Here is a 57134-nt window from a genome sequence, read left to right on the forward strand (position 1 = left end):
CAAGCGGCTGGCCCAGGAGGCGCCGGTGCCCGTGCTGAACCTGGAGGCGGTCGAGGACGCGCCGGGCGGGGCCGCCAACACGGCGGCCAACCTGGTGGCGCTCGGCGCCCGCGTCCGGCTCGTCGGCGTCGTGGGCGACGACCCCTGCGGCGACCAGCTCGTCCAGGCATTGCGGCTGCTCGGGGTGGAGACGGACCTGCTGCCGGTGCCGGGACGGCGTACCGCGCACAAGCGGCGCCTGGTGGCCGGCGGCCAGCTCGTCGCCCGCTACGACGAGGAGGACCGTGACGTCGTCCCGCCCGAGACCGAACGGGACCTGCTGGCCCGCCTCTCGGACGCCGTGACGGGCGCGGACGTCGTCGTGGCCTGCGACTACGGCGGCGGCGTGTTCACCCCGGCCGTGCGGCGGTCGCTGGCCGGGCTGCCGCTGCTCGTGGTGGACGCGCACGCGATCGCGCCCTGGGGCGAGTGCGGCCCGGCGGCGGTGCTGCCCAACTACGCCGAGGTGGTGCACCTGCTCGGCGAGGCAGCCGACACGACCGTTGCAACCGAGGCCGCCGACCGGCCGGCGTACCTGATGGCGCGTTCGGAGCGGATCCTGGCCGCCACCCGGGCCCGGATCGCGGTGACCACCCTGGACGGCGAGGGCACGCTGCTGCACAGGGCCGGCCGCCCGCCGTACCGGACCTACGCCCAGCCCGCGCCGCCGCACATGGCGACCGGCGCGGGCGACACCTACACCGCGGCCTTCTCGCTCTGGCTGGCCGCCGGCGCGACGCCGGAGGAGGCCGCAGAGGCGGGCCAGGCCGCCGCCGGAGTGGTCGTCCGCCGCCCCGGCACGGCCGTCTGCACCCGCTACGAGCTGCTGCGCGCCCTGCGCCGCCAGGAGGGCACCGTGCAGGCCCCCGAGCGCCTGGCCCAGCTCCTGGACGAGCACCGGCGCAGGGGCGAGCGGATCGTGTTCACCAACGGCTGCTTCGACGTGCTGCACCGGGGGCACGTCAGCTACCTGGAACAGGCCGGGCAGCTCGGGGACGTGCTCGTGGTCGCGGTCAACAGCGACCTCAGCGTGACCCGGCTGAAGGGCCCGGGCCGCCCGGTCAACCCCTGCGAGGACCGCATGTCGGTGCTGGCCGCCCTGAACGACGTGGACTACGTGACCGAGTTCGACGAGGACACCCCGGAGCGGCTGATCAGGCTGATCAGGCCGGAGATCTACGTCAAGGGCGGCGACTACACCCCGGAGATGCTGGCCGAGGCGCCGCTGGTGCGCTCGCTCGGCGGCGAGGTGCGGGTGCTCGACTACCTGCCCGACCGCTCGACGACCGCCGTCATCGGCCGCATGCGCTCGGCGCCCGGCGAACCGGACACGGTCAGGCCCTTTCCGCCAGCACGTCCATGACCAGCGAACGCACCATCCGCAGGGCCTCCTCGACCGCCCCGCGCACCGGCTCGCTCAGCTCCACCAGCACGTCGTCGGTGACCAGCCGGGCCGGCTCGCAGCACAGCACGAGCACCCGCTCGGGCACCCGGCCGAGCTCCCGCGCCATGCGCAGCACCTTGACCGGGTCGAGGCCGTGGTTCTCGGCCCCGGCGCCGCCCGGGCAGGGCAGGTCGTGCAGGTCGGGTTCGAGCAGGGTGAGCGTGCCCGGCTGCTCGCCGCGCGGCGCGGCGTCCACGAGGATCGCGGCCTCGTAGTCGCGCTGGAGCGCGTAGGCCAGGTCGAGGCCGCGGCTGCCGAAGTCGATCACGTCGGCGGGCAGGTCGTCGTCGGCCAGGCGGCGCACGACCTCGACGCCGAAGCCGTCGTCGCCGAGGAAGACGTTCCCGATCCCGGCCACCAGGACGCGCGGACGGCAGCCGCCTCCGACGGGTTCGAGCTCCTCCGCCGAGTAGAAGAACCGGTGGCACGGCAGCCTGGACTCGCCCAGGTCGCGCAGCGGGTCGCCGGCGAGGGTGACGCCGACGTGGAAGCCGCCGTCGTCGTCCCGCTCGACGCTCTCGACCACCGCCAGGCGGCCGTTGAGCGCGAGGTCGAGGATGTCGGCGCGGCTCTTGGGGCGCAGGCGCACCCGGCTGCCCGGGGCCAGCCGCACGCCGTCGACGATCGCCTCGGCCGGGCCGAGCCGTTCGGGGTGGGACCGAGTATCCATGTCACGTCTCCCGCATGGTGCCGTGCAGGCGCATGAGCTCTTCCGGGGTGAGCGCGGCGCAGTGGTCGAGGAGCTGGTCGATCTCCGTGGCGTCGAACGTGCCGCCCTCCGGCGCGACCTTGGGATGGTCGTAGAGGATGACCGGCGCGGACAACATCGTGTGCCGGTCGCCCTCCTCGCCCACCAGCACCGGCCAGGTGCCGATGTTGTGGCAGCCCGCGGCGAGCGTCCGCAGGGCGTCGGGCGGCTCCATCAGCGAGACGAACCGGCCGCCCGGCGAGCTCACCACCGTGTGCGCGGAGATCAAGGTGTGCTTCATGGCCTCCGCCCGCGAGTCGCCCTGCCACGGGCTGGTGTTCGCCACCCGGACGGTGATCCGGAACAGGCCCTCGCGCAGCCGTTCGGCGAACACCTCGGCCCGGCCGCTCAGCGCCTCCCAGCCGCGCAGCAGCACGCCCTCGCCGTCGAGCCATTCGGCCCGCTGGCCCGGCGGCACGTGGATCTCCATGCCGGCCGGGCAGCCCAGCAGGTCGGCCAGGCGCAGCCCGGTCTCGGCCACCTCGCGCTCCTTGGCCTCCTCCCTGGGCCGGTGGCGGACGCCGCCGACGGTCAGCTCGGGCACGCGGACCAGCTCGCCCTCGCGCTGCACGGCCACCTCGCAGGTGACCAGGTGCAGGAAGCGCACGTGCACGTCCACGACGTCGTCGCCGCCGGCCTCCAGCAGGCACTGGGTCTGGGTCAGCCACGGGTTGCCCTCGTGCGCCCGGCCGTAGGACTCGGGGTGCACGCCGCCGAACGTCCAGCGCCGCCGGTCGGCGGCGGAGCGGCGGCTGGGCCACAGCAGGTGGCCGCCGTAGAGGACGGCCCTGGCGACGCGTCTCACATGGTCCATCTGCCGGCCCCCACGCCGGGCTCGGACCGGACGATCTCGACCTGCTCGACCTCCGGCGCCGCGTCGCGCACGGCCCGGCGCACCGCGTCCGCCGAGCCGCCCCCGCCCTCGCCGTCGTCGCCGAGGCGCAGGCGTACGAGGTCGCCCTCGACGGCGACCACCTCGGCGCCGGTGCCGCGCAGCGCGTCCTCGACCCGGGTCCGCACGTCGATCGGGTGGAGGTCGTGCAGCAGCAGGAGGTGCGCGACCACGTCGTCGGCGGCCAGCCGGGCGGCCAGTTCGTCGTCGGCCGCGGCCATGATCCGTGTGAGGCCCTCGCCGTAGAGGTCGAGCAGGGCCTGGGCCAGCTCGACGGCGGGCGGTTCGGCCCGTTCGAGCAGGCTCTCGATCCTGCCGATGCGTGCGTTCAGCGACATGAACCCTCCCGGACGGTCATGCCGTCAGGAAACCTGTCGTATTTAGCGGCATTCATCGGCCTTAAGCCCCCCAAGTGGCCATTGCAGAGGTTTAGCGATGGCGTCGTTCGGTATCCGATCAGTACCTCTACGTAGCGGGCATACCGCGTCGACGAAGGCGGCAAACCATGACCCAGACCCTGCCCACGCGCCCGGAGCTGTCCGAAGAGGCTCAACCGGAGGAGAAGGAGGAGCGCGGCCACCCGATCCTGCGCGCCATGGCCCGCGGCGCCGTCGGCTCGATGGCCATGTCGGGCCTGCGTCAGCTCACCGTCTCGCTCGGGATGGTGGACCGCACGCCGCCGGAGTCGGTCCTGCAGAAGACCGCGCCGCAGCTCTTCCGCGACATCCCGGTGGAACGCCGCCCGGCCCTGGTGGAGGCGGTCCACTGGCTGTACGGCGCGGCCGGCGGCGCCGGGTTCGGCCTCCTGCCCCGCGCGGTGCGCGAACGGCGCTGGAGCGGCCCGCTCTACGGTGTGCTCGCCTGGGCCGCGTTCGAGGCCGGCATCGCCCCGGCGCTCGGCCTGCCGCGCAGCCGCCACACCGCCTCGGAACGCGTGGCGCTGCTGGCCGACCACCTCCTGTACGGCGCCGTCGTGGGCTCCTCGGCCCGGTCCCGCCCGCGCCGCTAGCCGGACCAGCCGCCTAGACCAGCCGCACCGGCCCGGCGTCGATCGGCACCCGGAACAGCGCGTACGGGTACCGCCGCCGGTCCAGCCCGCCCTGGAACCTGGCCTGGCGGTGCAACTGGTTGGCGGTCACGTACAGGTGGCCGTCGGCCACGGACAACGTGTCGGGCCAGAGCAGGCGGGCGTCGTGGACCAGCGTGTCGATCGTGCCATCGGGCATCCGGCACAGCACCGCGTTGTGCTCCCAGTCGGTCAGGTAGATGCGTCCGGCGTCGTCGGCCTCCAGGCCGTCGGCCGAGCCGCCCTTGTCGCCCTCGTCCCTGACGGTGGCGGCCACTTCGGCGTCGTCCAGCGTGCGGTCCACCAGGGCGTCCGTGGACACGCTGTACCAGCGGCGGGAGAGCAGGGGGCAGTACCAGAGCCGCTCGCCGCCGGCCGGGAGCGCGATGCCGTCCGAGCCCATCAGGACCGGCGACGGCGGCCCGTCCTGCGGCCGTTCCAGGAACGGCCGGCCCTCCACGACCGGCAGGAAGTCCGGCGGGCGCCCCGCCTTGGTGCTCGGGTCGTCGTGCAGCCGGCGCCACGCCTGCCCGCTGGCCAGGTCCACCACGATGATCCCGTTGGGCCCCTTGTCGGCGGAATCGGTGAGGTAGGCGACCCCTTTGCGCAGGTCGAACCGCACGTCGTTGAGGTAGGAGGTCTCCAGGGCGACACTGCGGTCGAACAGGATGACCTTGACCACGGTGTCGGTCTCCAGGTCCACGCAGACGAGCTTCGGACCGCCCTTCTTGGTGGGCCGGAACATCGGGCTGCCGGTGTCGAGGATCCACAGCCGGTCCATGGGATCGACGACCACGCTCTGCACCGAGACCAGCCACTTCGACGGCTCGTCGGCCTCGGTGTTCCACTCCCGGTCGGGGTACGGGACGGGCTTGCCGTCCCGCAGCTCGACCACGGTCGCCGGAACGTCGTCACCCCATTTGGGGAAGTTCACGAATATCCGGCCGGCCCGCGAGACCGTGACGCCGGTCGGCATCGGTCCCGACTCGAAGGCGTGCACGAGTTCCAGCTTCCCGATGGGCTCATCGACCGGCTGAACGCCGTCGTGGCCGCTCCCCTTCGCCATGTTCCCCCCGTTCCCCCCGTTCGAGGACCCGCCGGGCAACTGCCCAGCTCAGGCGGGGAGAAACAGCACCTTCTCCAGCCAGGGACGCAGGATCGGCAGCACGTTCGCCGCCTGCATGGCCCCGGTGTGGTCGAGGCCGTCGAGCACCTCGACGTCCCAGCCCAGCGCCTCCATGGCGGCCCGGTTCCGCGCCACCGGACCCCCGATGCTGACGTGGGTGCCGCCCCACCGCTCGTCGTAGACGATCTCGTCGGCCGAGCCGGCGAAGCACAGGCGGGGGCAGGACAGGCGCACCTGGCCGTCGTCGAACCCGCGCAGCGCCCGGTACAGGGTGGCGAACTGCCGGGCCTGCCCCTCGCCGAGGGTCACCTCGGTCGACGACCAGTCCCCCGGCTCGCCCGTCCCGGTGGACGGGGGCGTGGCGGTCTTCGGCGCGACGGCCATGTCGTAGGTGGCCTCGGTGACCCGCAGCATCTCGGCGTACGGGCCGCCGAGCGCCGGATACCCGCCCATGGCCAACGCCGAGAGCCGGTCGGTGCGCAGGGCGAGCTGGAGCCCGCTCAGCGCCAGCCACGAGTAGCCGTAGTAGGCGAACCGGTCGGCCCCCACCGCGTCGGCCACCGACAGGAAGTCGGCCGCCACGTTGTCGGGCGTGAGCGTGTCCGGCTTCGGGTTCGCCAGCACGTGGCCCTCATAGTCGAAGGCCACGACGCGGAAGCCGTCGGAGAGGCCGTCGATGAGCGAGCGGCCGAGCGCGGGGTCGGCCCCCCACTTCCGCATCTCCTCGGCCTGCGGGCCCTCGATCGGCGTGGGGTTGACGGCCAGGAGCAGGTCCGGGCCCGAGCCGTGAACCTCGACCTCGATGGTGCTTCCGTCGTGCAGCGTCGCTGCGGTCATGGGGGCCTCCCGAATTCGATACGCCGTAAACTGTTGTCCTCGGCGAGGATAGCTTATGGCGTAAAGAGTCGCAAAGGGCTGGGCATCGGCACGCACCGCATGTCCGCGCCGTCCGCCTCCAGCCAGCGCAGCAGCAGGTTGGCCTTGGCCGGCACGGACGCGCCGGTGAGCAGCTCGCGCAGCTCCTCCGGCCGGCCGTGGTCCTCGGCGCAGCCGTCGAACACCGACCTCGCCTCGGTCCACAACTCGGCCCACAACTCGGCCCGCAACTCCGGGTGCCGATCGGCCACGGCTCCGGCGATCTCGCAGAGGTTGTTGACGACCAGGCAGTACAGCAGCCGTTCCCAGCCGTAGGCGGCGCTCACGACGGGCGTGCGGGCCCCGGGCAGGCTGTGGCGGTCCGCGGTCAGCTTGACCCCCTCGTGGTCGCGGAAGATCGCCTGGCCGGGCAGGCCGCGCCCGTCCACGCCGATGACGACGTTCTGCAGGTGGCATTCGAGCACCACGCCGTGGCGGAAGTAGGCGTGCAGGACCGGCGGCACCACGTGGTCGAGGTAACGCCGCCACCACACGAGCGCGTCGCCGGCGTCGAGGCCGTCCAGCGGGTTGCCCGGGAAGCCCTCGCTGACCCCCGCGGTCAGCAGCGCCGTCAGCCCCGGTCGCAGGTGCCCGCCCAGCCCGTCGCGGACGATCACCGCCAGTGCCTCGCCGCCGTCCAGCCCCAGCTCCACGCTGCGGTAACCGCGGTCGCTGAGGACGGCGGGCCGCGGCCGGTGCTCCGGCAGGTCGTCGAACGCCCCGCGCAGCAGGTCGTCGATCAGGCCCAGCCAGCGCAGGTCGTGCAGCCACAGGCGGCGGATGTCGTTGGTGATCCGCACGTCCAGGCTGAACTTGCAGAACAGGTCCGCCTCCGGCAGGTACACCGTGCGGATCGAGGCGGTCGGCACCGCCCGCGCGGGCGTGAGGCCGAGGTGGCGCAGCTCCTTCAGGCCGCCCAGCAGCTCCACCTGCCAGGGATGGGCGGGCAGCAGCGCCAGGCCGTCGGGGGCGGCCGGGCCGAGCCGGTCGAGCGCGCTCGCGTCGCCCTGCTCGACCAGCGCCTCGACGGGCACCCCGAGCAGCGGCAGCGCGAAGCTCGCGTGCACCTCGGGCGAGTAGGCCAGCCACGAGTCCGGCCCCGATCCGCCGCGCGCCTTGGGCGCCGGGTGGTAGCGGTGACCGGCGACCAGCGCCTGCTCCGAGCGCAGATACGGGTCGGCGGGCGAGGTGGCGGTGCGCCGGGCCGACAGCAGCGTGGCCATGACGTCCCTGCTGTCCATGATCTCTCCGGCCAGGGTCGGGTTGGCGTGGCCGGTGCCCGTCCGCAGCTCGTCCTCGGTCAGGGCGACCAGGCCGGCCAGCGACAGCGGGCGCGGGCCGTCCGGGGTGCCCAGGGCGGGGGCGGCGGGGTAGCGTCCGGGGCGGACGTGCAGCACGTGCCCGGTCGCGGGCAGCACCCACGAACCGCCGGTCGTGGGCTCGGCCACCTCGCGGAGCAGGCAGTTGAGGAGGGCCGTCACCGCGAGGGTCTCGGCTTCGTCCGCCGCCTGGCGGTCATGCGCCTCTGGTGCCGGCCCGGCCGGTGGGAGGAGGCCGTCGATATATGCCATGGCGACCTGTCCTACCCTTTTGTACCGATCAGTGTCCACAGGGTTGTCACCTGGGCATGTTCCTGGATACGGGGGGGTTCATGCGGCATTCGACGGGGCGGTTCGCGACGGAGCTGGCCGCCGTGCGCCCGCAGCTCTCGCCCGGCTACGCCGCCGCCCTGCCCGGCGCGCGGGCCGCCGTCATGGGCCGGCTGTGGCGGGGCCTGCTCTGCGAGCCGCTGCCCGGCCTCGCCGAGCCGGTCGCCGCGGCGGGCGGCCTGCGCGTACGGCTCTCCGACGGGCGCGACCTGACCGGGCCGGCCCGGCTGCCGTACGACCTGGCCGACGTGCCGGTGCTGCTGCTGGACGGCGTCCCGTACACGGATCCGGCCGAGCTGCTGGCCGCCCTCGGCCTGCCGGGCGCGGACGGGCTGGTCGGCGACCTGGACAACAGCGTCGCCTCCCTGGCGCTGTCCCGCGCGGGTGCGGCCTTCCCCGTCCGCGGGCCGGGTCCCGAACGGTACGAGCAGAGCGTCGTCGACGGCCATCCCTACCATCCGGGCTGCCGCAACCGGCCGGGGGTGTCGGTGGCCGAGCAACTGGCGTACATGCCGGAGCACCGGCCCGTCGTCGCGCTCGACCTGGTGGCGGTGCCCGCCGCCGAATGCCTGGTCACCGGGCCGTGGCCGGGCTCGCTCGTGGACGGCGACCGGCTGCTGCTGCCCGTCCACCCCTGGCAGACCCGGCACGTGCTGGCCGGGCTGGGGGTGCGCCCGTACGCGACGGGGGCGCTGCCGTGCCATCCGCTGATGTCCGTACGGACCCTGGCCCCCCTCGACGGCGGCCCGCACCTGAAGACGGCGTTCACCACCCGCATGACCTCCGGCGTCAGGGACATCTCGCCCGCCTCGGTACGCGACTGCGTCCCCCTGTCGGACCTGCTCACCGCCCTGTCGGCACGGCTCGGCGGACGCCCGCGCATCGCCCGCTACCTGTCCGGGGCCGCGGGGACGGTGAACGGCGAGCACACCGCCGACCTGTCCGTCATGCTGCGCGATCCGACGCCCCGCGTGCCCGGCCACAGCGTGCTGCCCGTGGCCGCCCTCACCTCCGGCGCCCACTGGGACGCGCCACGCGGCGAGGAGGCCGGCGAGTGGCTGGCCGCCTTCGCCGGCGTGGCGACGGCGGCGGCGCTCGGCCTGCTGGCACTCGGGGTCGCGCTGGAGGCCCACGGCCAGAACCTGCTGGCCGTGCTCGACCGGCGGGGCTTCCCGGTCGAGCTGGTCTACCGCGACCTGGCCGACGTCAGGATCAGCCCGGCCCGGCTGGCCCGCAACGGGTTCGGGACGCCGCCGGTCGCCGCCCGGCTGCTCAGCGACGACCCCGGCGTCCTGCACGCCAAGCTTTTCGGCTCGCTCGTGGGCACCACGTTCGGCAGCCTCGTCGCCTCACTGGGAGAGGGTGACCGTGGCGCCGAGTCACGTCTGTGGGCCGTCGTGGCGGGGGCCGCGCGGCGGGCCTTCGACGCGCTCCCCGACACCGCCGACGTGCGCGCCGACCGCCGGGCCCTGTTCGGCGAGCGGATCCCGGTGAAGGCCCACCTGCTCGCCCAGCTCGCGGGCTCCCCGCCCGGCGACAGCTGGACGTCGCTGCCCAACCCCCTCACCCAAGGAGCCTCCTGGATCCCCGCTCACGCACGGTGAGCGCCTGGCTCTTTTCCCGCAGGAGGAGGAATATGGGGCATGCAGCCGGACCCTGCGGCGCGTCGATCTCCGATCACGCAGAGTTCAGGGAAGGAGCGAATCCGATGATGCAGCTCTCAGTACGGCTCGTGCCCGTGGGCGACTCCACCCTGGTGGTCGCCCTGGCGGGCGAGCTCGACTCGACGACCAGCCCCATCCTGGCCGCCTTCCTCGACCCGCTGCCGCGCTCGCGGGTGAAACACGTGATCGTGGCGGCGGGAGACCTCTGGTTCTGCGACCTCAACGGCCTCGAACAACTCGCGATCACCCACCGGGCCATGCAGGAGAAGGGTGGCCACTTGGCCGTGGCCGAGGCCCAGCCCGCGTTGTGCCGTCTCGTCGCGCTCATGACCGAGCACGGCGGCACCGCGATCCCCCTGTTCAGCACGATGCCCGACGCCCTGGCCGGGACCGGCGTCGAGATCTACGAGCAGACCGGGCCGCCCCGGCCGGTCAGCCGGCACCTGGCGTGCTTCCGCCGGGCCCGCGACCCCCGCGCCGAGCAGCACCACGGCAGCCGCCGGCTCCGCCCGCAGCGGGACGCGACGCCCATCACGCCCGACCGGCAGGAGAACCTGCCGCCGCCCGGCCGCTGGTCCACGACCGTCCAGCGGCTCCGGTCGGCCAACGCGGAGCTGGAGAGCGCGAACGAGGAGCTGAGGTCGGCCAACGCCGACCTGCGCCACGCCAACGACGCGCTCATCGCCCGCGCCGCCGAGCTGCGCCGCGCCAACGACGCGCTGGTCGCCCGCACGGCCGAGCTGGAGGAGGCCGGCCGGTTCACCGCCTCGCTGGTCCACGGGCTGGGCGACGCCGTGATGGTGCTCGACGCCGACATGCGGGTGCTCATCTGGGGGGCGGGGGCCGAGGAACTGTGGGGGGTGCGGGCCAGGGAGGCGGTGGGCCGTCCGCTGGCCTCGCTGGGCACGGGGCTGCCGGTGGAGATGATCGTCCCGCTCGTACGCGACACGCTGGCCGGGGCCAGGAGGGTCGCGTTCGACGCGGTCAACGACCATGGGCGGCCGACGCCGCTCACCGTCGAACTGTCCCATCTGCGCACCGACGACTCCGGGCACGGCCTGATCATCGCCATGAAGGTGCCGCGTCCCGGTGACTCACATGATCGCTAGCTGTCCGCCGTCGATCACCAGCTCGGTTCCGTGGATGAAGGCGGCGTCGTCGGAGGCGAGGAAGGCGTACGCGGCGGCGACCTCCTCGGCGAGCCCGGCGCGCCCCAGCGGGATGTGCTCACGCTCGTAGGAGGAGACGAAGTCGTCGGCGAGCGCCGACGAGATCGAGGCGTTCAGCGGGGTCCGGATGTAGCCGGGGCACAGGGCGTTGACCCGGATGCCGTGGCCGCCGAGCTCGACGGCCATGGTCTTGGTCAGCAGCAGCACGCCGCCCTTGGAGGCGTTGTAGTGGGCGTAGTCGGCCTCGCCGCCGAGGCCGTTGGTCGAGGACATGTTGAGTATCACGCCGCCCGTCCCCCGTTCCACCAGGTGGCGGGCCACGGCCTGGGCCATCAGGAACATGCCGCGCAGGTTCACCGAGATGATCCGGTCCCAATGATCGGGGGTGATCTCCAGGAACGGCTCGCGCCAGGCGGTGCCGGCGTTGTTGACGAGCACGTCCACGCCGCCCAGCGTCTCGATCGCGCCGGTCACCAGCCGTGCGACGTCGTCCTCCGAGCTGACGTCGCCGGTCAGTCCGCTCACCTCGCCGAGCGGCGCGAGCTCGGCGACGGTGCGCCCGACCTCGTCGCCGTCGAGCCCGGTGAGCACCACTCGCGAGCCCTCCTCCAGGAACCTGCGGGCGGCGGCGGCCCCGATGCCGCTGCTGCCCCCGCTGATCAGCACCCGCTTGCCGGCCAGTCCCCGCATGACCTCGTCCTTCCTCAACGCACCGCGCCGCGCCACGACGCGCGGACCTGTGGTGACCTGCGCAGGAGTGTCGATCTCGGGTAAATGCGTGGTTCGCCCCTCTCGCAGGTCATCAGAAAATAGCATGCGTTCCGTCTTCCGCACTAGCATTCCGCTACACGGAACTAATTGACTGAGTGGCGATGACAGCGCCTATCGGCGTGCCGTCAATGGATCGGAACGGCATTCCGTATCAAGGAAAGTGGGAGCGTCCATGAGGCACGGCACCTTACGAGTCGGAGAAGGCGGCGTCGCGGCCGCGGCACGAACAGGGACCTCGCCGGGCGCCCCGGCGGGGCCGGTCAGGGCGGGGGGTGGGCGATGAGGGCGCTGGTGTTCACCGGGCCGTCCGCGGTCGAGGTGCAGGACGTGCCCGAGCCCGCCGTCGGGCCGGACGAGGTGCTGGTCCACGTGGCCGCCTCCGGCATCTGCGGCAGCGAGCTGCACGGCGTCAGGACGCCCGGGTTCCGGGTGCCGCCCCTGGTCATGGGGCACGAGTTCGCCGGGCTCACCTCCGACGGACGATCCGTGGTGGTCAACCCCATCCTGTCGTGCGGCTCGTGCGACGTGTGCCGGCTCGGCCGGCGCAACGTGTGCCGGCGGCGGCAGATCATCGGCGTCCACCGGCCCGGCGGGTTCGCCGAACGGGTGGCCGTGCCCGAGAGCGCGCTGGTCGAGCTGCCGCAGGGCCTCGGCTGGACGGCGGCCGGGATCGTGGAGCCGGCGGCCAACGCCGTCCACGCCTGGTCGCTGGCCGGGGCGCCGGCCGGCTTCGACGCGGCCGCCCTGGTACGCGGCGAGCAGCGGGTGCTCGGCTCGTTCGCCTACACGGACGAGGACTTCGCCACGGCCGTGCGGACCGTCGGCGAGTGGGACGTGAGCTGGGTGCGCACGTGCCCGCTCGCCGACGGCGCGGAGCTGTTCACGGCCCTGATGAACGGCCGCGACACCCCCGTCAAGGCCCTCCTCGGCCCGTGACGGGCAGGGGGCGGCCCCGCCGCCCCCTTACTTGCACGGCTTGTACGGCGTGTCCTTCAGCGAGTAGTCCACGGCCTTCTTGATCGCGTTGATGCCGAGCTTGGCCGCCTTGGGACAGAAGGTCGCCGGCGCCGTCTCGTACTCGACCTGGAACACCGGCTTGCCCGCCTTGACGAAGACGCTCAGGTCGCCGCACTCGTCGTACTGGAAGCACTCCTCGTTGACGGCGTAGTCGAAGCTGGTCACCAGCTCGGCCGCCTGGCTGAGGTCGTTCTTGAGCGCCGCGGACAGGCCCTTGCGGTGGGCCATGTCGGCCAGCGCCCGGTTGTAGAGGAGCTGGGTGGCGGGGCTGACGGTCCAGCCGGTGACCGACTTCCCCTCCTCGTGGGCGTTGACGACGTCGAACTCGACCCCGTCGAAGCCGGCCTGGGCGCACTTGTCGACCCGGGCCTCCATCATCTTCAGCAGGAAGTCCCGCTGGCCCTGGTCGTTGTTGATGTTGGCCCAGCGCTCGTTGGGGAACTCCGCGCTGAACGGCTTGCCGAGCAGGGAGTTGCCGTGGCTCTTGTGCCAGGCGACGAACTGCTGGTAGTCGGGCCGGTACTCCTCGATCGAGCCGGCGTCGACGTAGCAGACGGCCTTCGCGCCGCGGGCGTGGACGGCCTTGACCGCCGCCGTGTTGAGCGTGGTGTTGTTCCCCACCACATCGCCGTCGGCGTAGAGGTCGATGTCGAACACCGCGGGCTTCACGCAGGCGCCGCCCGACTGGGGGACCACGCAGATGTCGACGTTGACGCCGCCGGTGGCGGCGTACTTGGCGTTGCCCTGGAGCTGGTACTGCCAGCGGCTCTGCAGCGGCGGCTTCCACGGCCCCGCCTCCGCCGTGGCCGGCGCGGCGAGCGCCGCCAGCGGCGCGCAGCTCAGCGCCGCGACCGCGGCCAGCCGAGCTAAGAGAGTCATGGTTCGCACGTTCGCCCTCATTCCGTCTAGTGGAACTCTAGTCTGCATCGTGGATGCGTGACTATACTCGCCGCACGCAGCGGGCCGCCACGCCCGCCGTGCTCTGTGGAGGGAACCCCATGGCACGACTCATTCACCACATCCGCGAGACCGCCCGATGAGGCCCCGTACGACGACGGCCGTCGTCGCCCTGGCCCTGGCCGCGGTGAGCTGCGGCGGCGGAGGACAGGAACGGGCGAGCGGCCCGGTCGAGATCACCATCTGGCACGGCCAGGAGGACACCTCGGCGAAGTCGATCGAAAAGCTGGTCGCCCGGTTCAACCAGAGTCACCCCGACATCAAGGTCAGCACCGAGTCCGGCGGCGCGACCGCAGACGGCATGCTACCCAAGATCACCGCCGCGCTCGCCTCGGACGCCTACCCCGACATCGCCTACCTGTACGGCTCCTGGGCCCCCAACGTGGCCAGGAACCCCAAGACCGCCGACCTCACCTCCTACGTCAAGGACCCGGCCGTCGGCTGGACCGACTTCTGGGCCAACGAGCGCGAGGCGGTCACCGTCCAGGGCAAGGTCATCGGCTTCCCCGCCGTCGTGGACAACATGGTGGTCCTCTACAACAAGAAGCTGCTGGCCAAGGCGGGCGTCAAGGCCCCCGGCCCCGACTGGACCTGGGACGAGTTCCGCGACATCGCCAGGAAGACCACCGACGCGCAGAAGGGCGTCTTCGGCACCACCTGGGCGATCAGCGGCGGCGAGGAGGCCGTCTGGGGGCTCTGGCCGCTCCTGTGGCAGGCGGGCGGCGACATCCTCACCCCCGACCACAAGAAGTCCGCGTTCGACTCGGCGGCCGGGCAGCAGGCGCTCGGGCTGGTCCGAAGCATGGCCGTGGACGACAAGTCGGTCTACCTCGACTCCAGCCCGGCCGAGAAGGGCCAGAAGCTGTTCGAGTCGGGACGGCTCGCCATGTTCCTCTCCGGCCCCTGGGTGCTGCCCGACCTCCAGGCCGCGATGGTGGACTACGGCGTCGCGCGGCTGCCCGGCACCAACGGCAACCACGAGACCGTCTCCGGCCCGGACAACTGGGTGGTGTTCGAGCACGACGAACGCCGCGTCAAGGCGGCGACCACGTTCCTGAGCTGGCTGACGGCCGCCGAGCAGGAACTCGTGTGGATGAGCGACACGGGCTCGCTGCCCATCAGGGAGTCGATCACCAAGCTGCCCGGCTACCAGGACTATCTGACGAAATATCCGGGCATCGAGGTGGTCTCCGAGAACCTGGCCAACGCCAAGCGGGTCAGGCCGCCCACCACCAAGTACCCCCGCGTGTCGTCCTTCGTGGCCGAGGCCATCGCGCAGGCGCTGCTGGGCCGGACCGACGCCAAGACCGCCCTGGACGAGGCCGCGGCCAAGTCCGACGCGGTGCTGGCGGTGCCGGGCTCATGAGCAGCGCCGCCGTCAGCGCGCCCGCCGCCCGGCACGCCAAGCGTCCGCGCAGGCTCGGCGACCACGTCGCGGGCTGGTCGTTCGCGGGCCCGGCGACGCTGATCATCCTCGGGTTCGCGCTGGTGCCGATGGCGTGGGCGCTGGCGCTGTCGTTCACCGACTCCGACCTGATGAAGACGCCCGAGAACGTCGGCCTGGACAACTACCGGGCGCTGTTCCAGGACCCGGTCTTCTTCCAGGCCGTGCGCAACACCGGGCTGCTGCTGGTGCTCTACATCCCGGCCTCGCTGGTCTTCGGCCTGGTGGTGGCGGTGCTGCTGAACAGGAAGGTGCGCGGGATCGGGTTCTACCGGACCGCCTTCCTCGTCCCGTACGTGGCCTCGGCCACGTCGGCCGGCCTGTTGATGGGCTACATCTTCGACCGCGACTTCGGCCTGATGAACGGCGTGCTCGTGCAGCTCGGCCTGCCGATGCAGGGCTTCCTGAGCAGCCCGTCCCAGGCCATGTACGTGCTGACGCTGATCTTCTTCTGGACCAGGTTCGGCTTCGCCGTGGTCATCTACCTGGCGGCCATCCAGGAGATCGACAAGGCGGTGCTGGAGGCGGCCTCCATCGACGGCGCGGGGCGGTGGGCCACGTTCCGGCACATCATCGTCCCGTCCGTACGGCCGATCACGCTCTTCCTCGCGGTGTGGGGCGTGATCGACGCCCTGCAGTTCTTCGACCTGGTCATGACCACGACCCAGGGCGGCCCGGCCAGCGCCACCGTGACCATCGTCTACTACGTCTGGCAGCTCGCCTTCCGCTACTCGGCCGCCGGGTACGGCGCGGCCGTGGCCTACACCCTGTTCGCCGGGACGCTGCTGCTGATCGTCGTGGGCCTGGTGGTCGCGCGTCGGAGAGGAGCCGTGCGATGAGGCGACGCCTGCCGAGCAGGTGGCACCTGGTGCTCGCGCCGATGTCGGTGGTGACGCTGCTGCCGTTCGTGTGGCTGGTGCTCAGCTCGGTCATGACGCAGGCCGAGCTGAACAGGTTCCCGTCGCCGATCCTGCCGGAGGGCATCGACCTCGGCGGCTACCGCACGGTCATGGAGCGCTCCGACTTCCCCCGCTGGTTCCTCAACAGCGTGCTGGTGTCGGGCGTGATCGTGGTCGCCCAGGTCGTGCTCTGCAGCATGGCCGGGTACGCCTTCGCCCGGATCCGGTTCATCGGCTCCCGGCTGACGCTGGTCCTGATCATCGCGACCGCGCTGATCCCGTTCCAGCTCACCGTGATCCCGACCTTCCTGATGTTCAGCCAGGCCGGGCTGGTGGACACGCTGGGCGCGCTGATCATCCCGCAGCTCAGCTCGTCGGTCGGGATCTACCTGATGACCTCGTTCTTCCAGTCCTTCCCGAAGGAGCTGGAGGAGGCGGCGCGGATCGACGGGTGCTCGCGGGTCGCACTGTTCTTCCGGGTGGTGCTGCCGGTCGCCAAACCGGCGCTGGCGGCGCTCGCCGTGATCACGTTCATCACGGCCTGGAACGATCTCTTCTGGCCGCTGGTGGTGATCAACTCCGAGGCGAACTACACCGTGCAGGCGGGGCTGACCACGTTCCAGGGCCAGCACCGGGCCGACTGGCCCGCGATCATGGCGGGCACGGTGCTGACCACGCTTCCGGTGCTGGCGGTGTTCCTGTTCGGCCAGCGCCGCTTCGTGCAGGCGCTGACCGGCGCGGTCAAGGGGTGAGGCCCCGGTAGGGGTTCGCGGGCAGGCCGGTGTGGGAGGTGCGGCAGCGCCACAGCTCCCCGCCGGCGCTGCCGTCCCAGGCGGTGGTCACGTAGAGCACGTCGAGGTCGGGGCCGCCGAAGGCGCAGCTCGTGACGTTCGCCGCGGGGACCTCCAGGGTCAGGTCGGCCCGCCCGTCCGGCCGCAGCCGCACGACCGCGCCGCCGCCCCACAGCGCGACCCACACGTGGCCGGCGGCGTCGACCGTCAGGCCGTCGGGGCCGGGGAGGGCGGCGAACTTCCGGCGGCCGTCGAGCCGGCCGGTCGCCGGGTCGTAGTCGAAGACGTCGATCCGGTCGGTCGCGGTGTCCACGTAGTACATCAGGCGCTCGTCGGGGCTCCAGCCGAGGCCGTTCGAGATCGTGACCCCGTCCAGGACCTTGTCGCACGTACGGTCCGCGCCCAGGCGGTAGAGGGAGCCCGCGCCGGGGGTGTCGTCCTCGGCCTTGGTGCCGGCGAAGAAGCGGCCCGCGCGGTCGCAGGCGCCGTCGTTCATCCGGTTGCCCTCGGGCTCGGGCGGCCGGGCGACCAGCTCGGTGCGGCCGTCCGCGTGCCGGGCGAAGCCGTCCCTGAGGGCGAGCATGAGGCCGCCGGCCGCGTCGGGCACGGCGACGCCGACCGGCTGCCCCAGCTCGATCGTCTCCCGCTCGTCGCCCGACGGGTCCAGCCTGTGCACGTGACCCGCGGGGATGTCGACCCACAGCAGCGTGCCGGTGACGGCGTCCCATCGGGGGCCCTCGCCGAGGGTGGCGGCGGGCACGGGGACCTTCTCCAGCTTCATGCTCTCTGCTCTCCTGATCCGTGATACGGAACGCAGTTCCGCTACCCCTCCGACCGTAGTCGACCGAGGTCCCGTTAGGGAGGGGATGAGGAGGGCGTCGCGCCGAACGCGCCGCGGCCCCGGCGTTCGGAGGGGCGGGCCTTCGATGCCCGGCTTTCGAGGGCCGACGGCTTCTGCAAAGGGTGGGTCAGGCCTCGGCGGAGATGGCGCGGCGGAGGCCGTGGCCGACCTCTTCGAGGCGGGCGACCGACATGCGGTCCTTGATCGCGGTCACGCTCACCGCCGCCACCGGCGCCGTCTTGCCCATGAAGACCGGCGCCGCCACGCACCGCACCCCCGGCTCGTTCTCCTCCAGGTCGAGCGCGTACCCGCGCTGCCTGACCTGGTCGAGGTGGGTGGCCAGCTTGGCGGGGTTCGTGATCGTGTTCCTGGTCCTGGTGGACAGCGGCCCGTAACGCTCGGCCCACGCCTTGACCGCCTCGTCCGTCGGGTACGTCCAGGCCAGCAGCGCCTTGCCCACCCCGGTGCAGTGGGCCGCGTTGCGCCCGCCGACCACCGAGGTCATGGTGATCGACCGCACCGCCTCGACCTTGTCCAGGTAGACGACCTCGCCGCCGTCGAGCATCGCCATGTGCACGGTCTCGGAGAACTCCTCGCTCAGCCGCAGCAGCAGCGGCCGTACGAGCGTGCGCAGATCCATGCTCTCGTAGAACCGGAAGGCCGTGGCCAGCAGCTCGGTGCCGAGGAAGTACGGCCCGCTCGGCTCCGGCTGGGCCGCGAAGCCCCGGTGCTTCAGCGCCCCGAGCAGGCGGTGGAGCGAGCTCTTCGGCAACCCCAGCCTGGTGGCCAGCTCGTCGAGCGTCACCCCCCTGCTGTGCTTCCCGATCTCCTGCAGGATCAGCAGGGCACGATCGACGCTCCCCACAGGGGACTGGGTCTCAGCCACTGAAACTCTCCCTCGCCTATTCCGCTGATCGGAATGCTAGCGCGTATTACGGAACCTCGCCGCACACGCGGTCAACACAGTGGGTCTCTCAGCGTAGTCAGCACAACCCTGTGTCAGCACTTCCGTGAACAGGGAAACGTACGCGGCGCAGGGGCGCAACACGTACCAGGCGGCGGGGGACCGGCGGCTAGGCCCGGCGGGGGACGAGCTCGGCGACCGGGACACGCCGGAAGGCGATGCTCTCGTACGGCCCGAAGTCGCCGGTCTCGAACAGCAGCCCCACCGTGTCGTCGTCCACTCTGACCAGGTCGGAGTAGGCGGCGGGCAGGCCGGAGACGGTGTGCACCGGATGCCAGGTGAGCCCGGCGTCGTCGCTCGCCCGTACCGTCATCAGGGCCCGCGCGTCGGGCGCGGCCGGGCCGGAGAACAGCAGCACGCCGGGCGGCTCGCACCACAGCAGGCTGCCCTCGACCACCGGCCCCGCCAGCCCGGCCTGCGGGCGGAAGGGCAGGTCGAGCCGCTGCCCGCCGTCGGAGGAGTAGGCGTCGGCCCGGGTGCCGGGCGCGGCGGAGTCCGTCCTGGTGTTGAGGTAGAGGCGGCCGTCGGGCAGCTCGGCCGCGGTGGTCTCGTTGACGTTGACGTAGCCGTCGGGGTTGTCGTCCACGTACCCGATCCGCCAGGTAAGGCCGCCGTCGTCGCTGAGCAGCGCGTGGCCGCCGTTGTACTTGCCCTCGGTGCCGACGTCCGAGCCGGACGGGGGCAGGGAGTGGTTGCCCGGCACCACGACGCGCCCGCTCCTGAGCCGGACGGCGTGCCCTGGGCCGGTGGCGTACCAGCGCCACTCCGGCCGCCCGGCCTGGGCGGTGATCTCGCGCGGCGCCGGCCAGGTGACGCCGTCGTCCGCGCTGACCTGGACGAACACCCGCCGCCCCGCGGCCGCCGGCACCTGCCCGCGCCTGATCTTCTCCTCCGTCGCCGACGGCCCCTGCCGGACCGTGACGAGGAGGATCCGGCCGTCGTCCAGCACCACGGGCGCGGGGTTGCCGACCGTGCCGCGGTTCGGTTCCGTGGCGACCACCTGGAGCGGCCCCCACGTCAGGCCGCCGTCGGAGGACCGCCTGAGCACCAGGTCGATGTGGCCAGAGTCGCCGGCCGACCCCCGCCGCCCCTCGGCGAAGGCCAGGACCGTCCCCTCCCCCGTCACCACGGCGGCCGGGATGCGGAAGGTGTGGTAACCCTCGGACGCCGCCCGGTACACCACGGACGTGGGGTAAGCAGTCATGCGGGCACGCTAGGCCCCGCAGGTGAACGTCTCCCGACCTCCGGCGGACGTCCCGATGCCAGCCCGGCGGCCAGGCAGGCCGTCGGGAGAGCGGGTACGACGTACCGCACGTCGTACCCGTTCAGGAAGGAAGGCGCCACGACCAGCACGGCGGCGGCCATGCCGGGCAGCAGCGCGTCCGGCCGCCGCCGTACGGCCGCCACCGCGAGCGCGCCCCCGAGCAGCGCCAGGAGCACCGGGTACGGCAGGTAGCCGAAGCGTTGGTAGGCCCGCAGCCAGCCCGCGTAGGGCTCGACGATCCGGGTGTCCGCCGGCCCGCCCTCGTACGCCTCGGCGATCGGCCGTATGGACGCGCGCAGCGGGCGCTCCTCGTAGGGGAACCAGTACGGATTGGTCTTCCTGTCCGACACCTTCCTGGCCGTGGTGCGCTCCCAGCGCAGCAGCCACCGCAGGTCGCGCCCGACGGCGGCCAGGTAGTCGCCGGGCTGGGCGAGGACGGCCTCGCTGGCGAAGCGGGCGGCCAGCGCGTTCCGGTCGCCGGGGACGGCGGCCAGGGTGGACCCCCACATCCAGTGCGCGGGAGAGGGCCGCCCGGCCACCGGCGTCCTCGGGCAGAGAGGGGCCAGCTCGGGCTCCGGCCTGATGACCGAGCAGTCGGCGAAGGTCGTCGTTCGGGCCCACAGGAACAGGCCGTCGGCCTTGGTCAGGCCGAAGGTGCCGCTGGTGGCCCGCATCCAGGAGGCGTACCCGAGCAGCGGCGCCGCGCCCGCCAAGACCAGGCAGAGCAGCGCGCGCGGCCCGGGACGGCGCAGCAACAGGCAGGCGGCGGCCACCACGAGGACGGCCACCCCGATCGTGCGGGTGATGGCGGCCAGGCCGAGCAGCACGCCGCCGGCGGCCGCCGTGACCGGGGTGAGCCGATACGACAGCGCCAGGATCCCGGCCGTGACCAGCACGGTGAACAGCGCGTCCGCCATGATCATGTGTTCCAGCAGGATCAGGAACTCGTCGTACAGCAGCGGCGCGACGGCGGCCGTCGCGCCCCAGCCGGGCAGGCCGCGCCGCCGCAGCAGGGCGTAGACGGCCACGGCGAGCGCCGGCCCGAGCGCGTGCTGCACGGCGGCCACCAGCGCCAGGCTCTTCGCGGGCCCGAGCGCGGCCAGGAAGAGCGAGTACCCGAGCGGCCGGAACGTCCCGGGCACGGGGTCGCCCGCGGCCTCCAGATAGGAGAACGAGTCCGCCCAGAACCACAGCGCGGGCCGGTACCCCGCCATCGCGAGCAGCCGCAGCGCGACGGCGGGCACCAGCGCGGCCAGCAGCGCCCGATGCCGCCTCCAGACGTTTCCGGGCAGCACGAACACAGGAGACGGCACCGGCACAGGGAGGCTCCTTCGCGAGAGTGCCGAACGGGCTCCCCGGACGGCGCGGGCATCTACCCGGTCTTGCCGTTGCGCCGCGAAAAGGTTCACGCCCATGGCCGTCGCGGGCATCACGGGCAGGGCATGAAAGAGTGCGAGTCGAGGACGAGCATGGGGAGGCAGCGTGGCCGAGGAGTTCGACGTCATTGTGATCGGGGCCGGTCCGGCGGGCGAGAACGTCGCCGCGCGGGCGGTGCGCGGCGGGCTGAGCGCCGCGATCGTCGAGGAGCGGCTGGCCGGCGGCGAGTGCTCCTACTGGGCGTGCATCCCCAGCAAGGCGCTGCTGCGCCCGGTCGACCTGGCCGGCGAGGTGTCACGGGTGCCCGGCCTCTCGCTCGGGCCGATCGACGTGGACGCGGTGCTCGCCCGGCGCGACGAGGCGGTCTCGCGCTACGACGACTCCGAGCAGGTGAGCTGGATCGAGGGCGTGCCCGCGGAGTTCGTCCGCGGCAGGGGGCGGCTCGACGGCGAGCGGCGGGTGGTCGTCACGACCCCTGACGGCGCCGAGCGGGTGCTCACGGCCAGGCAGGCCGTCGTGCTCGCCACCGGCAGCACGGCCGCGGTCCCGCCGGTGCCGGGCCTGGCCGAGGCGAAGCCGTGGACCAGCCACGAGGTCACCGCCGCGACGAAGGTGCCCGAACGCCTGGTGGTGATCGGCGGCGGCGTGGTCGCCTGCGAGATGGCGCAGGCCATGCACGGGCTCGGCGCGCGGCAGACGACCGTGCTGGTACGCGGCGGCAAGCTGCTCGGCAGGATCGAGCCGTTCGCGGGCGAGCTGGTCGCGCGGTCGTTCGCCGAGGCGGGCATCGACGTGCGCATGCACACCGACGTGGTCAGGGTCGAGCGGCCCGAACCGGGCGGCAAGGTGACCGTGCACCTGTCGGAGGGCCCGCCGCTGGAGGCCGACGAACTGCTGGTGGCCACCGGCCGCGATGTCGCCACACGCGGGATCGGGCTGGACACGGTCGGCCTGCCCGACGACGCGCCCGTCGAGGTCGACGACAGCATGCGGGCCACCGGCGTCCCGGGCGGCTGGCTCTACGCCGTCGGCGACGTCAACGGCCGCGCGCTCCTCACCCACATCGGCAAGTACCAGGCCAGGATCTGCGGTGACGTGATCGCGGCGCGGGCGCACGGCGACGACCTGCCCGCCATGCGCGACCTGGCCGGCGGCTTCGGCGTGCCGCAGGTCGTCTTCACCGATCCGCAGGTCTGCGCGGTCGGCCGTACGGAGGCCGATGCCAGGAAGGCCGGTTTCCGGGTACGCGCGGTCGAGTACGACCTCGGCTCGGTGTCGGGCGCGTACCTGCTGGGCGACGGCTACCGGGGCCGGGCCAAGGCCGTCGTGGACGAGGACAGGAAGGTGCTGCTCGGCGTCACCTTCGCCGGTCCCGGCGTCGGCGAGCTGCTGCACGCCGCCACGATCGCGGTCACCGGCGAGGTGCCGCTCGACCGGCTCTGGCACGCCGTGCCGTCGTTCCCGACCGTGAGCGAGATCTGGCTGCGCCTGCTGGAGACCTACGGGTTGTAGGCGACGCCCGGCGTCCCCCCGGGCCACGACCGGGGGGCGGGCGGCGTGGCGTCCACCATCAGCTCCGCCACGGTCTGCTCGACGCTGCCGCTCAGCTCGACGTGGGAGAGCAGGTCCGTCAGCCGCAGCACCGACAGCAGGTGCTCCGACGGCCGGACCACGACGATCCGGCCGCCCGGCTCCGCCTCCATCCGCTGCATCGCCGTCGCCAGCACGCCGATGACGGAGGAGTCGTAGAAGACGAGCTCGGCCAGGTCGAAGACGAGGACGGGACCGGCCGACCAGTCCCACACCGTGTGGATGTGGGCGCTGAACCGGGCCCGTCCCGCATGGTCGAGCTCGCCTGTGGCGCGCATGACCGTGCAGTGGAGATGCCGGATCGTCTCGATGCTCAAACCGTTCGCGCCCACCTTCGACAACTGCCCGCAGAGCGGCGCTATCACCGGTTGATCACCATTTTCCGGAAATATCAGGTGCTCACCGGCGGTCGCGGTACGGTCGCCGGCTCTAGTCCGAGGTGCACGACTCCAGCGTCGGCAGGACGCCCGGCAGCCGCTCGATCACCACGAGGAACGGCGAGACCGTGGGGCTCGGCAGGACGAGCTCGGTGACGTTCCCGTGGATGGTCTGCCCGAAGGGCCCCGCCACGCCGTCCCTGAGGCTGTAGACCCGCTCCACCGTGGGGGACGCCGTGCCGAGGAGCTTCCTGGTGGCGTGCCGCAGCCAGCGCAGCTCGCTGTTGACCCGCCGCCAGGTCGCCGGGATCATGCTGGCCGGCTCCGCCTTCGTGCCCAGCCGCAACGTGATCCGGCCGCTGGCCCCGAACGTGTCGCGCAGCACCGGGTTGACCATGAACATGCCCGACCGCAGCACGCGGACCCCCTGCCGGTTGAGGTTGGCCAGGCCGCCGCCGCTGATCAGCGAGGACAGCTCGCAGCGGGAGCCGTCCAGGGTGTCGGGGTCGTAGTCGACGGCGGGCGGCTCCTCGAACACGATCTTGTTCAGCCGCAGCCCGGCCACCCCGTCGGCCTGGACCCGGCCGGTCAGGAACGTGCGCACCTCGTCGCAGACGCCGTCGCCCTCCATGACGTCCAGGGCCTCGACGCAGATCAGCCCGTCGTCGGGGATCTCCTCGGGGGTCAGGTCGAAGGCCACGCGGGCGTGCGGGTTCCGGCCGCGCAGCAGCACGCACTGCCGCAGGCGTCCCTGGGAACGGATCTGGACGCACCGGGGCAGCGTGAGGTCGGCGCCCGTCTTGCCGGTGTGCCAGCCGCTGACCGACCGCTCGTCCATGGACAGCGACATCTGCACCCGCAGCGGCCGTCCCTGCGCGGACACCTTGAAGCCGACCAGCCCGGAGGTCTCGAACCTGCCCACGATCTGGCTGCCCCGTTGCAGCCGGTCGACGACCTGGAGGGCGGCGAACCGCCCGCTGGTCACGTGGACGGGCGGGATCGCGGGCAGGATCACCGGGTCGAGCTCTGTGCTGGGTCCTGTTCCGGTCATCGGGCGCTCCTCGCGGGGGTCAGTGTGGTCTTGGCCAGGTCCTGGAAGTCGAATCGGGTGAGTACGGGGTCGCGGCGCTCCCACATGCGGCGCACCGCCTCGAAGAGGGGGTCGCCGTCGCGCTCCACGTGCCGCAGGGCGACCGCGAGGGCACGGGGGTAGTCGGGGCCGAGCTCCCAGCGCGGCAGGACCTGGGTCGGCACGTCGGCGCCGCAGCGGCGCAGCCACGACCACAGGCGGGCGCGCTCGCGCTGCTCGGGGCCGAGGATCGTCTCGGCCTTCCCGTGCACGGCGACGGCCTCGCCGAGCCGCTCGCGCAGCTCCTCCGGCGTGCGCACAAGGTGCGTGGCCCCGCAGGCGGCGCCCTCCGACCATCCGGCCTGGATGACGGGCACGCCGAAAGCGGGCAGGTCGCTGCCGCCGAACGTGACCGCGACGTCGGTCATGCTCCACAGGATGTTCGTCGACAGCAGGCCGGAGCGCAGGCGGTCGAGGAACAGCCAGTTGGCCGACTCGTCGGCCTCGGCGTACCGCTCGGTCTCCTCGAACAGCTCGGTGTCGCGGCCCGGCATGTGGCCGAACACCGTGATCGTGGGCCGGCCGGCGTCGAGGCGGAGCCTGGAGCAGCCGTAGAGGCGAAGCTGGCGGCGTTCGGTGTCCGTGCGGACCTGGTAGCCCTCCTTGGCCCGCCAGGCCGTACGCTCGGCGCTCGGCCGGATCACCTCCCTGTTGGGCCAGACCCAGCGCTCGAAGAACTCCGCGACCCGGCCGGGCAGCTCCTCGCCGAACGAACCGGGCGTCCGGCCGGGGAACAGCGCGTACGCCTGCAATCCTCCCGTACCGTGCACGTGCACGACGGGGATGTCGGTGCGGACGCCACGATCCATCCGGCTGGTGACCAGGGCGTCGGGCGGCCCCAGATCGGCGGCGGCGCCGAACGCCTCGGCCAGCGGCCGCCACCGCGGGTCGGTGAGCACCACCAGCCGGGCCGACAGCAGCCCGCACACGGCCTTGGCGACCATGACGGTACGCACCACCACCCGGACGTCCTCGTCGAACGCCTCGGCCACCACGCAACCGGTGTCGCCCGCGGTGTCCCCCCAGTACGCCCTGGCGGTCGAGACCAGATGATCGACATGCTCTTCGTCGTCCACGACACGACGCATGAAACCCTCCACCAAGGCCAGGAAGAATCGCCCCGGCAGACGTTGCCAGACCCTCGCGCGCGCACCCGCGCGACAACACGCTTCTTTGCCCGGCGCTGGCCGAATCTCAGACGGCCTCGACCTGGTCGATGACGAAACGGCTGTTGGGCACGGCCGGAGCGCGCCACGACGGCATGCGCAGGTCCTGGGCGGGCACCCCGTACGTCATCCAGCGGGTCAGCGCGGTCACCGCCTGTTTCATCAGGTCCACGGTGATCCACTCGCCGGCGCACCGGTGCCCTTCGTAGTGATCGCCGCCTCCCTGGGGGACGAAGTCGTACTCGCCGCCGTCCCACTCGGCGAACCGCTCCGGGCGGAACTCGCCGGGACGGTCCCACAGGCGCGAGTCGTGGTCGGTGCCGTACAGGTCGAGCAGGGTCCGCCGGCCCTGCGGGAAGTGCTCGCCGTTCCAGGTGAAGGGCCTGGCCGCCTTGGCGGCGACGAACGGGAAGAACGGGTAGAACCGTCGCACCTCCTGGACGAAGTGCTCGACGAACTGCTCGTCGCCCTCGCGGACGCGCTCGTGGTACTCCGGGTGGGCGTGCAGGGCCATGGCCGCGAACGTCACGAACCTGGCCACCGCCACCGTGGGCCGCAGCACGTTGTGCAGCTCGACGGCCGCGGTCCTGGCCGGGAGCAGGGTGCCGTCGGGGTCCCGGTAACCGGCGATCAGACCGGTCACCGTGCCGGCGAAGCGTTCCGGGTGGTCGCGCGCGCAACGGATCAGGCCGGACAGCCACAGGTCGCCCTTGATCCTGGCGTACCGGCCGCGCAGGTAGCGCACGCCGATCCCGCCCGCGCCCTCGATGGCCGCCTGGAACGTGGCGGTGGCGGCGGGCACCCGCGCGGGCGGCAGCGGCACGCCCGTCCAGTCGCAGACCGCCTGGCACAGCAGTTCGCTGACCTCGTCGTACAGGACGACCCGCGGCATGCGCCGCCACGCGCGGATGCGCTCGCGCCAGCGCTGTCCGGCCAGCTCCGTCAGCCGGTCGCGGCCCTGCCTGCCCATCAGCGACATGAACATGGCCTTGCGCGCCCGGTGGGTCTCGCCGTCGAGCGCCTGGACGCCGTCCCTGCCGAACAGCGTCAGCTGGAGCCTGCGGGGCGCGGCGCCCTGCCGGACGAACAGCTCGGGGTCGTAGAAGACCTCGGCGGCCTCGGCCCCGGTCATGCAGGTGACCGGCTGGAGGAGGAGCCGCGTCTCGAAGACGTCGGCGCCGAGCCGCCGCGCCCGGTCCCCGATGAAGCGGTACGGGTCGAGCAGGAGGGTCAGGGTGTCGTCCAGGACCGGCCTCCGGCGGGGGGCGGCGACCGGCTCACGGACCCGCGGCTGCTCGCGTGGCAACACTCGGTGAGAAGTCATGACCTGGCCCTATCCCCGCAGACCCGCAGGAAACGAATTCACCGGGAAACACGGCGAACCAAATGCCGTGCTTCGACGTCTCACCCGGGGTAGAAGCATCCACTTCGGCCGCGCGCTTCGTCTTTTTACAGAGAGCAGGTCATGGGCGGGTTTAGGATGCACCCAAAAGCCAAGTTGAGGGGGTTTTTCCGCATGGGTTCCCGAATGTCGGGCGTCGTGCGCCTGACCGGGGCTGCTATGGCCGCGGGAGTGGTGGCCGCGGCCATCGCGTTGCCGGCGGTCGGTGGCACCGGAGCGATGTTCGTCTCGGCGTCCGAGGAACTGAACATCAAGCCGGAGGACCTCAAGGAGCCGCCGCTCGCCGAGAAGACGACGGTCCTCGACGCCAAGGGCAACCAGATCGCCCAGTTCTACGAGGAGTACCGGGAGAACGTCTCGCTCGACGAGGTGGCCGACATCATGAAGACGGCCATCATCTCCATCGAGGACTACCGCTTCTACGAGCACGGCGCGATCGACATCGAGGGCACCGTGCGCGCCCTCGCCAAGAACCTCAGCAGGGGCGGCATCGCCCAGGGTGGCTCCTCCATCACCCAGCAGTACGTCAAGCAGGTGCTGCTCAACTCGGCCACCACCGAGAAGGAGAAGAACGCGGCCCTCGAAGCCAGCTACGCCCGCAAGCTCAAGGAGCTGCGCTACGCGATGGCGGTCGAGGAGAAGTACAACAAGAACGAGATCCTCGGCAAGTACCTCAACATCGCCTACTTCGGCGCGGGTGCGTACGGGGTCGAGGCGGCGGCCAAGCGCTTCTTCGGGGTGTCGGCCTCCGAGCTGACGCTGTGGCAGGCGGCCACGCTGGCCGGCGCCGTCCAGGACCCGAACAGGACCGACCCCAACCTGGGCAAGGACTCCCGCGCGCAGCTGCTCAACCGGCGCAACGTGGTCCTCGACCGGATGCTCGAACTCAAGAAGATCACGCCTGAGCAGCACGAAGAGGCCAGGGCCAAGAAGCTCGGCTACAAGGGCACCCCGCTGCCCGGCGGCTGCGGCGCGAGCCAGTACCCGTACTTCTGCATGTACGTGCGCAACGAGATCCTGAGCAACCCGGCCTTCGGCAAGACCAAGAAGGCCCGCACCCAGTTCCTCAACCGGGGCGGCCTGGAGATCAAGACCACGATCGACCCGAAGATGCAGGAGGCCGCCGAGGAGGCCATCAAGAAGCACGTCTTCGCCTCCGACAACCCGGTGGCCTCCGAGGCGCTGGTCAAGCCGGGCACGGGCGAGATCAAGGCCATGGCCGCCAGCCGCAAGTACGGCAACTCCAAGCGCAAGCACGAGATGTCGTACAACGTGGTGGCCGACGCGGTGCACGGCGGCGGCATCGGCTTCCAGGCCGGTTCGACGTTCAAGACGTTCACGCTGCTCACCGCGCTCAAGCAGGGCATGAAGATCAACGACGGCTTCAACGTCGGCAGCGGCTACACCGCCCCCAACTACTGGGCGTTCAAGAACTGCAAGAACCAGAACGTCGGCGACCCGAGCCACACCGTCACCAACGACGAGGGCGGCGGCGGCTTCAAGTCGCTGGCCACCGGCACCTGGGGCTCGGTGAACACGTTCTTCATGACGCTGGAGCAGAAGGTCGGCCTCTGCAAGGTGGTCGAGACCGCCAAGTCGCTCGGCATCAAGCGCTCCGACGGCGGCAAGCTCCAGGAGTTCGAGACGTTCACCCTCGGCATCAACGAGATGGACCCGGTGACCGTGGCCACGGCCTACGCGGCGATCGGCGCGCGCGGCAAGTACTGCCCGCCGACGGCCATCACCCAGATCACCGACCGCAACGGCAAGGTGACCGAGTACAAGCCCAAGTGCACGCAGGCGTTCGACCCCGAGGTCGCCGACGCTGCGGCGAACATCCTGTCCGGCGTCTTCACCAAGGGCACCATGCGCGGGGTCGGCGGCATCGGCCGTCCGGCGGCGGGCAAGACCGGCACCACCGACGACCAGGCCACCGCCTGGTTCGCCGGGTTCACCCCCGACCTGGCCGGCGCGGTCAGCATCGGCGACCCGAACGGCTCGACCACCCACAAGCTGAACAACATCACCATCGGCGGCAGGTACTACCCCTCGGTCTTCGGCGCCTCGATCCCCGGCCCGATCTGGAACGCCACCATGAAGGCCGCGCTCAAGGGCACCCCGGCGACGGCCTTCACCCCGGTCGACTCCTCCCGCTTCGGCGGCTGCGGCCAGGGCTGCGCCCCCCGCAGGCAGGAGCCCGACGACAGGGGCCAGGACCTCATCGACGTCAACCCCAACCCCGACGGCGACTTCGGCCCCGGCCAGGGTTACCAGAACGACAACGGCAACGGCCACGGGCGCGGCAGGGGCCGGCGCTAGGGACGTACGCGAAGGGGGTATCCGGCACGTCGCGGATACCCCCTATCGGCCGGAAAATATGGATTGATCCGCGTTCACCGCAAAAAGTCTGACGGTAACCAGCGCCCCTACCTGAGCAGATTCGGAATGGGTTCGCACACCGGGACGCACCCCCTGGGAAGGCCCTATTAACAGCGGCGAAACATTGGTAACGTGGGAGCGCTCCCAGGATCTTTCCGCGAGGTGCTCCATGACCGAGCAGCCCACACTGGCACAGGTGGCGGCCGCTGCAGGGGTTTCCCCCGCGACCGCATCTCGAGTCCTCACGGGCTCGGTGCGGGTCAGTACCTCGACCCGCCGGCAAGTGTACGACGCCGTCTCCCGCATGGGCTACGTCCGCCAACGCGCGCCCAGGGGAAGCGCCGCCAAGACGCTGACCGACGGCGTCACGGCGGTGATCTGCGACCATCTCCCCCGCCTGTTCTCCGAGCCCTACTACGCCAGGCTCCTGTCCGCCGCCGGAGCGGTGATCGCCGAGCACGGCACCCACCTCATGGTCACGACCGTGACGCCCACCTCCTCGACGCTCCCGGCGCTGTCGGGCGCCGTCCTCATCGTCGGTGCGCGAGAACGCCATCCGCTGGCCATCAAGCTGTCCACTGCGGGCATCCCGGTCCGCAACATCGGCCGGCCGCCGCACGACCTCAAGCTGCCCTACGCCGACGTGGACAACCTCGACGGCGGCCGGCAGGCGGCCGAACACCTGCTGTTACAGGGCCGCAGGAACGTGGCCGCCATCGGCGGCCCGCCGTCCCTGCCCGCCGCCCGCGACCGTCTCGAAGGGCTCGTACGCACCCTTCAGGCGGCCGGCGCCCCCGACGTGCCCGTGGCGTACGGCGACTTCACCGCGGCCTCGGGCACGCACGCCATGCAATGGCTGTTACGCCACGCGCCCGGCCTCGACGCCGTCTTCGTCGCCTCCGACCTGATGGCGGCCGGCGCGATCCAGGCCCTTCGCCGGGCCGGCCGCAAGGTCCCCTCGGACGTCGCCGTGATCGGCTTCGACGACGCCCCCGTGGCCCGGCACACCGTCCCGGCACTGACCACCGTCCGCCAGCCCGTCGAGGAGCTCGCCACGGTCGCCACCCGCCTGCTCCTGACGGGGGCGACGGGGATCGACCCCGTCCTCCCCACGGAACTGGTCATCCGTGAGTCAGCTTGAGCCGGGGGACGTGCTGGCCCGGCGGTACCTGCTGCTGGACCCGCTGGCCCACGGCGGCATGTCGGTCATCTGGCGTGCCTTCGACCAGTCGTTGCAGCGGCTGGTCGCGGTCAAGGTGCTGACCGCCTCGCTGCACACCGACCACGGCGAACGCGTCCGGGTGCGCAGCGAGGCCCGCGCCGCGGCCCGGTTCATCCACCGCGACTCGATCGAGATCTACGACTACGGCGAGGCCGTCACCGCAAAGGGCGGCGTGGCCGCGTACGTGGTGATGCCCCTGCTCGACGGCACCCCGCTGGCCGAGCGCATCGCCGAGGGGCCGCTGCCGTGGACCGAGGCGGCGGCCATCGCCCAGCGGCTGGCCCGCGTGCTGATGGCCGGGCACGCCCGCGGCCTGGTCCACCGGGACGTCACCGCCGAGAACGTGCTGCTCACCGCCGACGGCCCGAAGCTGCTCGACTTCGGCATCGCCGCCTGGGCCGGCGACCCCGACGACGACCGCGGCACCCCTCCCTACGTCGCCCCCGAACGCCTCCTCGGCGCCCCCACCCACCCGGCCGTGGACGTGTACGCCCTGGGCGTGCTGCTGTTCGCCATGCTCACCGGGCGCACCCCGTACCCGGAGACCACGTGGGAGGAGATCGAGGCGGCGCGCCGGACCGATCCACCGCCCCGGGTGACCGGCGTGCCGTACGGCGTCGCCTCGCTCTGCCAGAGCTGCCTGGCGCACCTGCCCGAGGAGCGGCCCACGGCCGAGTCCATCGTCGCCTCGCTGACCTCGGCGCTCGGCACGGCCGGGATCGCCCGGCAGGTGCGGCGCGGGCTGACGATGGCGGGGTCGGCGCTGGTGGCGCTCACCGTGCTGCTGTGGTTCCAGCGGGCCGCGCCGGAGCCGGTGCTGTCGCCGCGGATCGCGCCGACGTCCGCACCGGCCGTGACGCCGTCGGCGTCGGCCTCGGCGTCGGCCTCCCGGGTGGTCGAGAGCGCGCCGGCCGGGTCGGTCACCGTCGAGCAGGCGGTGGACGGCTTCCACGACTCCCTCGAAGACGGCAAGCCGTGCGACGCGACCGACGCGGACGTGGTGCTCGACCTCAAGCAGGTACTCGACTCGGTGGTGCGCGGCTCGGTGGTGCGCGGCTCGGTGGTGCGCGGGCCCGAGGTCACCGGCATGGCCGAGCTGCGGCGCAAGGTCGCCGACCGGGCCAGGGAGGGCCGCCTGGCCCCCGCCTGCCGCGCGGAGCTTGAGGCCAAGCTCAAGGTGATCGACCGTGCCATGAAGCCGGACTGAGGGACACGACCGCTCCGCATTCCCGCCCGCCCGAGGCAGAGCTCATTCGCCGGGGCCAGGGGTGCGCCTTCGCCTGGGTCGGGCCAAGGCGCACCCCCTCCCGCCCGCCGGGGTCAGGTGCAGGTGTAGCCCGCGGGGACCTGGGTGTCGCCGGTGGGCCTGCTGGCCTGGAAGCCGAAGGTGGTGCTCGCGTTCGGGGCCAGGGTGCCGTTGTAGGGGAGGTTCCGCACGGTCACGACGCCGCCGCCGGCGGAGACGTTCGCGCCCCACGACCCGGTGATCGTGTGGCCCTGCGGGAGCGTGAAGGTGACGGTCCAGCCGTTGATCGTGGCCGTGCCGCGGTTGGTGACGGTGACCGGCTGGATGACGTAGCCGTTGCTCCAGGCGTTCTGGGTGGTCGCGGTCACGGCGCAGCCGCCGCCTCCGCCGCCGTTCTGGGTGGTGACCGTGACGGCGGCGGACTCGGGCGAGAGGTTGCCCGCGCCGTCCCGGGCCCTGACGCGGTAGCGGTACGTCGTGGCGGGGGTCAGGCCGGTGTCGGTGTAGGAGGTCGTGGCGCTGGTGCCGACCTGGGTGAAGGTGTCGCCGGTGGCGCGCAGGATGTCGTACCCGGCCAGGCCGCTGCCGCCGGTGTCGGTGGAGGCGCCCCAGGTGAGCGTGGTGGCGGCGGCCGTGGTGCCGGAGGCCGTCGGGGTGCCCGGCGTGGTGGGCGGCGTGCGGTCGGTCGTGCCGCCGCCGGAGCCGAAGGAGAAGGAGTCGACGGCCAGCCCGGCGCCGCCCACCCAGGGCTCGAACCCGGCCTGGACGCTGGTCAGGTACCACGAGCGCTGGGCGTAGCCGCGGCTGACGGCGTCGGAGTAGAAGGTGTCGACGGCGAAGTCGAGCGAGGGGGTCGCCGAGGTGCGCACGTAGGAGACGACGTTCCAGCCGATGTTGCCGTACCAGACCTGCCAGGTGCCGCCGGCCAGGGTCACCGTGCCGACCTGGGAGCCGACCGGCTGGATCGAGCCGCGCTTGTTGAGCCAGATCATCAGCTCCGCGCCGGTGTTCTGGCCGTCGGTGCGCGGGGTGGGGTCGAACCAGATGTCGTAGGCGGCGTCCCAGGTGCCGGAGCCGGGGTAGGTCATGGCGACCGCCGACCTCAGCGCGCCGAAGCCCGCCGAGCCGGCCTGCACGGGCAGGCCGCTGCCGGAGGTGCAGGCGGCGTAGTGGCAGCCGGCGTAGATGGCCGGGTAGGCGGCCGGGGCGCCGTTCGTGGCCTTGTCGTGCTCGGACCGGGTGACGGTGAAGCCGCCGTTCTGGTTGACGTCGACGCACTGCGCGGTGTCGGCGCCCCAGACGTTGTTCATGACGATGTAGCGGTCGTTCTGGACGGTGGTCGAGCCCCACTTCTCGCACAGCACCGGGGCGGCCTGCGCCGGTGCCGGGAACAGGCCGGCGCCGAGTAACGCCGCGACGGCCAGGACGATGATCTGCACGCGCCTCATGGCATGTTGCTCCCGCTTCTCTGGTCGAGGGAGGTGCTGGGAGCGCTCCCAACGTTCAGGGTCCCGGCGTCGGGCCCCCTACGGCAAGCAGCCCCGCCACCGCCCGCCGCCCCGGTACCGGGCCACCAGGGCAACCGTGACCACGATCGGCTGAAAGTTTCACACCGCGTTGTCGGGACGCCGGTCGCCGTGGTTCAATGCGCTGGCCGGGCGGGCTGATCGTGGGCAGATTCCTGTGTTCCCCTGCGCGAAGGAATCCCCATGAAACACTTCCGGACGGCGGTCCTCACCGCCGCCCTGGTCCTGCTGACCACCGTACTGATCGCGCCGCAACAGGCGCAGGCCCACGGCGTGTCCATGTTCCCCGGAGCACGGACGTTCCTGTGCTGGCAGGACGGCCTGCGCGAGAACGGCCAGATCCAGTCCTACAACCCGGCCTGCGCGGCGGCCGTCGCCCAGAGCGGCCCGACCCCGCTGTACAACTGGTTCGCCGTGCTGCGTTCCGACGGCGCCGGGCGTACCAGCGGCTTCATCCCCGACGGCCAGCTCTGCAGCGGCGGCACCGGCGGCCCCTACGACTTCACCGCCTACAACGCCGTACGCTCCGACTGGCCGCAGACGCACCTGACCTCGGGCGCGAGCATCCAGATGCGGCACAGCAACTGGGCCCAGCACCCCGGCACGTTCGTCTACTACGTCACCAAGAACGGCTGGAACCCCGACGGTCCGCTCAAGTGGTCGGACCTGGAGTCGTTCGGCAGCGTCACCAACCCGCCCGCCAGCGGCGGCCCCGGCGGGCTCAACTACTACTCCTGGAACGCCCAGCTCCCCTCCGGCAAGACCGGGCGTCACATCATCTACACGCACTGGATCCGCTCCGACAGCAACGAGAACTTCTACAGCTGCTCCGACGTCGTCTTCGACGGCGGCAACGGCCAGGTCACGGGCGTCGGCCCCGGCGGCGGCACGCCTTCGGGCACCCCCACCGCCACCCCGACCGTTCCCCCTCCAGGCGGCTGCTCCGCCACCTGGAAGGCCACCGACACCGGCTGGGCCGGCCACTTCCAGGGCGAGGTGACGGTGAAGAACACCGGCACCGCCTCGCTGAACGGCTGGACGGTCAAGTGGACCTACGCCGGCGGCCAGGGCTTCGACGGCACCCCCTGGAACGGCGTGCTCTCCTCCCAGCCGCCGAACGTGTCCATGAAGAACGCCTCCTACAACGGCCAGCTCGCGCCGAACGCGACCACCACGTTCGGCTTCAACGCCACCGGCTCGATCCCGAGCCCCGCACCCACGCTGACCTGCACGAGCCCGTGAACGCAACCCGTCGCGGGCAGATCGCGGCAGGCGTCGCCCTGGCCGGCCTGGCGCTGGCCGGGGTGACGCTGTTCGCCGTCGACCAGGGGTCGGCGCGGCTCGACCAGGAGCTCGCCGCCCAGGTGACGCTGATCCTCGAACGCGCCACGCCCGAGGAGCACCACGACCACGGGCACGGGTTCGAGTCGCGGGTGGTGTGCGCGGTGGAGCCGTTCGGCACGGACCCGCCGGACGCCTCCAGCCTGGCCGAGGTGCGCTGGGTCTACGCGCGGCACCTGTGCGCGATCGTCGGCGAGAGCCGCGACTGGGCCATGTCCGTGCGGGCGTCGGGGCCCATCGCCGTACGGCTGGGTGTGCCGCCGCAGGTCAAGGTGCCGGCGGACGGGCCGGGGTACCCGGAGCGGGTCAGGGAGCTGATCCCGGGGCGCTACCACGAGGAGGCGTTCGCCGAGTTCTCGGACGAGGCGGCCATCGACGCGGCCCGCGCACGCTTCACCCAAGCCCTCACCCCCGGCTGACCCGATGCCTCTGGCGGGTGGGTTCGCGTAAACGGACGCGGCCGGGAGGGGGTTCGCCGGCCGCGTCCGTCCCATCCGGGCGGGATGGTGTCGCGGGCAGGGTCAGCCGATCGGCCTCACCTCCTCCTTCTCTAGCCGGCGCAGGTGTAGCCGGACGGAACGGACGTGTCGCCGCTCGGACGCCCGGCCTGGACCCCGAAACCGGTGGCGGAGCCGGGGGCGAGCGTGCCGTTGTAGCCCAGGTTCTTCGCCGTCACGGTCCGCCCACTGACCGTCACCGCGGCGTTCCAGAAGCCGGTCACGGTGTGGCCCGCGGGCAGCGTGAACGTCACCGTCCAGCCGTTCCTGGCGGTCGTGCCGGTGTTGGTCACCGTGACGGGTTGCAGGACGTACCCGTTGCCCCACTGGCTCTGGACGGTCCCCACGGCCGTGCAGCCGCCGTCGCCGCCGCCGGCCAGGGTGGTGAAGGAGGCCGTGGGCGAGGCGGCCGACTGGTTGCCGGCGGCGTCCCCGGCCTTCACGTACACCTGGTAGGCGGTCGAGGGTGACAGGCCGGTCAGGGTGATCGAGGTCGTGGCCGTCGCCCCGAGCGGGGTGCCGGTCGAGGTGTAGACGTCGTAGCCGGTCACGCCGACGTTGTCGGTGGCGGCCGTCCAGGTCAGGGTGGCGCCGGACGAGGTGACGTTCGAGGCCGACGGGGTGCCGGGTGCGCTCGGCGGGGTGGGGTCGGTGGTGCCGCCGCCGTAGACGGACGCCTGCCTGGCGGTCGCGGCGATGCCGTTGGCGCCGTTGAACAGCCGCCGGCCCCACGAGGTGAGCCGGCTGACGTCGAAGCCGGTGACCTGGTCCAGGTACTCGACGCCGCCGCCGTTGCCGCTCCACGACCAGCCGAGGTAGCCGAGGCCGCGGCTCACGGCCTGAGCCATGATCGTGTCCTCGTCGGGGTCGCCGTCGGAGTGGTCGAACCCGAACTCGCCGACGACCAGCGGCAGCCCGGCGGTCCGGAACGCGTCCATGTACGACGTGATCTCGGCGGCCGTGTCGTAGACGCCGTACATGTGCACGGAGAAGATCGTGTTCTTGTCGGGGTCGGCGTTGAAGACGGACGTGGCGTTGTCCCGCATGACGTTCTGCCAGTCCTGCCCCCAGGCGGGGGCGTCCACCATCAGCGCGTGGCGCAGGCCGTTGGCGCGCAGCTTCTGGATCGCGGCCTTGGTGGCGTCGGCCCAGCCGGGGGTGGTGGCGTTGTTGCCGATCGGCTCGTTGCCGATGTTGACGACGACGTAGTCCTCCTGGCCGACCAGGGCGCTCTTGACGCCGATCCAGTAGTCGGCGGCCTGGTCGAGGGTGTACGCGCCGCTCTGCTCGCCGTACCCGGTGGTGTCGTGGTCCTCCAGCACGCAGATGAGCTTGTTCTGCTTGCACAGGGAGACCACATTGGCCACGTCGGAGACGGAGTTGGCGCTCCACCGGCCGCCGCTGAGCACGACGCGCACGGTGTTGGCCTTCAGCGACTTGATGTCGGCGAACGCCTTGGTCTGGACGGGGTACCAGGTGTGGGCGTGGCTGGTGCCGCGCATCACGAACTCCTGGCCGTTGCCTTCCAGGATCTTCGTGCCGCTCACGTGGATGCCGGTGGCGGCCTGCGCCGCGGTGCCCGGCAGGACCAACGAAGCGGCCACGAGCGCGGCGGCGAGGGCCGGCGCGGTGAACAGTGATCGCATGGGCTGCCTTTCACTGAGCCGCGGAACCGCCCGCCCCGCCGTCGTCGCGGCGGGGCGGGGGTTCGGCTCAGGCGGGGGTGCAGGTGATCGGGTCGGGGGTGACGGGGGTGCCGTTGGCGATGAAGCCGAACGTGGTCGTGGCGCCGGGGGCGAGCCCGCCGTTCCACGCCTCGTTCCTGACCGACACGTTCGAGCCGGTCTGGGTGAGCCTGCCGCCCCAGAGCTGGGTGATCTGGCCGGCCGACGACCAGGCGGCCGTCCAGCCGGTGACGGCCGCGGCGCCGGTGTTCTTGACCGTCACCTCGGCCTGGTACGCGCCGTTCCAGAAGTTGGTGACCTTGAACGTGGCCGCGCAACCGCCGGTCGGCGCGTCCGCGGTGGTGAACGCCGTGCCGTCGGAGGCCGGCGAGCTGTTGCCCGCCGCGTCCCTGGCCACCACCGAGACGGTGTACGCCGTCGCGGGGGTGAGCCCGGTCAGGTCGTACGACGTGCCGGTGGCCGTGCCCGCCTTGGCGGCGCCGAGGTAGACGTCGTAACCGCTCACCCCGACGTCGTCCGTCGAGGCCGCCCAGCTCACCTTCGCACCCGAGCCGGTGATGCCCGAGACGGACGGTTTGCCGGGTTTGCTGGGCGGTGTTCTGTCATCGCCGCCGGTGGTGGTGAACGCCGTCTCGTCCGAGGCCACCGAGGTGTTGCCCGCCGCGTCCCTGGCCACCACGTGGGCGGCGTAGGCCGTGGCAGGGGTGAGCCCGCTCAGGTCGAAGGTGGTGCCGGTGGCCGTGCCCGCTTTGGTGGACCCCAGGTAGACGTCGTAACCGGTCACTCCCACGTTGTCCGTGGAGGCCGTCCAGGTCAGCTTCGCCGCCGTGCCCGTGATCCCGGAGACCGTGGGCTTGCCCGGCTTGCTGGGCGCTGTCGTGTCCGGCTCCTCCGGCCCCGGGGGCTCACCCCAGATCTTGGTGGCGCCGCTGTGGAGGGTGATGTTCTTCGTCAGCACCGGCGTCGCGCCCGGCGTCACCGGGATGCCCTTGTACGACCAGTCGTCGGTCGGGTCCCAGGAGCCCGTGCTGGTGATCCTGAACTGCACCTCCCTGCGGTGCTGCGACTGCCCGGCCGGGGCGATGGCCTGCCCGGAGCAGTCGATGTTCACGTAGTACACGCGCCCGCCCGCCGAGCCGAGCGTCGGGGCCTTGCACTGCGTGTACGCCGACGACACGCTGACCTGCGAGGCGGTCGTCGAGCCGTCGAGGGTGAAGTAGTAGCGGAACGAGCCGTCCGACAGGACCCGGGCGGGCCAGGCCGACTGGTTGCGGACGATGGCCTTGATCTCGGTGAAGTTCGTACCGGAGGCGTTCACGCCGGCCTCGACGAAGATCTCCGGGCTGTCCGGGGTCTCGGCGGGCGGGAAGTTCGCCGCGGGCGCTCCCCCGTACTCCTTGTAGAGCCGGGCCACGGCGCTGGTGAAGCCCGCGTTGTAGTCGGTCGCGACCTCGTTCATGACGTAGTCGTCGCGCTTGTCGGTGTAGACGTCGTCGGGGTCGGGCGGGCCGCCCACCAGCGCGCCGTACAGGGTGTGGCGGCTGTCGACCGGGTTGGTGATCTGGTCGGTCCACGAGCCGTGCGCCGTACGGTGGTGCGGGTTCTTCGGCGGGTTCGCCCCGAACCCGATCAGGTACGAGGAGTTGCGCGGGTTGTCGCCGAGCGCGTAGTTGATCTGCCGGACCGCGAAGTCGTGGTAGCGCGTCTTGCGGTCGGGATCGGTGATCGAGTCGCTGTGCACGAGCGCGACGAACGAGGTGTTGGCCGCGTACCGCAGCGACCCCCACCGGTCCAGCACGGCCTCGCCGCCCGGCGAGTACTTGACCTTGGAGCCGTTGACGCCGACCGTCCACCAGTCGAGCCAGCGGTTGGCGTCGTCGAGGTACCTCTGCTTGCCGGTGAGCTTGTGCAGCAGCACGTACGCGCCGTACGACTTGTCGTCCCACGCGATCGTCCACTTGTACGACTTCGTCGTGGTCTGCGGCTCGTTGCCCAGGTTGTCGTAACCGGCCTCGGCCTTGGCCAGGTAGGCGGCGTCGTTCGTGGCCCGGTAGAGCCAGATCGCCCCCCAGACCAGCTCGTCGTTGAAGCCGCTCCAGGAGTTGTAGTAGCCCTGGGCGTCGCTGATGCAGTCGCTGTACTTCTTCCTGACCGTGTCGGCGAAGGAGTAGAGCTGCTTGGCGTGCGTCACCAGCTTGTCGGCGTAGGCCGGATCGGTCGGGCGGAAGACGATCGACGAGGCCGCCATCGCCGCCGCCGTCTCCCCCGCCAGGTCCGAGCCGCCGCAGGACGCGTCGATCTTGTAGGCGGGCCGGTTCATCTGCATGGCCTCGGCCGGGCCCCACCAGGCGTGGTCGGTGCCGCCGTTGCCGACCTGCCCGTACAGCACGTTGGCCGACGGGTGGGCCTTGACGAAGTAGTCGTTGACGAACCTCAGGTTGTTCAGCAGGTGGGTGAGCTGGCCGGAGCCCGCGTAGGCGTCGCGGTACTCGACACCGCCCCAGGCCAGCATCGTGGCCGAGAAGGCCATCGGGAAGCCGAACTTGACGTGGTCGCCCGCGTCGTACCAGCCTCCGGTCAGGTCCAGCCCGGCGTCCTTGCCGTCGTTCATGCCCGAGTCGCCGCGCCAGGAGACGCGGTTCCAGCCGGGCAGGTCGCCCGACTGCTGGGCCTCGTAGAACCACAGCGACTTCTGCAGCGCCTCACCGTAGGCGAAGGCGGGCGCGGCCGCGTGGGCCACCGGCCCCACCCCTGCGAGCAGGGGCAGGACCAGCGACGCCGCGGCGATCATCGCCGCCTTTCTCACGGGAAGAGCCGCCCGTACTCGGCCAGGGCCACGGCCACGTCCACCTGCGCCCAGAAGCGGTGGTAGTTGAACGTGGGCGCGGGGCCCGTGCCCTGGAGGTAGGCGTTCACCTTGGGCCAGTCGGGGTCGTTCTTGTAGAAGGACCTGATCGACATGAACGTCGAGCTGGAGTTGATCGTGTCGCCGTTCGGCATCTTGCCGGTCCAGCCCGGGGGCACGTAGACCGGGTCGTTCAGCCGCTTGTAGTCGGTCTTGGTCTCCGGCACCGACACGCCCTTGGCGTCGCGGTTCTTCCACACGCCGTCCAGCAGCGCCTTGGCCATGTTCCTGGCCGCGGTGTTGTTCGCCTTGGCCGCGTAGTACATCAGCGTCTTGGCGTACGAGCCGGCCACGCCGACGTCGTTGGTGTAGTCGGCGACCGTCACGTGCAGGCCGGGGTTGGGCGGCGGCATGACGTTCGGGTCGCTGAAGTCGGCGACGGGCTGACCGGTCCACTTCAGCGTCGACGGGATCTGGTACGTGCCGTCCGCGTTGATCGTGGTGTTGGCCATCGCCCAGGAGACCCACTTGTCCAGCAGCGCCTTGGCGTCGGCGTTGCCCGAGGCGTAGTAGAGCTCGGCCACCCGCTCCATGGTCCACGCCTGGAACCCGAACCACTGGTTCGACGGCGGGTCGTGGTAGACGGGCTGCCAGTCGTAGGTCATGCCGTGGAACTTCGGCAGGCCGGCCGGCGGGGTGGCGTAGTGGCCCTCCCAGCTGTTGGTCGCGCCGCCCGCGATGGCGCCCTCGGCGGACTGGAGCCAGGTGTAGAACTGGAGCTGGCGGGTCAGGCTGGTGCTCCAGTCGGCCGCGCCGGTGCCGCTCTTGGGCTTCAGCTCGGCCACGTTCGCCAGCGCCCAGGCCGCGAGCGGGTTCTGGTAGCCGGAGTGGTTGTGGCTGGAGCCGATGCGCCAGGCCCAGCCCGCGCTGGAGTCGGTCGCGCCGCCCCAGGCGTAGTACCAGGACAGCAGGTAGTTGGAGGCGTCCTTGCCGGTGCCCGCGGCGCACGAGGTGCTGGTGCAGCCGGGCTTCTTGAAGTACTTGTCGTACATCGCGTAGCGCAGGTAGTCGCCCATCTTCGCGGCCTTGGCGACCGACGCCGAGATCTGCGACTCCTTGCCCTGCTGCTTGGCCCACGTCTGCGCCCAGTACGCGGCCTGCACGGCCCTGGCGTCGGCGTCGGGCGCGTTGGTGTACTTCCACTGCTTGGCGTACGAGCTGTCCTTGATGAACAGGTCGAGGTATCCGTTCGTGCCGCCGTGCTTGAAGGTGTCGCAGGACGGCTGCGGGATCGTCTCGAAGACCGACTCCTCGGGCCCGCGCTGGTAGGTGTTGATGTAGGCGGGCCGGGTGGTGCCGTCGCCGCAGCGGCCGAAGCCGTAGGTGTTGTCGACGTCGAGCAGCCAGTGCATGCCGTAGACGTCGCCGGTGCCGTACGCGCTCTTCAGCTCGTTGGCCAGCGGGTCGGAGCCGACCGAGACGCCGGAGTCGATCTGCGTCGGGTACTGCTTGATGTCGTTGTACTCGGCCGCGTACGTGGCCGGCTTCGAGGGGTTGTAGAAGGAGTTCGTCGGCTGGTCGGCGGTCGCGGGGATGATGTACTTCTCCATCGAGGCCCAGGCGTTGTTGAACTTCGCCCAGTCGCCGGTCACCTGCCCGTAGGTCGCCTCCAGCCACAGGTAGTAGCTGTAGGCCTCGGACGTGGTCTCGTGCCCCTGGTCGGGCGCCTCGACCATGAACGTCTCCACCGAGTGGTACGGCACGCCCTCGGGCGAGAAGTAACCGTTGGCCGGGTCGTGCAGCTCGTTGTACATCTCCACGAAGCGCTTGACGTACTCGTTGTCGCCTCCGAGGTCGTCGTCCGCCTCGCTGGCGGTGACCTTGACCGGGGTGTAGCCGGTCGCGCTCACCGTGAACTCGGCGGTGCCGCTGGTGGTGTCGGCGTCGTCCGCCGCCGCCAGGGTGACGTTCTGGGCGGTGTTCCAGTTGGCGGGCGTGAAGGTGAGCGTGCCGCCCGAGCCGACGGTCAGGTCGGCGTCACCGCTGGTGCGGGCGGTGGTGACGGTCACGTTCGCGGCGGGCGCCTGCGAGAGCTTCACGCCGAAGCCCGCGGTCCCCTTCTCCGGCACGGAGATCGTGAGCGGGCTGACCACGAGGGCGGGGCCGGTGTTCTGCGAGACGGTGATCCCGACGGGGGCCGAGGTCGTGGTCGCGCCGCCGTTGTCGGTGGCCTTCGCGGTGATCGAGTAGCTGCCCGCGGCCACGTTCTGCCAGGTGTAGCCGTAGGGCGCCGAGGTGTCGGTGCCGAGCAGCGTCGAGCCCTGGTAGAAGTCGACCTTGGAGACCGTGCCGTCGGTGTCGGCGGCGTTCGCGGCGATGGCCACGGTGGCCGGGGCGGTGTACGTCTGGCCGGCGGTGGGCGAGGTCAGCCCCACCGTGGGCGGGGTGTTGGCGCCGCCGCAGGTCACGCCGTTCACCGTGAACGAGGTCGGGTTCGGGTTGCTGCCCGTCCAGGTGCCGTTGAAGCCGAGCGTCGTCGAGGCGCCGGTGGCCAGGCTGCCGTTCCACGGCATGTTGGTCGCCGTGACGTGCGTGCCCGACTGGCTCCAGTTGGCGCTCCAGCCGGTGGGCGTGTACTTCTGGCCCGCGGTCGGGAAGTCGAAGCCGAGCGTCCACGAGGTGATCGGGTCGCCGGTGTTCTTCAGCGTCAGGTTGGCGGTGAACCCGCCCTGACCTGGGCCGCTCGTCCACTGGTTGGCGGTGTACGTCACGTCGCAGGCGACGGCCGCGTGCGCGGGAAGCGCGGCGAGGGTCGTGGTCGTGCCCGCCGCGAGGACGAGCGTCGTGGCCACGGCGAGCCGCCTCGATAAGCGGGAAAGGCGGGAAGGAGGTCTGTGCTTCACGGGATCTCCATGGGAGTAGGGGTGTGGGAGCGCTCCCAAAGGGGATTGTGGATGCCCGGCGGCGTATGTCAACGGATCGGCCGTCCGGCGGCCCCCGCGTTTCCTCTCACCAGGCTGCCGATGATGAAAGTTTCATCCACCTTCCGGGGCATTCGGCGAGCATGTGGCCCGGGGACGCCCGGCGCGGAACCGCGCTCATTTACAGGGCTCTGGGGGCGTCTCACTATGGGAGCGCTCCCAGCCAACTGAGTTCCTGGAGATGATCGCTAGTGAGACTCAACAGCGGCCCGCGCCGATGGGCCGTGACCATGACCGCCGCGAGCGTCGCGGCCCTCGGCCTCGTCGTCGGCCAGACCACGGCCGCCAGCGCTGCGGTGAACTGCGACGTGACCTACTCCGCCAACTCGTGGACGAGCAGCCCCGGTCAGGGCGGTTTCACCGCGAACATCACGTTGAAGAACACCGGCGACCCGATCACCTCGTGGACGCTGGGCTTCGACTTCCCCGGCACCGGCCAGAAGTACACCCCGACCGGCTGGAGCGCCAACTGGACGCAGTCGGGCACGCACGTCACCGCGACGAACATGCCCTACAACGGCAGCCTGGCCACCGGCGCCTCCACCACCATGGGCTTCAACGGCACCTGGTCGGGCAGCAACAACCCGCCCACCTCGTTCACCGTGAACGGCGTGACCTGCGGCGGCGTCACCCCCACCACCCCCTCGGTGGTGACCTCCGCCAGCTCGGTCGCGGTCAACGAGGGCGGCACCGCCACCTTCACCGCCAAGCTGTCCTCCGCCCCCACCTCGAACGTCACCGTCACCACCCAGCGGACCAGCGGTGACACCGACCTGACCGTCAGCGCGGGCGGCTCGCTCACCTTCACCCCCGCCAACTGGAACACCGCCCAGACGGTGACCCTGGCCGCCGCACAGGACTCCGACACCACCGCGGGCACGGCGGCCTTCTCCGTCGGCGGCACCGGCGTCACCTCGGCCACCGTCAACGCGACCGAGGTGGACGACGACGCGGTCGTGGAGCAGGCGCTGCTCGTGACGCCCACGTCGGTGACCGTGCCCGAGGGCGGGACGGCGACGTACACGGTCAAGCTGGCCGCGCAGCCGTCCGCGAACGTGACCGTCACCTCGGCGGCCGGCAGCGGCGACGCCGACCTGACCGTCTCCGGCGGCGGCAGCCTCACCTTCACGCCGGCCAACTGGAACACCGCCCAGACGGTGACCCTGGCCGCCGCGCAGGACGCCGACAGCGCCAACGGCACCCGCGCCTTCACCGTCGCCTCCACCGGCCTGACCTCCAAGACGGTCACCGCCACCGAGGCCGACGACGACGGCCAGCCGCCCACCGGCCACGTCGAGAACCCGTACGCCGGCGCCACCGGCTACGTGAACCCGCAGTGGAAGGCCAGGGCCGCGGCCGAGCCCGGCGGCGCCGCCGTCGCCAACACCTCCACCGCCGTGTGGCTGGACCGCATCGCGGCCATCGCCGGCTCCTCCTCGGCCATGGGCCTCCAGGCCCACCTGGACGAGGCCGTCGCCCAGGACGCGCTCAACGGCTCGGCCCCGCTGACCGTGCAGTTCGTCATCTACGACCTGCCCAACCGCGACTGCTCGGCCCTGGCCTCCAACGGCGAGCTGCTGATCGCCCAGAACGGCTTCAACCGCTACAAGGCCGAGTACATCGACGTGATCGCGAACATCCTGCGCGACCCCAAGTACGCCAACCTGCGCATCGTCACGATCGTCGAGCCCGACTCGCTGCCCAACCTGATCACCAACACTGGCAACTTCCCGAAGTGCGCCGAGGCCAACCAGGCCGGCGGCTACGTGGACGGCGTCCGGTACGCGCTCGACAAACTGCACGCGATCACCAACGTCTACACCTACGTGGACGCCGCCCACCACGCCTGGCTCGGCTGGGACTCGAACTTCGCCCCCGCCGTGAACCTCTTCTACAACATGGCCGCGGGCACCACGGCCGGCGTGGACAGCGTGGACGGCTTCATCGTCAACACCGCCAACTACTCCGCCACCAAGGAGCCGTACTTCACGATCAACACCCTGGTGAACGGCCAGACCGTCCGCCAGTCCAAGTGGATCGACTGGAACTACTACGTGGACGAGTCCACCTTCGCCGCGGCGCTGCGCACCGCGCTGGTCAACAAGGGCTTCAAGCCCGGGCTCGGCATGCTGGTCGACACCTCGCGCAACGGCTGGGGCGGCACCGCCCGTCCGGGCGGCGCGAGCACCTCGACGGACGTGAACACGTTCGTCAACCAGTCACGCGTCGACCGCCGCATCCACGCCGGCAACTGGTGCAACCAGAGCGGCGCGGGCCTCGGCGCCCGTCCGACGGCCAGCCCCGAGCCCGGCTTCGACGCCTACGTCTGGATCAAGCCTCCGGGTGAGTCCGACGGCGCCAGCACCGACATCCCGAACGACGAGGGCAAGAAGTTCGACCGGATGTGCGACCCGACCTACACCGGCAACAACCTCAACGGCAACAACATGTCGGGCGCCCTCGGCGGCGCCCCGCTGTCGGGCCAGTGGTTCTCCGCCCAGTTCCAGGAGCTGGTCAGGAACGCCTACCCGCCCGTCAACTAACTCACCGAGCCGGCCGGGGGCTCCGGGGCCCCCGGCCGCCGGCCGAGGGGCCCGCCTGACCCGGGCCCCTCGTCCGGCGAAGGGGCCCGGGCCGGAGCTCGGGCCCCTTCCCCATCGGCCGCGCCGCTCAGCGGCTCTCGCGCCACTCCGACACGACACGCTCGACGTCGAAGGGCATCAGGTTGAGCGGCGGCCCCGGCAGGCCCCTCCTGATCGCGTCGCGGATCTTCTCGTTGACCTCTTCGAGCAGTTGCCGCACCTCGGTCTCGGACCTGGCCCCGCGGGCCTGCCGCAGCACCTCCTCGGCCTCCTTGCGCAGCGCCAGCGTCGGGGGCAGCGGCAGGGACAGCCCCTCGCTCTCCAGCTTCTGCTTGATCCACCACATCTCGTCGTGCGGCCGGTCGAGGCCGGGCAGCGGCTTGCCCGCGCCGGGCAGGTCGTCGAACTCCCCGCGCTCGGTCGCCTCGCGGATCTGCCTGTCGACCCAGCTCTCGAACGGCATGCCCACCGGCTTGCGATCGGTCACGGACGCGGCTCCTCTCACGCCAGATTGTGGCTCGGCGCGACCGGCGTCCGCCAGCCGAGCACGGCCTCGGTCATGCGCACGGACGCGACCGTCGCGGCCACGTCGTGCACCCGCAGAATCCGGGCGCCCTTGAGGATGGAGACGACGTTCGCGGCGATCGTCCCCTCCTTGCGCTCGCCCTGCGGGCGGTCGATGGTCTCGCCGATGAAGTCCTTGTTCGACAACGCGACCAGGGTGGGGTAGCCGATCGCGGTGATCTCCTCCAGCCGCCGCGTCAGCTCCAGGGAGTGGAAGGTGTTCTTGTTCAGGTCGTGGCCCGGGTCGATGATGATCCGGTCGGGGGCGATGCCGGCCTTGAGCGCGAAGGCGACCCGTTCGCGCAGGAAGCCGGCGACCTCGCCGACGACGTCGTCGTAGCTCGGGCGGAAGACCCTCCTGCCGGGGCCGCCGAGGCTGTGGGTGACGATCACGCCGGCGCCGGTCTCGGCCGCGACCTCGGCCAGGCCGGGCTCGCGCAGGCCGTTGGTGTCGTTGATGACGTCGGCGCCGGCCGCAAGGGCCGCCCTGGCGACCTCTGGACGGTGGGTGTCGACCGAGATGACGGCGTCGGTCGCGGCCCTGACCTCGGCGATCACCGGGGCCACGCGCTTGATCTCCTCCTCGACGCCGATCGCGGCCTGGGCCGCGCTGAAGGCGAACCCGCCGATGTCCACCCAGTCGGCCCCCTCCTCGACGGCCCGCACGCAGGCCGCGACCGCGCGGTCGAGCTCGTACGTGCTCCCCTGGTCGTGGAAGGAGTTGGGGGTGCGGTTGACGATGGCCATGATGGCGACCTGGCGCTGGAAATCGAACTCCCGCCGCCCGATGCGGCGGACCGGAGAGATGATCTCGGGGGGAATGTTTCCGCCGCTCACGTAGTGGCCCCTTCCGTCTCCTGCCGAGCCTACCCGGGGCCGCGGCGGGGCAGTCGGGCGCGCCCGCGCTCAGCCCTGGAAGTGCCCGGACGGCCCGCCGCCCCCGGTGACCCTGATCCGCTTCATGGTCCGCGGGAGGGCGGGCGCGTGCGGCAGGCGCATGGTGAGCCGGACCGTGGTGCCGTCCGGCCCGGTACGGAAGTCGGCCAGGTCGCACAACCGCCGGATCAGGTAGATCCCGCGGCCGGTGCAGGTGAGGTCGGCCGGCCGGACGGCGCCGTCGAGGTACGCCTGCGGGATGCCCGCCCCCTGGTCCGCCGTCTCCGAGCGGATGACCCCGTCGACCGTCCACAACGTCAGATGCCCGCGTCCGCCCGCGTGCTCCACGGCGTTGACCACGCTCTCGTGCACGGCCAGGACGAAGTCCTCCAGCCGGCCGTCGCGCAGCCCGCTGCTCTCGGCCTGCTCGGCGACCGCGCGGCGCAGCTTGGTGACGTCGTGGAGGGTGAAGGGCTGGGTCAGCAGAAGGGCCATGGCGCTCCTTCGTGTCGTCACGACACGCAGGCCACGCCTCTGGACCTTGCGTAGAGACCGGTCCCCTTCCCCGGTCCGGCGCCGTTACACCCCCGGATCAGGGACGGCCGCCGGCTCCCGTGGCCAGTTCCTTGGCCCGGCCCACCGGACCGCCGTCGGGCCTGAGCGGCGGGGTCTCCATGCCGGCGCCGTCGTGCAGGCCGTCCAGCAGCTCGCGCATGGCGTCCCAGGAGGAGTGCCGCGGCCGCCAGCCCAGGACGTCCCTGGCCCGGTCGGTCTTCATGACGGGGATGCGCAGGGCCAGTTCGAGCAGCCCCGGCGAGGCGGGCACCAGCCGCAGGTGCCAGCCGGCCGACATCAGCGTCCTGGCCAGCCAGGGCGTGACCGGCATCGTCCGGGTGCCGAGGAGCTTGGCCAGGTCGGCGGGGTCGAGCACGGGCTCGGCGGCCAGGTTGAAGGCCCCCGACACCGTCCTGGTCACGGCCAGCCGGTACGCCTCGGCGGCGTCGTCGGCGTGCAGGACCTGAAGCCGCAGTCCGGGCACGTCGGGCACGAACGGGATGCGGCCGGGCCGGAAGAGCCCGCGTGGCAGGAACGGCCCGGCGAACAGGCGGCGCTGCTCGCTGGCCGCCGCCCGCTGGAAGATGAACCCCGGTCGCATCCGCACCACGCGGATCGCCGGATGGTCGTGCTCGAAGACGTCGAGCACCCGCTCGACGTACGCCTTCTCCCGGCCGTACGCGGCGCCCGGCCAGCCGTGCGTGGGCCAGCTCTCGTCCACCGGCCGGTCCTTGGGGCCCGGCGAGTACGCCCCGACCGAGGACGCGTGGACCAGCGCGGGCACCCCGGCCTCGGCCGCCGCGCGGAACACCCGCATGCTGCCCAGCACGTTCGCCCGCCAGGTGACGGCCGGGTCCCTGGTGGGCTGGAACAGCCACGCGAGGTGCACGACGGCGTCGGCGCCGTCGAAGATGCGCGAGAGGTCGCCGGTGGCGACGTCGGCCTGCCGCCACTCGGTGCGGTCGATGCGCCATCCCGGCAGGCGGCGGGCGACGCCCACGATCGACGTCACGTTGTCATCCGCCGCGAGCGCGCGTACGACGCTCGTGCCGACGTTGCCGGTAGCCCCGACCACCACGACTCTCATGCATGCACCGCTGCCCGTGCTCCGGACGGCGAAACCCCTGCTCAGGGCTGCAACAGGATCTTTATCGCGCCATTCGCCTTCTTCTGGAACATCTCATACGCCTGCGGCGCCTCGTCCAGCCGCATGCGGTGGGTGGTGAGGTCCATGACGCCGAGCGGGTCGGAGTCGTCGGTGACCAGCGGCATGAGCCGGTTGATCCACCGCCGCACGTGGGCCTGGCCCATGCGCAGCGTGACGCCCTTGTCGAACATGCGCAACATCGGCATCGGGTCGGTCATGCCCCCGTAGACGCCGATGACGGAGATGACGCCGCCGCGGCGGACCGTGTCGATGGCCTGGTTGAGCGCGGCCAGCCGGTCGACGCCCGCGTGGGACATCAGCGGCGCGGCCACCGCGTCCGGCAGCAGCCCGGTGAGCGTCTGGGCGATCTTGGCGGCCGGGGAGCCGTGGGCCTCCATGCCGACGGCGTCGATCACCGAGTCGGTGCCGCGGCCCGAGGTGAGCTCGCGGATCGCCCCGGGCACGTCGGAGGTCTCGCTCCCGTCCACGACCTCGATGCCGTGGCGGCGGGCCATCTCCAGGCGTTCGGTGACGCCGTCCACGCCGATCACGCGGGCGCCGAGGTGGCGGGCGATGCGGGCGCACATCTGGCCGATGGGGCCCAGGCCGAAGACGGCGACGCTGCCGCCGTCCGGGATCTGCGCGAAGTCGACGGCCTGCCAGGCGGTCGGCAGCACGTCGGACAGGAACACGAAGCGCTCGTCCGGCGGGCCCTCGGGGACCTTGATCGGGCCGAACTGGGCCTCGGGCACGCGCAGGTACTCGGCCTGGCCGCCGGGCACCTGGCCGTACAGCCTGGTGTAACCGAACAGCGCGGCGCCCATGCCCTGCTCCTTGACCTGCGTGGTCTCGCACTGCGCGTACAGTTCCAGGCCGCACATGTGGCAGTGGCCGCAGGAGATGTTGAACGGGATGACGACGCGGTCGCCGGGCCTGATGTCGGTGACGGCCGCTCCGACGGCCTCGACGACACCCATGGGCTCGTGGCCCAGGATGTCGCCCTCGGCCATGAACGGGCCGAGCACTTCGTACAGGTGGAGGTCCGAGCCGCAGATGCCGGTGCTGGTCACTCGGATCACCGCGTCGTTGGGCTCCTTGATGGCCGGGTCGGGGACCTCCTCGACCCGTACGTCGCGCTTGCCGTGCCAGGTGACGGCCTTCATGACGCCTCCAGATGGGATTCGGACGGCATAAATGCCGCATACCCCCACATAGCGCTCCAAACGATTTCCCCCATAACACCGTGATAGGGGTCTTTTGGGACGACCACTCCTCGTATTCGGACCCGTACCGTGCAGACACCCCCCTGTACGCGAGGAGACATGCACATGCTCCCCAGGAAGACCGTGACGGCGGGCATCGCGCTCGCGGTCACCATGATCAGCGTCCCCGCCCTGGCCTTCGCCGCCAAGGGCGCCACCGCACAGGACGACACCCCCTACGCCATCGCCCAGGCCAACGCCCAGGCCGTCGCCGACCCCCCTCAGGGCCTGGTCGACGCCATGAGCAGGGACCTCGGCATCACCGGTCAGCAGGCCGAGGCCCGCCTGGTCAACGAGTCCGCGGCGGCCGGTCTCGAACCCACCCTGCGCGCCCGGTTAGGCGCCTCCTACGCCGGCTCCTGGGTGACCGGCCCCACCTCCACCCCGGTCACCGCCACCACCAACAGCTCGCAGGTGGCCGCCATCGCCGCGGCCGGCGTGCAGGCCCGCGTGGTCACCCGCTCGCTGAGCAGCCTCGACCAGGTCAAGGCCAAGCTCGACGGCGCGTCGGCCAAGGCCCCGAAGACCGCCCCCGTCTGGTACGTGGACGTCGTCAACAACACCGTCGTCGTCCTCAGCTCCAGCCCCGCCAAGGCCGCCGCCTGGGTGAAGGCCAGCGGCGTGGACGCCTCCGCCGTCCAGGTCGTGCGCTCGGCCGAGAAGCCCGCGCTCTTCTACGACGTCCGCGGCGGCGACGCCTACTACATCGGCTCCGGGACGCGCTGCTCCGTCGGCTTCTCGGTGACCAAGGCCGGCTCGCAGGGCGGCTTCGTCAGCGCCGGCCACTGCGGCACCGCCGGGTCCAGCACGTCCGGTTCCAACCGGGTCGCCATGGGCACCTTCCGCGGCTCGTCCTTCCCGGGCAACGACTACTCCTGGGTCGAGGTCAACGGCCAGTGGACCCCGACCGGCGTGGTGTACGGCTACAGCGCCGGCATCCTGCCCGTACGCGGCTCGACCGTGGCCCAGGTGGGCTCGGCCGTCTGCCGCGCCGGATCGACCACCGGTTACCACTGCGGCTCGGTCCAGCAGCTCAACGCCAGCGTCACCTACCAGGAGGGCACCGTCTCCGGCGTGACGCGGACCAACGTCTGCGCCGAGCCCGGCGACTCCGGCGGCTCGTTCATCTCCGGCGACCAGGCCCAGGGCGTGACCTCGGGCGGCTCGGGCAACTGCAGCTCGGGCGGCACGACGTACTTCCAGCCGGTCAACGAGATCCTGTCCGCCTACGGCCTGACCCTCGCCACCCAGGGCGGCGGCCCCGGCCCGACCAGCACGCCGACCGTCACGACCACCGTCCCGGGCGGCACGTGGGCCGCGGGCACGACGTACGCCGCCGGCGCGACGGTGACGTACGGCGGCTCGTCGTACCGCTGCCTCCAGGGGCACACCGCTCAGCCGGGCTGGGAGCCGCCGAACGTGCCGGCTCTGTGGCAGCGCGTCTGACCCACTAGACGTCCAGGCGGAGATACCCCCTCACGACCTGGACCGCGCGGCCGGGCTATGTCCCACTCCTCCGTCAGGGACATCGCCCGGCCGATGCGTTCCCCGCGCCCGTCAGGACGCCTCTCCGGCCAGCCGCAGGGCCTCCTCGACCAGCGTCTCCACGATCCGCGACTCGGGGACGGTCCTGACCACCTCGCCCCTGACGAAGATCTGGCCCTTGCCGTTGCCCGAGGCCACGCCCAGGTCCGCCTCCCTGGCCTCGCCCGGCCCGTTGACCACGCAGCCCATCACCGCCACCCGCAGCGGGTGGGGGAAGCCGTCGAGGGCCGCGGTCACCCGTTCGGCCAGCCCGTACACGTCGACCTGGGCCCGCCCGCAGGACGGGCAGGAGACGATCTCCAGCCTCCGCCGCCGCAGCCCCAGCGACTCCAGGATCCCGATGCCGACCTTGACCTCCTCCACCGGAGGCGCGGACAGCGAGACCCGGATCGTGTCGCCGATGCCCTCGTCGAGCAGGATCCCGAACGCCACGGCCGACTTGATCGTGCCCTGCATGAGCGGCCCGGCCTCGGTGACGCCGAGGTGCAGCGGGTAGTCGCAGCTACGGGCCAGCATCCGGTAGGCCGCCGTCATCACCTGCGGGTCGTGGTGCTTGACGGAGATCTTGATGTCGCGGAAGCCGTGCTCCTCGAACAGCGAGCATTCCCACAGCGCCGACTCCACCAGCGCGGCCGGTGTGGCCCTGCCGTGCTTGGCCAGCAGCCGGGGGTCGAGCGAGCCGGCGTTGACCCCGATGCGGATGGACACCCCCGCGTCGGACGCGGCCCGCGCGATCTCGCCCACCTTGTCATCAAATTTCCTGATGTTGCCGGGATTGACCCGGACGGCCGCGCACCCCGCCTCGATGGCGGCGAAGACGTAACGCGGCTGGAAGTGGATGTCGGCGACGACCGGGATCTGCGACTTGCGCGCCAGGGCCGGCAGCGCGTCGGCGTCCTCCTGCGTCGGCACGGCGACGCGGACGATCTGGCAGCCCGCCGCCGTCAGCTCGGCGATCTGCCGCAACGTGGCGTCGACGTCGGCCGTCACCGTCGTCGTCATCGACTGCACCGAGACGGGCGCGTCGCCCCCCACCGGCACGGGCCCCACCATGACCTGCCTGGACGCCCTGCGCGCCCGATGACGCACCGGCAGTCCGAGATCTACAGCGGCCACCTGTCCAACTCCCTTCTGACGGTGTGCGCGATGCCCTGGCCGGTGAGCCCGGCCTCGGCGAGCAACCCGGCCCGGCTCCCGTGCGCGACGAACTCGCGCGGCAGGCCGAGGTTGACGATGTGCTGCCCGGGCCCGCACTCCTGCCGGAGCAGGGCGCCGGCCCCACAGGCGGCCAGACCGTCCTCGACGGTCACCACCAGCCGGGCGGCCGCGGCTAGCCCGCGCAGACCGGCAGAAACCGGGATGACCCAGCGCGGATCGGCCACGGTCACGCCGATCCCGGCGGCCGACAACATGGCCGCCGCGCCCAGGCACGGCCCGGCCATCGGCCCGACCGCCACCAGCAGCACGTCCTGGCCGCCCGCGAAGAGCACGTCGACATCGCCGACGCGCCCCGCGCGCGGGATCTCGGGACCGGCGGCCGCCTTGGGGAAGCGCAGCGCGGTGGGCCCGGGGTGCTCGACCGCCTCCTCCAGCAGCTCGCACAGCCGCCGGGCGTCGCGCGGCGCGGCCACCCGCATGCCGGGCGCCGTCGCCAGCGCCGCGAGGTCCCACATGCCGTGGTGGCTGGGCCCGTCGGGGCCGGTGAGGCCGGCCCGGTCGAGCACGAGCGTCACCGGCAGCCGGTGCAGCGCGACGTCCATCAGCACCTGGTCGAAGGCGCGCCCCAGGAACGTCGCGTAGAGGGCGACCACCGGGTGCAGGCCCGCCATGGCCATGCCCGCCGCCGAGGCCAGGGCCTGCTGCTCGGCGATGCCGACGTCGAACATGCGGCCGGGGAAGCGCCGCCCGAAGCAGGCCAGCCCAGTCGGCCCCGGCATGGCGGCGGTGACGGCCACCAGGTCGTCGCGGCGCTCGCCGAGCACGCACAGGTGGCGGGCGAACGCGTCCGTCCAGGTGGCGGCGCCGGCGCCGAGGGGACGGCCGGTGGCCGGATCGGTGGCCGGGATCGCGTGCAGGTGCTCGTCGTGGTCCTGCTCGGCGGGGTCGTAGCCGCGGCCCTTGCGGGTGACGCAGTGGAGCACGACGGGGGCCCGCAGCTCGCGGGCGGCGCGCATGGCCGCTTCGAGGGCGGCGATGTCGTGGCCGTCGACCGGGCCGAGGTAACGCAGGCCGAGCTGCTCGAAGACGGTCACGTCGGCGGCCGTGCGCAGGCGGGCCAGATGGTCGGCGATGCCGCCGTGGGTCGGGGCGTAGGAGCGGCCGTTGTCGTTGAGCACGACGACGACCGGCCGGTGGCGGGCCACGCCCAGGTTGTTGAGCGCCTCCCAGGCCATGCCGCCGGTGAGCGCGCCGTCGCCGACCACGGCGACCACCGCCCGGTCCGCGTCGCCGGCCAGCAGGCGCGCCTTGGCCAGGCCGTCGGCGTAGGCGAGCGCGGCGGAGGCGTGGGAGTTGTCGACGTGGTCGTGGACGGACTCCTCCCGGCTCGGGTAGCCGCTGAGGCCGCCGCGGCAGCGCAGCGCGTCGAAGGAGTCGCGCCGCCCGGTGAGGATCTTGTGGACGTACGCCTGGTGCCCGGTGTCGAAGACGATGGTGTCGCCGGGCGAGTCGAACACGCGGTGCAGGGCGATCGTGAGCTCGACGACGCCGAGGTTGGAGCCCAGGTGCCCGCCACGCGCGCTCACCTTGTCGACCAGGAAGTCGCGGATCTCGCGGGCCAGGCCGGGCAGCAGCTCGGCGGGCAGGGCGCGCAGGTCTTGGGGAGTGGAAACGTACGGCAACAGGCTCGTCATGACATCCCCTGACGGTGTTGCAGGTGAGCCAAAAAGATAGTTGAAAGGCCCAAGACACTTTACACGCTCTGTATTCAAGTAGTAACTATTGGTAGCGCGCGTCCCGACAAGAAGGAGCCGAGCGGATGCCGGTGAGCTTCACGCAGCACTACCTCGGATCGCGGATCGAGCGACGCCTCGCCGACTTCCTTGAGACCTGGCGGGCGCCCGTCTCCGATCCCGACGTGCAGACGGCCTACCGGTTGCTGACCGAGTTCATCCTCGGCGGCGGCAAGCGCATCCGTCCCCTGCTGTGCTACTGGGGCTGGCGGGGCGCGGGCGGCGCCGACTGCGACGAGATCGTCAGCGCCGCGGCGGCCCTGGAGCTGTGCCACGCCGGGCTGCTCATCCACGACGACATCATGGACGGCAGCGAGCTGCGCCGGGGCCGGGCGACGATCCACCGGAACCTCGCCGACCTCCACGACGGCCCGTCCGCGCAGGCGTTCGGGCACGCGGGCGGCATCCTGCTCGGCACGCTCAGCCTGGCCTGGTCCGACACCCTGTTGTCGTCGTGCGGCGTCGAGCCCGTACGCCTGCGCGCCGCCCACCACCTCTTCGACGCCATGCGCACCGAGGTCATCAGCGGCCAGTACCTCGACATCCTCGCCCAGCTCCGCGCCGGCGCGAGCGTGACGGAGGCCCTGACGGTGATCCGCTACAAGACGGCCAAGTACACCGTCGAGCGGCCGCTGCAGATCGGCGGCGCCCTGGCCGGCGCCTCCGCCGAGCTGCTGGAGTCCTTCTCCCGGTTCGGCGTGCCGCTCGGCGAGGCGTTCCAGCTCCGCGACGACGTGCTGGGCACGTTCGGCTCCGTGGCCGAGACCGGCAAGTCCGCGCTCGACGACCTGCGCGAGGGCAAGCACACGGTGATGATCGCGCACGCCGTGGCGCACGCCTCGCCCGCGCAGCTCGACTACCTGCGCGCCTGGCACGGCAACCCGGGCCTCACCGAGGAGCAGGCCGCCGGGCTGCGCACCATCCTCATCGACACGGGCGCGCTCGACCAGGTCGAGTCGATGATCGACGAACGCGTGGGCGAGGCCACGGCCGCCCTGGCACGGGCGCCGATCGGGCCCGAGGCCGGCAGCGCGCTGTCCGTCTTGGCCGACCAGCTCGCGCACCGTACCAAGTAGGGGGCTTTCCGATGGGACGCGTACTGCTCGCGGCCCCGCGCGGTTACTGCGCGGGCGTCGAACGGGCGATCATCTCCGTGGAGGAGGCGCTCCGGCGCTTCGGGCCACCGGTCTACGTGCGCAAGCAGATCGTGCACAACACGTTCGTGGTGGCCGATCTCAGCAGCCGCGGCGCGGTCTTCGTCGACGAGCTCGACGAGGTGCCGGACGGCGCGCTGGTGATCTTCTCCGCCCACGGCGTCTCCCCCGCGGTCCGCCGGGAGGCCGGGCGCCGCGGCCTGCGCACGATCGACGCCACCTGCCCCCTGGTCACCAAGGTGCACAAGGAGGCGGTACGGCTGGCCGAGGCCGGCCACGAGATCGTGCTCATCGGCCACGCCGAGCACGAGGAGGTCGAGGGCACGGTCGGCGAGGCGCCCGGCCGCATCCACGTCGTCGACCCGGCCAGGACCCACGAGGTCACCGCGAACGGCGCGGCGCGCCTGAGCTGGCTGTCGCAGACCACCCTCTCGGTCGACGAGACCATGGGCGCCGTCGCCGAGCTGCGCGACCGGTTCCCCCACCTGGCCGACCCGCCGAGCGACGACATCTGCTACGCCAGCCAGAACCGTCAGGAGGCGATCACCCGGATCGCCCCCGAGTGCGACCTGGTCATCGTCGTCGGCTCGGCCAACTCCTCCAACTCCCAGCGGCTGGTCGAGGTCGCGCGGCACGCCGGCGCCCCCGCCGCCCACCTGGTCGACCGCGCCGCCGACGCCGATCCCCGGTGGCTCGGCGGCGTGCGGACGGTCGGGGTCAGCTCCGGCGCTTCCGTGCCGGACGTGCTGGTCGACGACCTGCTCGCCTGGCTCGCCGGCCACGGCTTCACCGACGTCGAGACCGTGACCGTGACCGAGGAGACGCTCACCTTCTCCCTCCCCCTGGAACTCCGTTCCTCCCGCAACCCCGGCTAGACCCCACACCGAGATTGGCGGTGCACCATGACAGAAACCACCGACTCCAGCGCGCCCGTGAACGGCAACGGGCAGCTCAGCCTCAGTACCGAGGCCGCCAAACAGCTCGCGACCACGACCAAGACGCCACCGCAGATGCAGGAGATCACCTCCAGGTGGCTGCTGCGGCTGCTGCCGTGGGTGCAGTGCTCCGGTGGCGTGTTCCGGGTCAACAGGCGCCTGACGTACACGCTCGGCGACGGGCGCATCACGTTCTCCACGACCGGCTCCGACGTGCGGGTCATCCCGGCCGAGCTGACCGAGCTGCCCATGCTGCGCGGCTTCGACGACATGGAGGTGCTGGAAGCGCTGGCCGACCGCTTCCAGCAGCGCGAGATCGAGCCGGGCGAGGCCATCGTCAGGGAGGACGACCCGGCCGACCAGCTCGTGCTGATCGCCCACGGCCGGGTCGGCAAGGTCGGGCAGGGCGCCTACGGCGACGAGCAGAACCTCGGCGTCCTGGCCGACGGCGACCACCTCGGCGAGCAGGCGCTGGTCGGCGGCGGCACGTACGACTTCACCGCCACGGCCAAGACGCACACCACCGTGCTCACCCTGTCCAGGCAGACCTTCGAGCAGCTCGCCGAGCAGTCGCCGGCGCTGCGCGAGCACCTCCAGAACTGGCGCGCCTCCGGCGACCACGCCCAGAACGCCTACGGCGAGGCCGCGATCGACATGTCCTCGGGCCACTCCGGCGAGGTCGCGCTGCCCGGCACGTTCGTGGACTACGAGCAGTCGCCCCGCGAGTACGAGCTGAGCGTCGCCCAGACCGTCCTGCGGGTGCACAGCCGGGTCTCCGACCTGTACAACCAGCCGATGAGCCAGCTCGACCAGCAGCTCCGCCTCACGATCGAGGCCCTGCGCGAGCGGCAGGAGCACGAGCTGATCAACAACCGGGAGTTCGGCCTGCTGCACAACGCCGACTTCAGCCAGCGCATCCGCACCCGTTCCGGCCCTCCCACGCCCGACGACCTCGACGACCTGCTGGCCGTGGTGTGGAAGGAGCCGGCCTTCTTCCTCGCGCACCCGCAGGCCATCGCCGCGTTCGGCAGGGAGTGCAGCAAGCGCGGCCTCTACCCGCAGGCCAGCGAGGTCAACGGCCACCGCATCCCGGCCTGGCGGGGTGTGCCGATCTTCCCGTGCAGCAAGATCCCGGTCACG

The 57134-nt window shown here is 71.9% G+C and carries 46 protein-coding genes (2 of these 46 only partly in view); 19 read left to right on the forward strand and 27 right to left on the reverse strand.

What is annotated here, in order from left to right:
- A protein-coding gene (gene rfaE2 / locus ACWCSU_RS16890; protein ID WP_449935856.1) for a D-glycero-beta-D-manno-heptose 1-phosphate adenylyltransferase crosses the window boundary here: on the forward strand, window positions 1-1402 show its 3' portion. It extends 80 nt beyond the left edge of the window; only the last 1402 of its 1482 coding nucleotides appear in the window; its start codon lies off the left edge, out of view; the stop codon is at window positions 1400-1402.
- Here the strand turns inward: rfaE2 and ACWCSU_RS16895 are convergent.
- The 3 genes from ACWCSU_RS16895 to ACWCSU_RS16905 are packed head-to-tail and all read right to left on the reverse strand — an operon-like array spanning window position 1374 to window position 3461.
- Entirely contained in the window at window positions 1374-2153 is a 780-nt protein-coding gene (locus ACWCSU_RS16895) for a hydrogenase maturation protease (RefSeq protein ID WP_357707069.1), read from the reverse strand. The genes rfaE2 and ACWCSU_RS16895 overlap by 29 nt on opposite strands.
- Before the next feature lies 1 nt (window position 2154).
- Window positions 2155-3045, reverse strand: a complete 891-nt coding sequence (locus ACWCSU_RS16900; protein WP_357707070.1) for a hypothetical protein — start codon at window positions 3043-3045, stop codon at window positions 2155-2157.
- Window positions 3033-3461 carry a hypothetical protein gene (locus ACWCSU_RS16905; protein ID WP_357707071.1) on the reverse strand — a complete coding sequence of 143 codons (429 nt, stop codon included), beginning with the start codon at window positions 3459-3461 and terminating at the stop codon, window positions 3033-3035. Before ACWCSU_RS16905 ends, ACWCSU_RS16900 begins: the two co-directional genes overlap by 13 nt.
- 167 nt (window positions 3462-3628) lie before the next feature.
- On the opposite strand from ACWCSU_RS16905, the gene ACWCSU_RS16910 reads away from it, so the two are divergent.
- On the forward strand, window positions 3629-4132 hold the full coding sequence (locus tag ACWCSU_RS16910; protein WP_449935860.1) for a hypothetical protein: 504 nt from the start codon (window positions 3629-3631) through the stop codon (window positions 4130-4132).
- 13 nt (window positions 4133-4145) lie between these two features.
- On the opposite strand, the gene ACWCSU_RS16915 is transcribed toward ACWCSU_RS16910, so the two are convergent.
- From ACWCSU_RS16915 to ACWCSU_RS16925, 3 genes are read right to left on the reverse strand one after another with little or no spacing between them, the layout of a single operon-like run.
- Window positions 4146-5255 carry an L-dopachrome tautomerase-related protein gene (locus ACWCSU_RS16915; protein ID WP_449935862.1) on the reverse strand — a complete coding sequence of 370 codons (1110 nt, stop codon included), beginning with the start codon at window positions 5253-5255 and terminating at the stop codon, window positions 4146-4148.
- Between the two features lie 48 nt (window positions 5256-5303).
- Window positions 5304-6152 carry an alpha/beta fold hydrolase gene (locus ACWCSU_RS16920; protein ID WP_449935864.1) on the reverse strand — a complete coding sequence of 283 codons (849 nt, stop codon included), beginning with the start codon at window positions 6150-6152 and terminating at the stop codon, window positions 5304-5306.
- 53 nt (window positions 6153-6205) lie between these two features.
- On the reverse strand, window positions 6206-7801 hold the full coding sequence (locus tag ACWCSU_RS16925; RefSeq protein WP_449935867.1) for an IucA/IucC family protein: 1596 nt from the start codon (window positions 7799-7801) through the stop codon (window positions 6206-6208).
- A gap of 80 nt (window positions 7802-7881) precedes the next feature.
- Between ACWCSU_RS16925 and ACWCSU_RS16930 the strand changes: the two genes are divergently transcribed.
- Window positions 7882-9483, forward strand: a complete 1602-nt coding sequence (locus ACWCSU_RS16930) for an IucA/IucC family protein (protein WP_449935868.1) — start codon at window positions 7882-7884, stop codon at window positions 9481-9483.
- Window positions 9484-9587: 104 nt separating this feature from the next.
- Window positions 9588-10652, forward strand: coding sequence for an STAS domain-containing protein (locus ACWCSU_RS16935; protein ID WP_449935871.1), 1065 nt, complete (start codon window positions 9588-9590; stop codon window positions 10650-10652).
- Here the strand turns inward: ACWCSU_RS16935 and ACWCSU_RS16940 are convergent.
- Window positions 10638-11402 (reverse strand): SDR family NAD(P)-dependent oxidoreductase, encoded by a 765-nt coding sequence (locus tag ACWCSU_RS16940; protein ID WP_449935873.1) that lies wholly within the window; start codon window positions 11400-11402, stop codon window positions 10638-10640. The genes ACWCSU_RS16935 and ACWCSU_RS16940 overlap by 15 nt on opposite strands.
- Window positions 11403-11762: 360 nt before the next feature.
- On the opposite strand from ACWCSU_RS16940, the gene ACWCSU_RS16945 reads away from it, so the two are divergent.
- The gene (locus ACWCSU_RS16945; protein ID WP_449935876.1) at window positions 11763-12419 is read left to right on the forward strand and encodes an alcohol dehydrogenase catalytic domain-containing protein; all 657 of its coding nucleotides are present in this window, start codon (window positions 11763-11765) and stop codon (window positions 12417-12419) included.
- Between the two features lie 27 nt (window positions 12420-12446).
- On the opposite strand, the gene ACWCSU_RS16950 is transcribed toward ACWCSU_RS16945, so the two are convergent.
- On the reverse strand, window positions 12447-13379 hold the full coding sequence (locus tag ACWCSU_RS16950; RefSeq protein ID WP_449935878.1) for an endo alpha-1,4 polygalactosaminidase: 933 nt from the start codon (window positions 13377-13379) through the stop codon (window positions 12447-12449).
- A 157-nt stretch (window positions 13380-13536) separates the two neighbouring features.
- Between ACWCSU_RS16950 and ACWCSU_RS16955 the strand changes: the two genes are divergently transcribed.
- From ACWCSU_RS16955 to ACWCSU_RS16965, 3 genes are read left to right on the forward strand one after another with little or no spacing between them, the layout of a single operon-like run.
- The gene (locus ACWCSU_RS16955; protein WP_449935880.1) at window positions 13537-14823 is read left to right on the forward strand and encodes an ABC transporter substrate-binding protein; all 1287 of its coding nucleotides are present in this window, start codon (window positions 13537-13539) and stop codon (window positions 14821-14823) included.
- Entirely contained in the window at window positions 14820-15740 is a 921-nt protein-coding gene (locus ACWCSU_RS16960) for a carbohydrate ABC transporter permease (RefSeq protein ID WP_357707085.1), read from the forward strand. Before ACWCSU_RS16955 ends, ACWCSU_RS16960 begins: the two co-directional genes overlap by 4 nt.
- Window positions 15737-16552 (forward strand): carbohydrate ABC transporter permease, encoded by an 816-nt coding sequence (locus ACWCSU_RS16965; protein ID WP_357707087.1) that lies wholly within the window; start codon window positions 15737-15739, stop codon window positions 16550-16552. Before ACWCSU_RS16960 ends, ACWCSU_RS16965 begins: the two co-directional genes overlap by 4 nt.
- Here the strand turns inward: ACWCSU_RS16965 and ACWCSU_RS16970 are convergent.
- From ACWCSU_RS16970 to ACWCSU_RS16985, 4 genes are all read right to left on the reverse strand, one after another.
- Window positions 16542-17372, reverse strand: coding sequence for an SMP-30/gluconolactonase/LRE family protein (locus ACWCSU_RS16970; protein ID WP_449935882.1), 831 nt, complete (start codon window positions 17370-17372; stop codon window positions 16542-16544). The two genes, ACWCSU_RS16965 and ACWCSU_RS16970, sit on opposite strands and share 11 nt — an antisense overlap.
- Before the next feature lie 187 nt (window positions 17373-17559).
- Window positions 17560-18318, reverse strand: a complete 759-nt coding sequence (locus ACWCSU_RS16975) for an IclR family transcriptional regulator (protein ID WP_357707091.1) — start codon at window positions 18316-18318, stop codon at window positions 17560-17562.
- A gap of 187 nt (window positions 18319-18505) precedes the next feature.
- Window positions 18506-19600: a sialidase family protein gene (locus ACWCSU_RS16980; RefSeq protein ID WP_449935885.1), complete on the reverse strand. Its 1095-nt coding sequence runs from the start codon at window positions 19598-19600 to the stop codon at window positions 18506-18508.
- Window positions 19597-20973 carry a hypothetical protein gene (locus ACWCSU_RS16985; RefSeq protein ID WP_449935887.1) on the reverse strand — a complete coding sequence of 459 codons (1377 nt, stop codon included), beginning with the start codon at window positions 20971-20973 and terminating at the stop codon, window positions 19597-19599. The genes ACWCSU_RS16980 and ACWCSU_RS16985 overlap by 4 nt, the downstream gene beginning before the upstream one ends.
- 169 nt (window positions 20974-21142) lie before the next feature.
- Between ACWCSU_RS16985 and ACWCSU_RS16990 the strand changes: the two genes are divergently transcribed.
- Window positions 21143-22549: a dihydrolipoyl dehydrogenase family protein gene (locus ACWCSU_RS16990; RefSeq protein ID WP_449935890.1), complete on the forward strand. Its 1407-nt coding sequence runs from the start codon at window positions 21143-21145 to the stop codon at window positions 22547-22549.
- On the opposite strand, the gene ACWCSU_RS16995 is transcribed toward ACWCSU_RS16990, so the two are convergent.
- From ACWCSU_RS16995 to ACWCSU_RS17010, 4 genes are all read right to left on the reverse strand, one after another.
- Window positions 22537-22944: an STAS domain-containing protein gene (locus tag ACWCSU_RS16995; RefSeq protein WP_449935892.1), complete on the reverse strand. Its 408-nt coding sequence runs from the start codon at window positions 22942-22944 to the stop codon at window positions 22537-22539. The genes ACWCSU_RS16990 and ACWCSU_RS16995 overlap by 13 nt on opposite strands.
- 112 nt (window positions 22945-23056) lie before the next feature.
- A complete protein-coding gene (locus ACWCSU_RS17000) occupies window positions 23057-24055 on the reverse strand; it encodes a hypothetical protein (RefSeq protein ID WP_357707100.1) in 999 nt (332 codons plus the stop codon).
- Window positions 24052-25221 (reverse strand): hypothetical protein, encoded by a 1170-nt coding sequence (locus ACWCSU_RS17005; RefSeq protein ID WP_357707102.1) that lies wholly within the window; start codon window positions 25219-25221, stop codon window positions 24052-24054. Before ACWCSU_RS17005 ends, ACWCSU_RS17000 begins: the two co-directional genes overlap by 4 nt.
- 106 nt (window positions 25222-25327) lie before the next feature.
- On the reverse strand, window positions 25328-26623 hold the full coding sequence (locus ACWCSU_RS17010; RefSeq protein ID WP_449935895.1) for a cytochrome P450: 1296 nt from the start codon (window positions 26621-26623) through the stop codon (window positions 25328-25330).
- 192 nt (window positions 26624-26815) lie between these two features.
- Between ACWCSU_RS17010 and ACWCSU_RS17015 the strand changes: the two genes are divergently transcribed.
- The 3 genes from ACWCSU_RS17015 (at window position 26816) to ACWCSU_RS17025 (ending at window position 31509) form a co-directional block, all read left to right on the forward strand.
- Complete coding sequence (locus ACWCSU_RS17015) at window positions 26816-29020, forward strand: transglycosylase domain-containing protein (protein WP_449935896.1); 2205 nt, start codon at window positions 26816-26818, stop codon at window positions 29018-29020.
- A gap of 229 nt (window positions 29021-29249) precedes the next feature.
- Window positions 29250-30221: a LacI family DNA-binding transcriptional regulator gene (locus ACWCSU_RS17020; RefSeq protein ID WP_357707108.1), complete on the forward strand. Its 972-nt coding sequence runs from the start codon at window positions 29250-29252 to the stop codon at window positions 30219-30221.
- On the forward strand, window positions 30208-31509 hold the full coding sequence (locus ACWCSU_RS17025; protein ID WP_449935899.1) for a serine/threonine-protein kinase: 1302 nt from the start codon (window positions 30208-30210) through the stop codon (window positions 31507-31509). Before ACWCSU_RS17020 ends, ACWCSU_RS17025 begins: the two co-directional genes overlap by 14 nt.
- A 113-nt stretch (window positions 31510-31622) precedes the next feature.
- Here the strand turns inward: ACWCSU_RS17025 and ACWCSU_RS17030 are convergent, their stop codons facing one another.
- Window positions 31623-32987, reverse strand: a complete 1365-nt coding sequence (locus tag ACWCSU_RS17030; RefSeq protein ID WP_449935902.1) for a GH12 family glycosyl hydrolase domain-containing protein — start codon at window positions 32985-32987, stop codon at window positions 31623-31625.
- A 270-nt stretch (window positions 32988-33257) separates the two neighbouring features.
- Between ACWCSU_RS17030 and ACWCSU_RS17035 the strand changes: the two genes are divergently transcribed.
- A complete protein-coding gene (locus ACWCSU_RS17035; RefSeq protein WP_449935903.1) occupies window positions 33258-34316 on the forward strand; it encodes a lytic polysaccharide monooxygenase in 1059 nt (352 codons plus the stop codon).
- Window positions 34313-34834 (forward strand): hypothetical protein, encoded by a 522-nt coding sequence (locus ACWCSU_RS17040; protein WP_449935904.1) that lies wholly within the window; start codon window positions 34313-34315, stop codon window positions 34832-34834. The genes ACWCSU_RS17035 and ACWCSU_RS17040 overlap by 4 nt, the downstream gene beginning before the upstream one ends.
- Window positions 34835-34965: 131 nt before the next feature.
- Here ACWCSU_RS17040 and ACWCSU_RS17045 read toward each other — a convergent pair whose 3' ends face one another.
- The 3 genes from ACWCSU_RS17045 to ACWCSU_RS17055 all read right to left on the reverse strand — a co-directional run bounded on the left by ACWCSU_RS17045 (window position 34966) and on the right by ACWCSU_RS17055 (window position 42294).
- Window positions 34966-36558, reverse strand: a complete 1593-nt coding sequence (locus tag ACWCSU_RS17045; protein ID WP_449935907.1) for a cellulase family glycosylhydrolase — start codon at window positions 36556-36558, stop codon at window positions 34966-34968.
- Between the two features lie 67 nt (window positions 36559-36625).
- On the reverse strand, window positions 36626-39388 hold the full coding sequence (locus ACWCSU_RS17050; RefSeq protein WP_449935909.1) for a glycoside hydrolase family 9 protein: 2763 nt from the start codon (window positions 39386-39388) through the stop codon (window positions 36626-36628).
- A gap of 11 nt (window positions 39389-39399) precedes the next feature.
- Window positions 39400-42294 (reverse strand): glycoside hydrolase family 48 protein, encoded by a 2895-nt coding sequence (locus ACWCSU_RS17055; RefSeq protein ID WP_449935912.1) that lies wholly within the window; start codon window positions 42292-42294, stop codon window positions 39400-39402.
- Window positions 42295-42614: 320 nt separating this feature from the next.
- Between ACWCSU_RS17055 and ACWCSU_RS17060 the strand changes: the two genes are divergently transcribed.
- Window positions 42615-44966, forward strand: a complete 2352-nt coding sequence (locus ACWCSU_RS17060) for a glycoside hydrolase family 6 protein (RefSeq protein WP_449935915.1) — start codon at window positions 42615-42617, stop codon at window positions 44964-44966.
- Between the two features lie 127 nt (window positions 44967-45093).
- Here ACWCSU_RS17060 and ACWCSU_RS17065 read toward each other — a convergent pair whose 3' ends face one another.
- The 5 genes from ACWCSU_RS17065 to ACWCSU_RS17085 form a co-directional block, all read right to left on the reverse strand.
- The gene (locus ACWCSU_RS17065) at window positions 45094-45492 is read right to left on the reverse strand and encodes a DnaJ family domain-containing protein (protein WP_357702375.1); all 399 of its coding nucleotides are present in this window, start codon (window positions 45490-45492) and stop codon (window positions 45094-45096) included.
- 14 nt (window positions 45493-45506) lie between these two features.
- Entirely contained in the window at window positions 45507-46406 is a 900-nt protein-coding gene (folP, locus tag ACWCSU_RS17070; protein ID WP_449935916.1) for a dihydropteroate synthase, read from the reverse strand.
- Between the two features lie 69 nt (window positions 46407-46475).
- Entirely contained in the window at window positions 46476-46940 is a 465-nt protein-coding gene (locus tag ACWCSU_RS17075) for an ATP-binding protein (protein WP_449935918.1), read from the reverse strand.
- Between the two features lie 97 nt (window positions 46941-47037).
- A complete protein-coding gene (locus ACWCSU_RS17080) occupies window positions 47038-48087 on the reverse strand; it encodes an NAD-dependent epimerase/dehydratase family protein (protein ID WP_397035654.1) in 1050 nt (349 codons plus the stop codon).
- A 41-nt stretch (window positions 48088-48128) separates the two neighbouring features.
- The gene (locus ACWCSU_RS17085) at window positions 48129-49310 is read right to left on the reverse strand and encodes a zinc-dependent alcohol dehydrogenase (RefSeq protein ID WP_357702367.1); all 1182 of its coding nucleotides are present in this window, start codon (window positions 49308-49310) and stop codon (window positions 48129-48131) included.
- Window positions 49311-49475: 165 nt separating this feature from the next.
- On the opposite strand from ACWCSU_RS17085, the gene ACWCSU_RS17090 reads away from it, so the two are divergent.
- Entirely contained in the window at window positions 49476-50855 is a 1380-nt protein-coding gene (locus ACWCSU_RS17090) for a carbohydrate-binding protein (RefSeq protein WP_449935922.1), read from the forward strand.
- Window positions 50856-50966: 111 nt separating this feature from the next.
- On the opposite strand, the gene ispG is transcribed toward ACWCSU_RS17090, so the two are convergent.
- Window positions 50967-52070: a flavodoxin-dependent (E)-4-hydroxy-3-methylbut-2-enyl-diphosphate synthase gene (gene ispG, locus ACWCSU_RS17095; RefSeq protein WP_449935923.1), complete on the reverse strand. Its 1104-nt coding sequence runs from the start codon at window positions 52068-52070 to the stop codon at window positions 50967-50969.
- Window positions 52058-53806 (reverse strand): 1-deoxy-D-xylulose-5-phosphate synthase, encoded by a 1749-nt coding sequence (locus ACWCSU_RS17100; protein WP_449935926.1) that lies wholly within the window; start codon window positions 53804-53806, stop codon window positions 52058-52060. The genes ispG and ACWCSU_RS17100 overlap by 13 nt, the downstream gene beginning before the upstream one ends.
- A gap of 125 nt (window positions 53807-53931) precedes the next feature.
- Between ACWCSU_RS17100 and ACWCSU_RS17105 the strand changes: the two genes are divergently transcribed.
- The 3 genes in view from ACWCSU_RS17105 to ACWCSU_RS17115 are tightly spaced (at most 27 nt apart) and all read left to right on the forward strand, a layout consistent with a single transcriptional unit that may run on beyond the window.
- Complete coding sequence (locus ACWCSU_RS17105) at window positions 53932-54981, forward strand: polyprenyl synthetase family protein (protein ID WP_397035657.1); 1050 nt, start codon at window positions 53932-53934, stop codon at window positions 54979-54981.
- Window positions 54982-54992: 11 nt separating this feature from the next.
- Window positions 54993-55934: a 4-hydroxy-3-methylbut-2-enyl diphosphate reductase gene (locus ACWCSU_RS17110; protein ID WP_449935930.1), complete on the forward strand. Its 942-nt coding sequence runs from the start codon at window positions 54993-54995 to the stop codon at window positions 55932-55934.
- 27 nt (window positions 55935-55961) lie between these two features.
- Window positions 55962-57134: the 5' portion of a family 2B encapsulin nanocompartment shell protein gene (locus tag ACWCSU_RS17115; protein WP_357702356.1), read on the forward strand. 237 nt of this gene lie beyond the right edge of the window; only the first 1173 of its 1410 coding nucleotides appear in the window; it begins with the start codon at window positions 55962-55964; its stop codon lies beyond the right edge, outside the window.

This window comes from Nonomuraea sp. NPDC001699 (genome assembly GCF_053596455.1).

Bases quoted from the DNA above. Each gene is read 5' to 3' on its own strand.
- ACWCSU_RS16910 (WP_449935860.1), top strand. From the start codon at position 3,629: ATGACCCAGACCCTGCCCACGCGCCCGGAGCTGTCCGAAGAGGCTCAA.
- ACWCSU_RS16935 (WP_449935871.1), top strand. From the start codon at position 9,588: ATGATGCAGCTCTCAGTACGGCTCGTGCCCGTGGGCGACTCCACCCTG.
- ACWCSU_RS16915 (WP_449935862.1), bottom strand. From the start codon at position 5,255: ATGGCGAAGGGGAGCGGCCACGACGGCGTTCAGCCGGTCGATGAGCCC.
- ACWCSU_RS17005 (WP_357707102.1), bottom strand. From the start codon at position 25,221: ATGCGTCGTGTCGTGGACGACGAAGAGCATGTCGATCATCTGGTCTCG.
- ACWCSU_RS17010 (WP_449935895.1), bottom strand. From the start codon at position 26,623: ATGACTTCTCACCGAGTGTTGCCACGCGAGCAGCCGCGGGTCCGTGAG.
- ACWCSU_RS17045 (WP_449935907.1), bottom strand. From the start codon at position 36,558: ATGCGATCACTGTTCACCGCGCCGGCCCTCGCCGCCGCGCTCGTGGCC.
- ACWCSU_RS17015 (WP_449935896.1), top strand. From the start codon at position 26,816: ATGGGTTCCCGAATGTCGGGCGTCGTGCGCCTGACCGGGGCTGCTATG.
- ACWCSU_RS16925 (WP_449935867.1), bottom strand. From the start codon at position 7,801: ATGGCATATATCGACGGCCTCCTCCCACCGGCCGGGCCGGCACCAGAG.
- ACWCSU_RS17100 (WP_449935926.1), bottom strand. From the start codon at position 53,806: ATGACGAGCCTGTTGCCGTACGTTTCCACTCCCCAAGACCTGCGCGCC.
- ACWCSU_RS17085 (WP_357702367.1), bottom strand. From the start codon at position 49,310: ATGAAGGCCGTCACCTGGCACGGCAAGCGCGACGTACGGGTCGAGGAG.
- ACWCSU_RS16950 (WP_449935878.1), bottom strand. From the start codon at position 13,379: ATGACTCTCTTAGCTCGGCTGGCCGCGGTCGCGGCGCTGAGCTGCGCG.
- ACWCSU_RS16945 (WP_449935876.1), top strand. From the start codon at position 11,763: ATGAGGGCGCTGGTGTTCACCGGGCCGTCCGCGGTCGAGGTGCAGGAC.
- ACWCSU_RS16900 (WP_357707070.1), bottom strand. From the start codon at position 3,045: ATGGACCATGTGAGACGCGTCGCCAGGGCCGTCCTCTACGGCGGCCAC.
- ACWCSU_RS16970 (WP_449935882.1), bottom strand. From the start codon at position 17,372: ATGAAGCTGGAGAAGGTCCCCGTGCCCGCCGCCACCCTCGGCGAGGGC.
- ACWCSU_RS17050 (WP_449935909.1), bottom strand. From the start codon at position 39,388: ATGATCGCCGCGGCGTCGCTGGTCCTGCCCCTGCTCGCAGGGGTGGGG.
- ACWCSU_RS16965 (WP_357707087.1), top strand. From the start codon at position 15,737: ATGAGGCGACGCCTGCCGAGCAGGTGGCACCTGGTGCTCGCGCCGATG.
- ACWCSU_RS17090 (WP_449935922.1), top strand. From the start codon at position 49,476: ATGCTCCCCAGGAAGACCGTGACGGCGGGCATCGCGCTCGCGGTCACC.
- ACWCSU_RS16980 (WP_449935885.1), bottom strand. From the start codon at position 19,600: ATGACTGCTTACCCCACGTCCGTGGTGTACCGGGCGGCGTCCGAGGGT.
- ACWCSU_RS17035 (WP_449935903.1), top strand. From the start codon at position 33,258: ATGAAACACTTCCGGACGGCGGTCCTCACCGCCGCCCTGGTCCTGCTG.
- ACWCSU_RS16930 (WP_449935868.1), top strand. From the start codon at position 7,882: ATGCGGCATTCGACGGGGCGGTTCGCGACGGAGCTGGCCGCCGTGCGC.
- ACWCSU_RS16895 (WP_357707069.1), bottom strand. From the start codon at position 2,153: ATGGATACTCGGTCCCACCCCGAACGGCTCGGCCCGGCCGAGGCGATC.
- ACWCSU_RS16960 (WP_357707085.1), top strand. From the start codon at position 14,820: ATGAGCAGCGCCGCCGTCAGCGCGCCCGCCGCCCGGCACGCCAAGCGT.
- ACWCSU_RS16905 (WP_357707071.1), bottom strand. From the start codon at position 3,461: ATGTCGCTGAACGCACGCATCGGCAGGATCGAGAGCCTGCTCGAACGG.
- ACWCSU_RS17020 (WP_357707108.1), top strand. From the start codon at position 29,250: ATGACCGAGCAGCCCACACTGGCACAGGTGGCGGCCGCTGCAGGGGTT.
- ACWCSU_RS17000 (WP_357707100.1), bottom strand. From the start codon at position 24,055: ATGACCGGAACAGGACCCAGCACAGAGCTCGACCCGGTGATCCTGCCC.
- ACWCSU_RS16940 (WP_449935873.1), bottom strand. From the start codon at position 11,402: ATGCGGGGACTGGCCGGCAAGCGGGTGCTGATCAGCGGGGGCAGCAGC.
- ACWCSU_RS17080 (WP_397035654.1), bottom strand. From the start codon at position 48,087: ATGAGAGTCGTGGTGGTCGGGGCTACCGGCAACGTCGGCACGAGCGTC.
- ACWCSU_RS16920 (WP_449935864.1), bottom strand. From the start codon at position 6,152: ATGACCGCAGCGACGCTGCACGACGGAAGCACCATCGAGGTCGAGGTT.
- ACWCSU_RS17075 (WP_449935918.1), bottom strand. From the start codon at position 46,940: ATGGCCCTTCTGCTGACCCAGCCCTTCACCCTCCACGACGTCACCAAG.
- ACWCSU_RS17105 (WP_397035657.1), top strand. From the start codon at position 53,932: ATGCCGGTGAGCTTCACGCAGCACTACCTCGGATCGCGGATCGAGCGA.
- ACWCSU_RS17110 (WP_449935930.1), top strand. From the start codon at position 54,993: ATGGGACGCGTACTGCTCGCGGCCCCGCGCGGTTACTGCGCGGGCGTC.
- ACWCSU_RS16955 (WP_449935880.1), top strand. From the start codon at position 13,537: ATGAGGCCCCGTACGACGACGGCCGTCGTCGCCCTGGCCCTGGCCGCG.